We start from the raw sequence: 54059 nt of genomic DNA, 5'->3' as shown, positions 1-54059 counted from the left end.
GGCCGTGGCGGGCGGAAGCGATCATGAGAGAGCCGGTGCGACGCATGGGCACGTGCCTAGCACACTTCGTTGAAAGGGTGGACTGGAAAGAGGATGGCCGTGCAAAGTGGCAGATAAGCGGCATTCGACGCCCGAATCCGCGCCTCGGGCGACGCCGCCGCAGCCAGGGAGATCCTTCCGCATGACCGAGCGCGCCCGCCCCGCCCCCAGCCGGACGAAGTCCGGCGAAGCGGAGCCTAAGACCCGGACGAAGTCCGGCGAAGCGGAGCCTAAGACCCGGACCAAACCCGGCGAAGTCAAGCCACAGGCTCGGACGAAGCCCGATGAGGCCGGGCCGGCGGTTCAGACCAAACCCGGCACGCCCGCCCCCGAGACCGCGCCGGCGGCGGACCCGGCCGAGCTGGGCCGCCGCATGATCGAGATCGGCGAGCGCAGCGCCCGGCTGGTCACCGCCTTCCTGGAGAAGCAGGGCCGGGCCGAGGCGCCGGAGCTGGACCCGTTCAACATCGGCTCGGCCTTCCTGGCCATGACCCAGCGGCTGATGGCCGACCCGACCCGGCTGGTGCAGGCCCAGATGTCGCTGTGGCAGGATTACGCCACGCTGTGGAACCGCACCGCCCAGCGCATGCTGGGCCAGGAGGCGGAGCCGGTGGTGGCGGCGGAGAAGGGCGACAAGCGCTTCAAGGACCCGGCCTGGAGCGAGGTCGCGGTGTTCGACTTCATCAAGCAGTCCTACCTGCTGACCGCGCGCTGGCTGCAGGGCTCGGTGCGGGAGGTCGAGGGGCTGGACGCCAAGAGCGCGAAGAAGGTCGATTTCTATACCAGGCAGTTCATCGACGCGATGTCGCCCTCGAACTTCGTCGCCACCAACCCGGAGGTGCTGCGCAGCACGGTGGAATCGCGCGGCGAGAACCTGGTCAAGGGCCTGGAGAACATGCTGGCCGACCTGGAGCGCGGCCAGGGCCAGCTCGCCATCACCATGACCGACCGCACCGCCTTCGAGATCGGCCGCAACATCGCCGTCACCCCCGGCAAGGTGGTGTTCGAGACCGAGCTGATGCAGCTGATCCAGTACGACCCGGCGACCGAGACGGTGGCGCGGCGGCCGCTGCTGATCATCCCGCCCTGGATCAACAAGTTCTACATCCTCGACCTGAAGCCGCAGAACAGCCTGATCCGCTGGGCGGTCGAGCAGGGCCACACCGTCTTCGTCGTCTCCTGGGTCAACCCGGACGGGCACCTGGCGGACAAGAGCTTCGGCGACTACATGCTGGAAGGGTCGCTGGCGGCGCTCGGCGCGATCGAGCAGGCGACCGGCGAGCGCGAGGTCAACGTCATCGGCTACTGCCTGGGGGGCACGCTGCTGGCCTGCACCCTGGCCTGGATGACGGCCAAGGGCGAGGCGGACCGGGTCAAGAGCGCCACCTACCTGACCACGCTGACCGACTTCACCGACCCGGGTGAGCTCGGCATCTTCGTCGACGAGGAGCAGCTGCGGACGATCGAGACGAAGATGGCCGGCAAGGGCTATCTCGACGGCTCGGCGATGGCGACGACCTTCAACCTGCTGCGCGCCAACGACCTGATCTGGTCCTTCGTCGTCAACAACTACCTGCTGGGCAAGGACCCCTTCCCCTTCGACCTGTTGTACTGGAACAGCGACGCGACCCGGATGCCGGCCGCGATGCACAGCTTCTACCTCCGCAACATGTACCAGGAGAACCGGCTGGCGCAGCCCGGCGGCATCGCCCTGGCCGGGGTGCCGATCGACCTGACCACGATCAAGACCCCGACCTTCATGCTGTCGACCCGCGACGACCACATCGCGCCCTGGGCCTCGACCTATGCCGGGACCCAGCTGTTCGGCGGCCCGGTGCGCTTCTGCCTCAGCGCCTCCGGCCACATCGCCGGCGTGGTCAACCCGCCGGCGGCGAAGAAGTACTGCCACTGGGTCAACACCCGGACGCCGAAGACCCCGGAGGCTTGGCTCCAGGCCGCCGAGCAGATCGAGGGCTCCTGGTGGCCGGAATGGCAGAAATGGATCGCCCGCCACGCCGGCGGCCAGATCCCGGCTCGCCGCCCCGGAGACGGCGGGCTGGCCCCGATCGAGGATGCCCCTGGCCGCTACGTGCGGGCGACGTAGGGCGGCCCGTCCTGACGGGTCACGCCGCCAGCTCGTCCACCGCCGCATAGGCCCGGCGCAGCTCGGCCAGGCGATCGCCCTCCAGCACCCGGTCGAGATGGATCTCCGGCCGGGACGCGGCGGCGAGGACGACGCGGTAGAGATGGGTCCACAGCCCGGCGCCGCGATGCACCACGGCGTACAGGATCTCACGCCGATGCGGGTCGCGCCGCCCCGGACAGGGGCGGTCATCGAGCCGCTCGACGGTGTCGCCGGGGCTGGCGAGCGGAATCTCGGCGGAACGGAATGCAGACATGAAAAACCCTCCATCGCGGTTGCGAGGAGGGCTGACGCGCGGCTTTCGACCCGTTTGGTTGCCGGTCCGGCCGCATCGCCCCTCTTGCGAGAGGCCACCACCTTGCCCGGGAGGCAGGTTGGCGTGGGCGTCAGCCCAACTCTGGATGCGAAGCCGTGTGTAGCGCGGGCCGCGGCGCGGCGCAAGAGGGATAGCAGACTTGCCTCGACGGCCCCGATCGTCGGACGCTGCCAGCCAGTCAACGGCGAGCCCGCGATGCCCGACCCCTCCCCCGCCCGGCCAATACCCGACCTGTTCGCGGCGCGGCCGCACGCCTATGACCGCTTCACCCGGGCCGAATGGGCGGCGCTGCGGGCGACGACGCCGATGGTCCTGTCCGAGGCCGAGCTGGCCGAGCTGCGCGGGCTGAACGAGCCGGTGTCGCCGGCCGATGTCGCCGACATCCTGCTGCCGCTGTCGCGCCTGCTGAACCTGCACGTCGCCGCGGCCCGCCGGCTGGACGGGGTGCAGGACGCCTTCCTCGGCCGGCCCGGCCCGCCGCCGCCCTACATCATCGGCATCGCCGGCAGCGTCGCCGTCGGCAAGAGCACCTTCGCCCGGCTGCTACGCCTGCTGCTGTCGCGCTGGCCCGACCATCCGCGGGTCGAGCTGGTGACCACCGACGGCTTCCTCTGGCCGAAGACCGTGCTGGAGGAGCGCGGGCTGATGCGCCGCAAGGGCTTTCCGGAAAGCTACGACCTGCGCCGCATGATCGGCTTCCTGGCCGCGGTGAAATCCGGCCGGCCGGAGGTCGAGGCGCCGGTCTACTCCCATCTCGCCTACGACATCCTGCCCGGCGCGAAGCAGGTGGTCCGCCGGCCGGACATCCTGGTCTTCGAAGGGCTGAACGTGCTGCAGGCCCCGGCCGGGGCCTCGGTCGTCACCTCCGACTTCTTCGACTTCTCGGTCTATGTCGACGCCGAGGAGGAGGACATCGCCCGCTGGTTCGTCGAGCGCCGCCTGCTGCTGCAGCGCACCGCGTTCCGGGACCCCTCCTCCTATTTCCATCACCAGCGCGACCTGCCGGAGGCCGAGGCCCGCCGCGCCGCCCACGAGATCTGGGACCAGATCAACGGGGTGAACCTGCGCGAGAACATCCTGCCGACCCGGCAGCGCGCCCGGCTGGTGCTGCACAAATCCGCCGATCATTCGGTCGACGCCGTCGCCCTGCGCCGGATGTAGCCATGGAGCTGCCACTTCTCGGACCGCTGATCGGATCGGGCAAGGAGGCCGAGGTCTTCGACGCCGGCGACCGGGTGGTCAAGCTGTACCGGGCGACCGCGGCCGCGCCGAAGCGGGCGGCGTTCCGCGAGGCCTCGGTCCTGGCGCTGGTCGAATCGCTCGGCCTGCCCGTGCCGTCGGTCCACGCCGTCGGCCAGATCGATGGTCGCTGGGGGATCGCCATGAGCCGGGCCGAGGGGCCATCGCTCGCCGACGCCATCCAGCGCCGGTCCGCCGAGGGGCCGGCCGGCCTGGAGCGGATGGCCCGGCTGCAGATCGCCATCCACAGCCGACCGGGGACGCATCTCGGCAGCCTGAAGGCGAGGCTGGCGGCGAATATCGCCGGGATGCCGGACGAGGCGATGCGGCGCCGGCTGCTGCACGGACTGGACGCGCTGCCGGAGGGCGACCGCCTCTGCCACGGCGACTTCCACCCCTGGAACATCCTGGGAGCCCCGGGCCGGGAGGTGGTGGTCGACTGGCTGGATGCCTGCACCGGCGACCCGGCGGCCGATGTCTGCCGCTCCTATGTGCTGATCCGTCCGGTGGCGCCAGACCTGGCCATGGCCTATGTTGAGACCTACGCTGCGGCTGCGGGCGAAAGCCGGGACCGGATTCTCGCCTGGCTGCCCTTCGTCGCCGCCGCCCGCCTGGCCGAGGGCGTGCCGGACGAGGACGAGGCGCTGCTGGCGATGGCCGGGTCCGGATCGCTGCCGTGAGCCGGCTTCGAGGGGCCGCAAGTGGCTGTGTCCGGGCCGATTCTGCAGTCGAACTTGCCAATTCGCCCGCCGTCCCCCATGTTTAGGGGGTCATTCTGGTTCGGACGGCCGGCCTGCTATGCCCTCGCGGCCGCGGATCCCTCGCCTTTCCCCTTCCCGTTTGATGCGTCGCGCAGTCCCGCGTGGCGCCAACCCCTCAACTGGAGGAAAAGCGATGCCGATCGGCACCGTGAAGTGGTTCAACAGCACCAAAGGCTTCGGTTTCATTCAGCCGGAGAGCGGCGGCCCGGACGTCTTCGTCCATATCTCGGCCGTCGAGCGCGCCGGCCTGCGTGGTCTCAACGAAGGCCAGCAGATCTCCTACGAAGAGCAGCGCGACCCGAAGCGCGGCAAGACCTCGGCGGAGAATCTGAAGGCCGTCTGAGCCTTCGATTGCGGAGCGGAACAGGAGCGCCCGCGCCGTCGGGCGCTCCTTTTCTTGTGACAGACCGGCGATGCGGAAGCGTCGCGCCAGAGGGAGGCCGTCATGCCGTTCAAGCCGAACTACAACCAGCAGCGCAGCGAGCGTAACCGCGCCAAGGAACAGAAGAAGCAGGAGAAACTGCAGAAGCGCGAGGAAGAGAGCGCGCGCCGCAAGGCGACCCAGGACGGCGACGCCCCCCAGGATGGCGATGCGCCGCCGCCGGATGACGCGACCGAGCCGTCCTGACCCGAACCGTCACCGGAGTGCCGCCATGGCCCGGAGCAAGAAACAATCCAATGACAGCACCTTCGTGCTGTTCAACGTCGTCTACCAGGACGGCACGCTGAGCTCGAATCGCAAGGTGCCGCGCGCCGAGGCCGACGGGCTGGACGGCGAGGCCCCCGTGCGCGCCTTCATCGAAGCCCAGGACCGCAAGATCGCCGAGATGTCCGGCAATCCCCGCGGCCCGATCAAGACCATGACCCGGCTGCGCGGCCAGTAATCGTCCGCCAGTAATCGTCCAGCCATGACCGCGCGGCGGCCCGGTCCGGCCGCCGCATCCTGTTCGGCCTCACCCGATCCAGGCGGCGCTGATCTTGCCATAGACGCCATCATGCAGGCGCAGGTTCAGCCACTGGTCGACGAAGGCCTTGAACACCTCGTCGCCCCGCGGCAGCAGATAGGCCTTCTCGGAGAAGGTGAAAGGCTGGTCCGGATGCACCGCGCACAGGCCGGGGCGCAGCTTCTGCTGCAGCCGGGTCTCGGTGGCGTCGGTGATCATCAGGTCGGCGCGGCCGGCCAGGATCTCGTCGAAGATCTTCGTGTTGTCCGGGTAAACCTCGATCTTCGCCGTCTTCATCGTCTCGCGGGCGAAGCTCTCATTGGTCCCGCCGGGGTTGACCACCAGGGTGACGCCCGGCTGGTCGATCTGCTCCACCGTCTGGAACTTGTCGACATTCTCGCAGCGGGTGATCGGCGTCTTGCCGTCGACCAGGTAGGGAATGCTGAAGAAGGCCTGCTTCTGCCGCGGCAGGGTGACGCTGATGCCGCCCATGGCGATGTCGCAGGCGCCGGCGGTGAAATCCGCCATCAGCGTCTTCCAGCTGGTCCTGACGAACTCCGCCTTCACCCCAAGCGCGGCCGCCAGGTCGCGGGCCATGTCGATGTCGATGCCCTCGAACTCGCCCTTGGCCGGGTGGAGATAGGTGAAGGGCTTGTAGTCGCCGGTGGTGCAGATCTTCAGCACCCCGGCCTTGGCCACGGCGTCGAGCCGGTCATCGGAGTCCGCCGCGGTCGCGGCGGCAGGCAGGACGAGCAGCAGAGCGGCGGCGGCGAGCAGGCGCATGTTTCCTCCCGGTTTCGAGTCGGTGAGGATCTTAGTCGGACAAATAGGACCTCACCAACAGGGTCGTCCGCGCGGCGGGGCGCCGCTAGGATCGCCGCATGAAGCTGATCGCCTACACCATCGGCGGGAGCCATCCGGAGATCCGGCCGGCTCCGGCCACCCGCGACTGGATGTCGGCGACGCCGGAGGGCTTCGCCTATCGCTGCCTGCCGCTGAACATCGCCAACGCCCATGGCTGGGAGATCCTGTGCCCGGGCGCGATCCGGGCCTGGTGGGACGGCGGCACGGCGCCGGAGTCGGTGCGGGTCGAGGCCGAGGGTGACGCTCCGCATCCGGCGGTCGGCCATTTCGGCAGCGGCATCCTGACCTTCCACGTGCCGCTGCTGCTGCGCACCGAGCCGGGCTGCAATCTCTGGGTCTCCGGCCCGACCAACGCACCGAAGGACGGCATCGCGCCGCTGACCGGCGTGGTCGAGACCGACTGGTCGCCCTACGGCTTCACCATGAACTGGCGCTTCACCCGGCCGAACCACCTGGTCGAGTTCGCGGCCGGCGAGCCCTTCTGCCTGTTCTTCCCGCTGGCGCGGGACGCGGTCGAGGCGGTGGAGCCGGAGATCCGGCCGCTGTCCGACGACCCGGCGCTGGAGGCGCGCTACTGGGCCTTCCACCAGGGCCGCGCCGATTTCCTGGCCGACCTGCCGGTGTCCGGCACCGACGCCAATGAGGCGAAGTGGCAGAAGGGCTACTACCGCGGCCTCGCCCCCGACGGCATCCCCGCCCCGCAGCACCAGACCAAGCTGCGGCTGAAGCCGTTCGCTGAGAAGTGACCCTCAGGGCAGTTCGCGTTGCCTCTCGCGCCTGGCGAGGCCTTTTCAGAATGTCCCCAGGTCGTCTTGGAGGCTCGTGACGATACCGGTCGAAAGCAAAATGAGTCCCCCCTCCTCTCGCGGGGACTAGAAAGGAGCGAGAGAGGCCCGCATCACGTCCTCAGCGGGCGGCTCTTGCTTCCGCCGCCACCGCCCCCGCCTCATCCCCGGCCAGCCGCAAGGCCCGGGCGGTCAGGCGCCAGTTGAAGGGGCTGCCGGGCTTGGCCTCGGTGCGCTCCGCCGCCAGCGCCCGGGCGAGGCCCGCCTGTCCACTCCGCAGCGCCGCCTCCACCAGGGTGAGGTTCAGCACGTCGCGCTGGGCGTGGCTGCCGCCGAAGCGGTGCGCCACCGCCCGCACCGGGGCCAACAGCTCGACCACCGCGGCATAGTCGCCGGCACCGAAGGCGCGCAGCGCCCGGCACACCGGCAGCCCGACCTCGGCCGTCATCGCCGCATTGGTGCCGCCCGAAGCCACGCTCCGGGCCTGGGCGGCCAGCAGCCGGTCGGCATCGGCGTCGCGGCCGGTGGCGACGAAGGCCATCATCGCGTGCATGTCGTTGAAGGCGTAGTAGCCGTCCTCGGCCATCGGCGCCCAGGTCTCGGCCAGCTCGGCCCAGCGGCCGCCGCCATCCACGCCGCGCAGATGCAGCCGCCACAGCAGCGCCGTGGCGTCCAGCGTCTCCAGTGCCACCGGCGACGGCTGCGGCCGGATCGCCTCGTCGTACAGCCGTAGCACCGTCGCGGTCTCGCCGAGGTCGAGATGGTACAGCGCCAGGTGCCACCAGTTGTGGAAGGCGAACATGTTGTCCGGCGCCCAGTCGCCGGTGCGGCCGGTCAGCCAGTCGACGCCCTCCGGCAGCCGGCCCTGCATCTCCATAACATGGGCCACGGCATGGATCGCCCAGGGGTCGCGCGGCTGCAGCGCCACGGCGCGGCGGCCGGTCGCCTCGGCGGCGCGGTAGTCGCCGGTCTCCTCCAGCCCGAAGGCGTGCATGCCGAGGACGTAGCCGTAGCCGGGCACCGATTCGTCCCAGCCCGGCATCGCCCGGGCGATGCGGTCGCGCAGCAGTTGCGTGTGGCCGAGATAGAAATCGCCGAGATGGGCGGCCTGCAGCGCCAGCCCGTCGCGCGGCCAAGCCTCCGCCACCCTGCCCCAGGCCTCGACCGCGCCGGAAAAATCACCGTCCAACCAGGCCCGCAGCGCCGCGATGTGGCCGCGCTCGCGCTCATTCGCGCCGGCCGCCAGCGCCTCCGCCGCCGCGACGCTCTGGCGCAGCGGCGCCTCGGCCGCCTTCTCGGTCGCCAGCGCCATCAGCGTGCCGCGCAGGCAGTGCCCCATGACGAAGCCCGGATCTTCGGCCAGCGCCGCCTCGATCTCCGCCAGCGGGTCGCGGAAATAGCTGTGCAGCCGGTCGGCCGCCGCCTCGTAGCGGTCGAGCGCGGCGCGGCTGGCGGTCGAGACCGGAACGCCGCGACTGTCGATGAGCCCCATGGCCGGAACCTCCTGCTGATCCGGTCAGGATAGCGCAGTGCCAAAAAGAACGAAGCCCCCGTCCGGCTGGCGGGGGCTTCGGTGCTTGTCCTTGCGGCTGTAGAGCTTGCCGGACGGGACGATCTTGTGGCCGAGCCGGCGGGCGATCAGCGCATGCGGATCGCGCCGCTTCGGCCCGGCCTTGGGCGCGGGCGTCTTCATCTGCCACTCCTTTCGGGCTGGGCCGCCGTCATATGGCGCTTTGCCGCTCCGGCGCAAGGCCGCCATGCACGGGGAAAGCCGACGTCGCAGAAATATCCGGAAATGCGAAACAACTGGCAACGGACAGGCGTTCATGCCAGGAGTAGGCTCCCAACGAACGCCGCCGCGGACCGCTCGACGACAGGCCCCAGCAACCGAGGCATCTCATCACGCGTACCATCGATTCTCCGGAATCGGCCCGACCAAGCTGGTCGGCGCGGATCCGGCGCATCCGGAAGCACTATCGGCGCCACGGCCGCCGCCACCTCACCACGGTCACGCAGGCGCTGCCCCTCTATGCCCTGTACGGGGTGATGCGGGCGCTGCCGCTCGGCCTCGCCTCCGCCCTCGGCGGCTGGGTCGGCCGCATGCTCGGCCCCCGCATGGGTGCCTCGCGCCGGGCCGACGCCAATCTGCGCCTGGTGATGCCGGAGCTGTCGGCCGCCGAGCGCGGGCGCGTGATCCGCGGCATGTGGGACAATCTCGGCCGGGTGATCGCCGAGTTCCCCCATCTCGGCCAGCTGCGCCGCAGCGAGGCCCGGCGGCCCCGGCGCATCCAGGTCGAGGGCATCGAGCATTTCCTGGCCGCCCGCGACGGCGGCCGCGGCGTGGTCATGGCGATCGGCCATTTCGGCAATTGGGAAGTCGGGGCCGCGGTCGCCGCCAATCACGGCGTGCCGTTCACCGCCATCGCCCGGCCGCCGAAGAACCCGCTGGTCGGCCGGCTGCTGCACCGCATCCGCAGCTCGGTCGGCACCATCATGCTGGAGAAGCGGATGGAGGGGTCGGACGCCAAACGCGCCCTGTCGGTGCTGCGCGCCGGCGGCGTGCTCGGGATGATGGTCGACCAGCGCTACAATGGCGGGCTGAAGGTGCCGTTCATGGGCCATGACGCCATGACCTCGCCCGGCGCCGTGGCCATGGCCTACCATCTCGACTGCGCCGTGATCCCGGTCCGGATCGAGCGGCTGGCGGGCGCCCGCTACCGCGCGGTGTTCGAGCCGCCGTTGGCGATGCCGCGCAGCGGCGACCGCAAGGCCGATATCGAGGCGGCGACCATCGCGCTGAACGAGGTGGTCGAGGGCTGGGTCCGCGCCCGCCCGGAGCAGTGGCTGTGGCTGCACAAGCGCTGGATGATGCCCCGCCCGCGCAAGCTGCGGCAGCGGGTGCTGGCCTACAAGGCCAGCCTGGCCGCCCTCGACGACTAGAGCGCCGATCCGGCGTCGAGCAGAACGTTGGCGCGGTATTCGACGCCGAGGGCGACGTAGTTTTCGGCCACCTTGCGGTGATGGTCGAGTTCGTCGGCGGTCAGCTCCCGCATCAGCCGCGCCGGGCTGCCGGACCAGAGCTGGCCCGCCGGCACCCGCTTGCCGGGGGTGACCAGCGCCCCGGCCGCGACCATGGCGCCGCTTTCGACCACCACCTTGTCCATGACCAGGGCCTTCATGCCGACGAAGCTGCGGTCCGCCAGCGTGCAGGCGTGGATCAGCGCCATGTGGCCGACGGTGACGTCGTTGCCGATATGGGCCGGACCGTCCGCCGACGCGACATGGATGACGGTGCCGTCCTGGATGTTGGTGCGGGAACCGATGCGGATCGGGTTGAGGTCGCCGCGGATGACGCAGCCGAACCAGATGCTGCTCCCCGGCCCGATCTCGACGTCGCCGATCACCACCGCGCCGGGCGCGATGAAGGCATCGGCCGCGATCCGCGGCTGCTTGCCGCGGTAGGGCAGGATGATCGCGCCGGAGGACATGAGGCTACTCCGCCGCTTGCGATTGTGCCGGCAGCAGCCCGGCGGTCGGGTCCAGCCCCAGCGCCAGGTTGAGGTTCTGCACCGCAGCACCCGACGCGCCCTTGCCGAGATTGTCGAGCTGGGCGACCAGCAGCGCCTGCGGCTCCTTGGCGTTGGCGAAGACGAACAGGCGCAGCTGGTTGGTGCCGTTCAGCGCCTCGGGCTCCAGCTCCGCCAGAGCCTCGCTGTCGGCCAGCGGCGCGACGGAGACGAAGGCCTGGCCCTGGTAGTGCTCCGCCAGCGCCGCGTGCAGGTCGGCGGCCGAGGGCCGCTTCGGCAGCGCCCACAGCTGCAGCGGCAGCGACACCAGCATGCCCTGGGCGAAGTGCCCGACCGAGGGCACGAAGATCGGCGCATGGGCCAGGCCGGACCAGCGCTGCAGCTCCGGCACGTGCTTGTGCGCCAGCTTCAGCCCGTACAGGTAGAAGGGCGGGCCCTTCTTCTCGACCTCGTAGCGGGCGATCAGGCTCTTGCCGCCGCCGGTGTAGCCGCTGACCGCGTTGACCGTGGCAGGATGGTCCGCCGGCACCAGGCCGCGGTCGATCAGCGGCCGCAGCAGGGCGATGCCGCCGGTCGGGTAGCAGCCGGGGTTGGAGATGCGCCTGGACGCCGCCACCGCCTCGGCCTGGCCGGGCGCCAGCTCGGGGAAACCGTAGGTCCAGCCCTCGGCGGTGCGATAGGCGGTCGAGGCGTCGATCACCCGCACAGCCGGGTTCTCGACCATCGCCACCGCCTCGCGCGCGGCGTCGTCCGGCAGGCACAGGATCGCGGCGTCGACCGAGTTCAGCAGCCGGCGGCGGGCCGCCGGGTCCTTGCGCTCGGCATCGGCCAGGCTGACGATTTCGACATCGGCACGGCGGGCCAGACGGTCGCGGATCTGCAGCCCCGTCGTTCCAGCCTCGCCATCGATGAACACCGTCGCCGGCATCGCCTTGCCCTCGGTCAGAATGAGTCAGCGATGACTTAACACATTCCGGGGGCCGGCCGAACCGGCTTCGCCGTCATTTCCGGATTGCGTCAGACGCGCCCGGCCTTCAGGTCCCGCAGCACGGTGGAAATGCGGTCCAGCGCGGCCGGGGCGTGCTCGTAGCCATGGGTGATGCGCAGGTGATGCTCGGCGCCGAGATACACGCCCGGCGCCACCAGCACCGAGGACCGACGGCGGATGGCGTTGGCCACCGCGACCGAGGACAGGTCGAGATGGACCCGGACGAAACCCAGCGCCGTGGCCGCCGGCGGCACCGCCGAGACCAGGTCGGAGTTGGCGCCGATCCAGCGTTCCAGCCCCTCCCAGCCGCGCCGCGACAGCTCGCGCTGCCGGGCCATCAGCCGGGTGCGGGTCGCCGGCTCCAGCGCCAGCTCGGCCAGCAGCATCGACGGGCCGGCGGTGGCGATGACGACATATTCGTGCCGGCGCCACGCATCCTCGACCAGCGCCTTCGGCCCGACCAGCCAGCCGATTCGCAGCCCGGCCAGGCCATAGGCCTTGGACAGGCTGCCGACCACCACAACGCGCTCGTAGCCGCCCCAGAAGCTCGGCGTCTCGGTGTCGGCCAGCCGCTCGGTGCCGCGATAGACCTCGTCGACATGCAGCCAGGCGCCGGCCTTGCGGGCGATGGCGGTGATCCGCGCCGCCTCCGCCGCCGTCAGGATGCTGCCGGTCGGGTTGTTCGGGTTGACGATGGCGATCATCCGGGTGCGCGGCCCGACCGCGGCCTCGAGCGCGTCGAGATCCGGCCGCCAGCCGTCGTCCGGCAGCAGCGGGAAGCTCTTCACCGTGCAGCTCAGGTTGCGGGCGATGCCCCAGATTTGGCGATAGCCCGGCTCCATCACCACGATCTCGTCGCCCGGCGACAGCAGCGCCTGGCACAGGATCTGGTTGGCCTCGGACGCGCCGGCCGTGACCAGCACCTGGTCGGCCGTGGCGCCCTGGTACAGCCCGGCGATCCGCGCCCGCAGCGCATCGGTGCCGTTGACCTGCGGGTAGAACAGTACCTGGTCGAGCAGCCGGTCGACCGCATCCGGCCCCAGCACCTCGCGCACCGCGGCGCAGCGCACCGAACTGTCGGCAAGGTTGTACTCGACCGTGTGCTCCCACTCCGACTGCCACTGCTCGAGCTCGAAAGCCTGAAAGGTCATCGCCGCGCTCCGAAATCCGTCGCCATGCGTTCTGCAATATATTACATCTCGACCGGCAACAAGATGCAAACGAGGTGACCGCCGATGACATCGTCGCAAGAGGTGCTGCAGCGGATCGCCCGGCGGCTGCGGCAGGAGCGCCAGTCGCGCGGCCTGAGCCAGGCGGCGCTGGCCGAGCGCAGCGGCGTGTCGCCCCGCATGCTGGCGCTGATCGAGAAGGCCGAGACCAATCCGAGCATCGCCACGCTGGCGGAGATCGCCACCGCCCTCGGCATCGGCTTCGGCGAGCTGGTGGGCGGCGAGGCGGCGGCTGCGGCCCGGCTGATCCCGCCCGGGGAGTTCGCGACGATGTGGCAGACCGAGGCCGGCAGCGCCCGCCTGGTCGCCTCTGGCGGCCGGGCCGAGCTGTGGGACTGGGCGCTCGCGGCCGGCGCCCGCTACGACGCCAGCCCGGACCCGGCCGGGACGGTCGAGCTGATCCAGGTGATCGAAGGGACGCTGGTGCTGGAGGTCGACGGCGCCGCCCTGACCGCCCCCGCCGGCCATGCGCTGCGCCTGGCCAGCGACCGGCCCTACGCCTATCGCGCCGAGGGCGGGCCGGTGCGCTTCGTCAAGGTCGTCAGCCCGGGCGGACGCTGAGCGTCTGAGTCACACTGTCCCACCCGGCAAAGTCTGCTTGCCTCGCCCCGCTTCGGCCGGCACCATGCGGGCCGCGGACCCCACCAGAGCGGCGATCGGATGACCTCATCGCGACGCAACGCCGTGCTGGCCATCGTCGCCGGCAGCCTGCTGATGACGGCCGCGCCGGCCAGCCATCCCCCGGCGCCGGATCTGGCTGTCTCCGCCCCGCCGCTCAGCCCCGCCTTCCCGATCGATTCGGACATCCCGCATTCCGGCGACCACGCCTTCGCCGAGCTGCTGGCCGCGGCCGAGAGCAGCCACGACCCGCTGCAGATGAACAAGGGCGGCTATGCCGGGCTGTTCCAGCTCGGCGAATCGGCGGCGGCGATCGCCGGCATCTACGACCCGGGCGAGAAGCTGACGGCCGAGGACACGCGCAACCGCTGGCGCGGCAGCTTCCACATCCCGGGCTATCCCGGGGTCCGGTCGATCGGCGACTACCTGGACACGCCTGCGGCGCAGATCGCGGCCTTCCGCCTGCACCTCGCCCATCTCGACCGCGAGATCGCGCAGCGCGGCCTGAACCGGCGCATCGGCGGCTATGTCGCCGGCGTGCCGATCACCTGGGACGGGCTGCGCGCCATGATGCATCTGGGCGGGCCGGACGGGACCGAGCGCTTCATCGCCACCGCCGGCGCCTACGACCCGGCCGACGACAACGGCGTGCGGATCAGCGATTACGGCCGCCGCTTCGCCGGCGTCACCGCCATCCAGCCGACCAAGCCGGCGGTGATCCCGACCGTGGCGACGACCGTCGCCGCCCCCGCCGGACCGGCCGTGGTGACCCCGACCCTGGTCGCGACCACGCCCTCGCCCCGAAGGCGACCCCCGGAACGAAAAAGGGGCGCCCGAAGGCGACCCTTTCCGAACATTGGATCCGACGTGCGGATCAGCGCTTGGAGAACTGGAAGCTCTTGCGGGCGCCGGACTTGCCGTACTTCTTGCGCTCGACCACGCGCGAGTCGCGGGTCAGGAAGCCGTGGGCCTTGAGCGTCGGGCGCAGGGTCGGCTCGTAGTGCTCCAGCGCGCGGCTGAGGCCATGGCGGACCGCGCCGGCCTGGCCGGAGAGGCCACCGCCCTTGACGGTGCAGACGACGTCGAACTGGTACGACCGGTCGCACACCTCGAACGGCTGCTTCAGCAGCATGCGCAGCACCGGGCGGGCGAAGTAGACCTCCTGGTCGTGGCCGTTGACGGTGACCTTGCCGGTGCCGGGCTTGATCCAGACGCGGGCGACCGCGTTCTTGCGGCGGCCGGTGCCGTAGGAGCGGCCCTGGGCGTCGCGCTTCGGCGCCACCGGCGCGGCCTCGGCCACGGCGCCTTCGAGGGTCGGCTTCAGATCGGAGAGGGACTGCAGATCGGCCACGGCCTTACCTCTTGTTCTTCGGATTCATGGCAGCGACGTCCAGCACCTCGGGCTGCTGCGCCTCGTGCGGATGCGCCGCACCGGCATAGACCTTGAGGTTGCCCATGACCTTCCGGCCCAGCGGGCCGCGGGTGATCATGCGCTCGACCGCCTTCTCGATCACACGCTCCGGATGGGCGCCATCGAGGATCTGGCCCTTGGACCGGCCCTTGATGCCGCCGGCATAGCCGGTGTGCCAGTAGAAGATGCTGTCCTGGCGCTTGTTGCCGGTCAGGCGGACCTTCTCGGCATTGACGACGATGACGTTGTCGCCGGTGTCGACGTGCGGGGTGAAGATGGTCTTGTGCTTGCCGCGAAGGCGCATCGCGATGATGCTGGCGAGCCGACCGAGAACGACGCCGTCGGCGTCGACCACGATCCACTTCTTCTCCACCTCGGCGGGCTTGGCGGAATATGTCTTCATGACGGGCCCTTGATCGAGGGTCGGGAACGGATGCCGCCGGCCACCCTGGGGAGGGGCCCGGCGAGAGGCGGCTGTCTACGCGCCGGAGCTGCCGCCGTCAACGGAAAAAAGCGTCGATCCGGCAGTATGTTAGCAGAACGGTATCATTATACCGTCGCCGTAAGCCGCCCGCGGCTTGGTTCGCCGGCCCGTCCTCGCCAGACGGCCGGTCCGAGCCGGACGAACCTCCACCGCCGCATATTTTTTATCGCTGCGCATCCCCTGTTCAGATGACGCCGCCGCCGTCGGGCCGTGGCACGCTGACTGAAATCTGCGGAAACAAGGACGAGTAGGAAGGCTGACATGGCGATCAATGGCACCGGCAATAAGGACATCCTGAACGGAACCGTAAACGACGACGAAATCAACGCCTATGGCGACGACGACTTCGTTCGGGGCGATTCCGGCGCCGACCTGATCAACGGCGGCTACGGCGACGACTATCTGTACGGCGACCTCGGCGACGACACGATCCATGGCGGCTACGGCGACGACGATCTCGACGGCGGCACCTCCTACGGCGACTCCAATGACGGCAACGATAAGCTCTACGGCGACTACGGCGACGACTACATCGACGGTTACAGCGGCAACGACCAGCTCTATGGCGGCTATGGCGACGACTACATCGACGACAGGAGAGGCGATTCAGGTGTGTATTCCGGAGATGCCGGAAACGACAATATCTATGTCGGCCACAATACCGCAGCCGGCCTGACGACCTACATCTACGGCGGCGGCGACGATGACTACCTGCGCTCCGACGGAGACGGCACGAACTACATGGATGGCGGCTCCGGCGACGATTTCGTCTATCGCCTTGCCGTGGGCAACGACCAGCTTTACGGCGGTTCGGGTGACGACGAGATCCGCGCCGGCGCGGGAAGCGACCAGGTCGACGGCGGTGACGACGAGGACAACTGCTCCGGCGACGAAGGAAACGACACGATCGCGGGCGGCGCGGGCGACGATCGGCTCTATGGCGACGCCGGATCCGACCGCCTGATCGGCGGCAGCGGGGTCGACTATCTCGACGGCGGCGCCGATGGCGACGTCTATGTCGTCGGCGCGCAAGACTTCTCCCCGGCCGGCGTGTTTCTCGACGAGATCAGGGAGTATGCCGACGGCGGCATCGACGGGATCGAAGGCTCGCTGTCGCTGTCGCTGTCGCTCGCCGGTTTCGAAGCGATCGAGAATCTCGTCCTGGTGGAATATGCCCTCGGCCTCAACCTGTCGGGCACGGGCAACGGCCTGGCCAATTCCATCTCGGGCGGGATCGGCAACAATGTGCTGTCGGGCCTGGCCGGCAACGACAGGCTTTTCGGATTCGACGGCGACGATGTCCTGCGGGGCGGATCGGGCGCCGACCGGCTGGACGGCGGCAACGGTGCCGACACGGCGACCTATTGGGAGAGCGCCACGGGCGTCACCGCCAACCTCGCGACCGGCCAAGGCGCCGGCGGCTATGCCCAAGGCGACACCTATTTCGGCATCGAGCACATCACCGGCAGCCAGGGCGCGGATCTGCTGACCGGCAGTGCCGGCGCCAACACGTTGCGCGGCGAAGGCGGCAACGACGTGCTTCGCGGCGGCGGCGGCGCGGATTCCCTGGACGGCGGCACCGGACTGGACACCGCCTCCTATGCGACGGCGGCGGCCGGCGTCACGGTCAATCTGGGCGTCCGGGTCGGATCGTCTGGCGAGGCGCTCGGCGACGTCTACACCGGCATCGAGAACATCACCGGTTCGGCCGGGAACGACACCATCACAGGCGACGGTGGCGCCAATGTGCTGAACGGCTGGGCCGGGCGGGACACCCTGGCCGGCGGCGCCGGCGCCGACCGCTTCGCCTTCTCCTCCGCGTCGTACAGCGCCGTCGGCGCGAATGCCGACCGGATCACCGACTTCACCCGGTCGCAGGGCGACAGGATCGACCTTTCGATCATCGACGCCAGAACCACGGCGGCCGGCGACCAAGCCTTCAGCTTCATCGGTGCGGCCGGCTTCGGCCATGTCGCCGGGCAGCTGCGCTATGCGGTATCGGGCTCCACCACCACCATCGCCGGCGACGTGAACGGCGACGGCGCCTCCGACTTCCACATCGTGCTGACGAGGGCCCTCGCGCTCCAGGCCGGCGACTTCGTGCTGTAGCGGTTCGTCACCCGGGCGGCGGGATCGAATAGGTGCCGGTGGCGTGCGCCACCGGCTCCGGCTCGCCCTCGGAGAACAGCAGCACCTCGCCATAGGCCAGGCGCTTGCCGAGCTTGAGCAGGCGGGCCTCGGCGATCACCGGCACCAGGGCCGGGCGGCGCAGGAAGTTGATCGCCATCGAGGTGGTCACCGCCAGTTCGACCCGGCCGACCCGGCTGAGCACCGCGGCGTAGAGCGCCACATCGGCCAGGCCGAACAGGGCCGGGCCGGTGATGGTGCCGCCCGGCCGCACGAAATCCTCGCGGCAGGGCATCACCAGCGTCGCCGTGCCCGCCCCCAGCGCCGTGACCGTCACCCCGAAGGCGCCGATCAGCGGCACGCCGTCGCGGATGATCGCCTCCACCGCCTCGGCCTCGATCGCCGGCTGCATCGCCACCCTCCCTCTCACATTCCTGTCAGTAGGGATGCGCATACGGGGTCCGGCAAGGGCTGTTTCATCCGGCGACCGCCGGGGTAGAGTGCGTCCGCACCGCCCGGACCCGAGGAACCGCCATGTCCGCCGACCCGCTGCCCGCCGCCTCTCCGGCGGAGGATGCTCCGCTGCTGCGGCAGGATGCCGACGGCATCGCCGTGCTGACCCTGAACCGCCCGGCGGCGCGCAACGCCCTGTCGCTGGCGCTGATGCTGGCGCTGGAGACCGAGCTGCAGGCGATCCGGCAGGACGAGTCGGTCAAGGTGGTGATCCTGGCCGCCGCCGGCCCGGCCTTCTGCGCCGGCCACGACCTGAAGGAGCTGCGCGCCGACCCGGGCCGCGAGCATTACGAGCGTGTCTTCGCCGAGTGCTCGGCCCTGATGCTGGCGATCACCCGGCTGCCCAAGCCGGTGATCGCCCAGGTGCAGGGCATGGCGACCGCGGCCGGCTGCCAGCTGGTCGCCAGCTGCGACCTGGCCGTCGCCGCGGAAGAGGCGCGCTTCGCCACGCCCGGCGTCAATATCGGCCTGTTCTGCTCCACCCCCATGGTCGCCCTGTCGCGTGCGGTCGGCCGCAAGCCGGCGATGGAGATGCTGCTGACCGGCGACGCCGTGACCGCCGACCGCGCGCGCGAGCTGGGCCTGGTCAACCGGGTGGTGCCGGCCGCCCGGCTGGCCGAGGAGACGCTGGCCCTGGCCCGGCAGATCGCGGCGAAATCGCCGCTGACGCTGGCCATCGGCAAGGAGGCCTTCTACGAGCAGGCCGAGCTGGGGCTGCAGGGCGCCTATGAATATGCGAGCGAGGTGATGGTGCGGAACATGCTGGCCCGCGACGCCGAGGAAGGCATCGACGCCTTCCTCGAGAAGCGCCCGCCCGTCTGGCAGGGGCGCTGAGACCGGAATGGACCACGAGCGCTACGACGATGCCACTCTCCGCGGCATCCTGCGCGCGGTGAAGACCATCGCCATGGTCGGCGCCAGCCCGAACTGGAACCGCCCCAGCTACTTCGCCATGACCTATCTGCAGGGCAAGGGCTACCGCGTCATCCCGGTCAATCCCGGCGTCGCCGGCCAGGCCATCCTGAAGGAATCGGTCTATGCCCGGCTGGCGGACGTGCCGGTGCCGGTCGACATGGTCGACATCTTCCGCAACAGCGAGGCCGCGGCGGGGGTGGTGGACGAGGCGCTGGCCCTGCCGGTCAAGCCCAAGGTGATCTGGATGCAGCTCGGCGTGCGCAACGACGCCGCCGCGGCGAAGGCAGAGGCCGCCGGCATCCAGGTGGTGATGAACCGCTGCCCGAAGATCGAATGGGCGCGGCTGAATGGCGAGCTGAGCTGGATGGGCACCTCGTCGCGCGTGATCTCGTCGAAAATTCAGCGAAAAGGGTGAGGATGATGTCCGACAGCAACAGCGGCCCGGGCTTCGAGACGCTGGCGATCCATGCCGGCGCGCGGCCGGACCCGACCACCGGCGCGCGCCAGACGCCGATCTACCAGACCACCTCCTTTGTCTTCGAGGATGCCGAGCATGCGGCGGCGCTGTTCAACCTGCAGAAGCTGGGCTTCATCTACAGCCGGCTGACCAACCCGACCGTGTCGGTGCTGGAGGAGCGGATCGCCTCGCTCGAAGGCGGGGTCGGCGCCATCGCCGCCGCCTCGGGCCACGGCGCCCAGCTGCTGGCCCTGTTCCCCTTCATGGAGCCCGGGGCCGAGATCGTCGCCGCCAACAAGCTGTATGGCGGGTCGATCAACCAGCTCGGCAACAGCTTCAAGCGCGCCTTCGGCTGGGTCACGCATTTCGTCGATGCCGATGACCCCGAAAACATCCGCCGCGCCGCCAACGACAAGACCCGCGCCATCTTCATCGAGAGCCTGGCCAATCCGGGCGGCGTGGTCAGCGACATCGAGGCGATCGCCGCGGTGGCGCGCGACCTCGGCGTGCCGCTGATCGTCGACAACACCATGGCCACCCCGTATCTGTGCCGGCCGTTCGAGCACGGCGCCGACATCATCGTCCACTCCACCACCAAGTTCCTGTCTGGCAACGGCACGTCGATCGGCGGCGTGGTGGTCGATTCCGGCCGCTTCAACTGGGCCCAGTCGGACAAGTTCAAGGGCCTGACCGGGGAGGAGCCGGGCTATCACGGCCTGCGCTTCCACGAGACCTTCGGCGACCTGGCCTACACCTTCTTCGGCCATGCCGTCGGCCTGCGCGACCTGGGCGTCAACCAGCAGCCGATGAACGCCTTCCTCACCCTGCTCGGCATCGAGACGCTGTCGCTACGGATGGACCGGCACATCGGGAATGCGCAGAAGGTGGCGGAGTTCCTGTCGACCCACCCGGCGGTCGAATGGGTGAACTACGCCGGGCTGCCGTCGTCGAAGTACCACGCGCTGGCCAAGCGGTACCTGCCGCGCGGCGCCGGCTCGGTCTTCACCTTCGGGGTCAAGGGCGGCTTCGACGCCGGCGTGAAGGTGGTGGAGGGCGTCGAGCTGCTGAGCCACCTGGCCAATATCGGCGACGCCCGGTCGCTGATCATCCACCCGGCCTCGACCACCCATCGCCAGCTGACGCCGGAGGGGCTGAAGGCCGCCGGCGCCGGGCCGGAGGTGATCCGCCTGTCGATCGGCCTGGAATCGGTCGGCGACATCATCGCCGACCTCGACCAGGCGCTGCGCGCGGCGACTGAGTAGACGGCAGCCGGGGCGGCGGACCGGGCTCAGGCCCCGAGCAGGCCGGCGGTCACGGCGATCGCGACGGCTTCGATGCGGCTGGTCGCTCCCAGCTTGCGCATCGCCGATTCGACATACTCGTCGACGGTGTGGGCCGACAGGTCGAGTTGGCGGGCGATCGCCTTGCTCGAGGCGCCGCGCGCGATCCGGGCCAGGCATTCGCGCTCCCGCCGGCTCAGCTCCGGGCTGCGCCGCAGGCATCGCAGGACGGCCCGACGCGCCCCGCCGGCGGCGAGGCGCTGCTGGATCAGGAGCGATCGCGCCAGGTGAGGGGCGAAGCCCCGCAGCAGGCGGATGTCGGCATCGGCCCAGGACGGCGCGCGGCGCGACCGCCAGATGGTCAGCGCCGCCGGATGGCCGCGGCCGATCTCGGCATGCCAGCACAAGGCGCTGTGCATGCCCCGCGGAGCCAGGAAGTCGCTGTAGAACTCGGTCCGCTCCAGGTCGCGGCCCGGCATCAGCATGCGGTCGACGAAGACCGGACCGGGAGCCCCCCGCCGGATCGCCAGGCGCAGCGGATCGCAGTGGCGGTAATGCGCGTCATAGGCCGCGAAGCCGGCGGTATCGACATTGGCGCCGAGCAGCCCCCCGGCCGTCGGGGGCAGCGTCGGCTGGTTGAGGACGATGCTGCCCCGGAATCGCGCCGCAAGCCCGGCCAGGACGCCGCCCCAGTCGGCGTCGCCGAGGGCGGCGTCATAGGTCGGGCCGATCAGGTCGGCGAAGACGAGGTCGTCGAGCATGGCGGATGAGAACCCCCTGGAACCGCCACTGGCGGGCCGCCGGCAACAAACACCGTCGCGGTCCTTGTGTTCCGGGATGGCTGCCCGGCGACACGCTGCTGCCGGAGACCTGAGGTCGGTGGAGAGCCGGTCAGCCGACCTGCTCGACCGTCAGGCTTCCTTGCGGCAGCGGCTTCAGCAGGGTCTTCGCCGACACCGCAGGATTCCAGCCAGGCGGCCCAGTCGGCGCGGTCCAGAATGGCGACCTGGCGGTCGTGATAGGGCGCGATGTCCGGCCCGGGGGCCGTGGTGAGCATGGTGAAGGCCTCGCCGACATCAGGGGCGGTCCGCCAGATCCCGGCGATGCAGAACCACGGCTGCCCCGCCCTGGTGAACAGCCACTTGTCCTTCCGCTTCTTCGCCGGGTCCGCCGGGTCGGCGAACTCGTAGAAGCCGTCGGCGATGATCAGGCAGCGCCCGGTGGCGAATTCGCGGCCGTCGGACCGGAAGTTGTAGACCGGTCGGCCCCCGGCCCCGGCCAGCTCCAGCGTCGTTGGACCAGGTCGCCCGCCCCGCCCTCGACCATGCGGATGATCGGGGCCGTGTCGGTGATCCTGATGCTGTCGCGGGCCGCGATGTTCGGCGTGCCCTCCGGGGAGCGGAGCTCGACACCCGCGGCCGCGAAATCCTCGTTGATGGTCGCGGCGTCCACTCGCGAGCTGTACTCGTTGCACATCGGCGACGCCCCCGCTCAGCCGAACCCGTACAGCCGCGCCGGGTTGGCGGCCAGGACGGCGTCGCGCTGGACGGGGTCGGGCACCCAGTCGGCCAGCAGGTCGAGCAGCTCGCCGACATTCGGCATCGGTCCGGCATGGGCGACATGCGGCCAATCGCTGCCCCAGACCATCCGGTCCGGCGCGGCCTCGACCAGGGCGCGGGCGAAGGGGATGGTGTCGGCATAGGGCGGGCCGGCCGTCGAGACCCGGAAGGCGCCGGACAGCTTGACCCAGCCCTTGTCCCGGCGCAGCAGGCCGAGCAGCGCCTGGAAGCCGGGATGGTCGATCCCGGCCGAGGCCGGCATGTGGCCCATATGGTCGACGACGAAGGGCACCGGCAGCCGCTCCAGCCGCGGTGCCAGATCCGGCAGCGTCCGAGCGTCGAGCAGCAACTGCAGGTGCCAGCCGAGCTCGCGGCAGCGGTCGCCGAGGCGCTCCAGTTGGTCGAAGCCGACGCCGCCGCCGAACAGCACGTTGAGGCGCAGGCCAACCACGCCGGCCGCCTTCAGCCGGGCGAGCTCGGCGTCGGGCACGTCGGCTTCGACCACGGCGACGCCGCGCAGCCGGCCCCGGTTGGCGGCCAGCGTCTCGACCATCAGCCGGTTGTCGGTGCCGTGCACGCTGACCTGGACCAGCACGCCGCGGGCCATGCCGACGGCGTCGAGCATGCCGAGATAGGCCGCCGCCGGCGCCTCGGGCGGGGTGTAGCTGCGGCTGTGGACCAGGGGATAGCCGGGCGGCCCGCCGATGACATGGGCATGGGTATCGCAGGCCCCGTCCGGCAGCAGGACTCGGCGCGGCGGCCGCGGCGCCGGATCGGGCCCTTGGCAGAGCGGCGCAGTGGCCAGCGGCTCAGCCGTCGGCATGCAGGATCTTCCCCTTGGTCTCGGGCAGGGCCAGCGCGGCGATGAACAGCAGGGCGTAGGCGCCGATGGCGAAGATCGCGATCGCCCGGCCCAGCGGCATGCTGGCGCTGAGCACGCCGACCAGCATCGGGAACAGGGCGCCGACGCCGCGGCCGAAGTTGTAGGCGAAGCCCTGGCCGGAACCGCGCACCCGGGTCGGGAACAGCTCGGTCAGGAAGGCACCGACGCCGCTGAAATAGCCGGAGCCGAAGAAGCCGAGCGGGAAGCCCAGCAGCAGCACCACCTCGTTGCTCAGATTGAGGCTGGTATAGGCGAACACCATGACGATGGCGCAGGCCGAGAACACGAAGAACAGCATCTTCCGCCCGATCCGGTCGGCCAGATAGGCGCCGACCAGATAGCCGGTGAACGACCCGGCGATGACCACGGCCAGGTAGCCGCTGCTGCCGATGTCGGACAGGCCCTGGCCCTTGAGGTAGGTCGGCAGCCAGGTGGTGATGGCGTAGTAGCCGCCCTGGGCGCCGGTGGTCAGCAGCGAGGTCAGGAGGGTGATCTTCAGCACCGGGCCGGAGAAGATCTCCAGGATGCCCGGCCGGTCGCCGGTCTCGGCGATCCGGCGCTGCGTCTCGGCGAACACCGGCGGCTCGTCGACGAAGCGGCGCAGGAAGAACACCAGCACCGCCGGCAGGATGCCGATGAAGAACAGGTAGCGCCACGCGACGGACGGGTCGAAGGCCAGGAACAGCACCGTCTTGATGATCAGGGCCACGGCCCAGCCGATGGCCCAGCCCGACTGCACGGTGCCGACCGCCTTGCCGCGGTGCTCGGCCCGGATCACCTCGCCCATCAGCACCGCGCCGGCCGCCCATTCGCCGCCGAAGCCGAAGCCCATCAGGGCGCGGGCGATCAGCAGCTGCTCGAAGCTCTGGGCGAAGCCGCTGAGGAAGGTGAAGACCGAGAACCAGAGGATGGTCAGCTGCAGCGTCCGCACCCGGCCGATCCGGTCGGCGAGCAGGCCTGCGGCCCAGCCGCCGACGGCGGAGCACAGCAGCGTCACCGTGGCGATCTGGCCGGCCTGGGCGTTGGTCAGGCTCCACAGCGCGATGATGGTCGGGATCACGAAGCTGTAGATCTGGACGTCCATCGCATCCAGCGCCCAGCCGGAGAAGCAGGCCCAGAAGGTCCGCCGCTCCGGCGGCGTCATCTCCTGGAACCAGGCGGTCGGGCTGGTGTCGGCTGTCTCCGTCGTCATGCTGCCCCCTCGTCGTTGCCGCCCCACCCGGCGGAGTTCGGCTCTCAGGCCTCGGCGTCGCCCTGGCGCTCCGGCGCCGCCTCGGCGAAGGCCGGCAGCGCCACCGCCCGCTCCTCGATCCCCAGCAGGGTCGGGTACGGGTTGAGGTCGCAGTCGAAGCGGCGGGCGTTGTACAGCTGCGGGATCAGGCAGCAATCGGCGACGGTCGGCATCGCACCGTGGCAGAAGGCGCCGGTGCTGGGCGACCGCGACAGCTGGATCTCCAGCGCGCCGAGTCCCTCCGCCACCCAGTGCCGGTACCACTCCTCGATTGCCGCCTCGTCATGGCCGAGCGGCGAGCGCAGGTAGCGCAGCACGCGCAGATTGTTGATCGGATGGATCTCGCAGGCGATCGACAGCGCGATCGACCGCACCCGGGCGCGACCCGCCGGATCCGGCGGCAGCAACGGCGGCGCCGGATGCGTCTCCTCCAGATACTCGATGATCGCCAGCGACTGGGTGATCACCGCCCCCTCGCCCTCCAGCGCCGGCACCAGCTTCTGCGGGTTCAGCGAGCGGTAGGGCTCGGCCGCCTGTTCGCCCCGGCGCAGATGGTGGAACACCGAATCGTAGTCGAGCCCCTTCAGCGCCATGGCGATGCGGACCCGATAGGCCGCGGAGGAGCGGTAATAGGTGTGCAGCTTCATGGCTTGGGTCGGCTTTCCCCGCGTGCTACCAGCGACTCCACATAGCCCGAAGCGGAGCCAGTTGCCATGTCCTCGTCACACCCGCCCTCGGGGCGCCCCACCGTCGTCTTCGACATCGGTGCCGTGCTGCTCGAGTGGAACCCGCGGCATCTCTATCGCAAGCTGTTCGCGGACGAGGCGGCGATGGAAGCATTCCTAACCGAAGTCTGCACCCATGACTGGAATCTGTCGATGGATGGCGGCACGCCCTTCCCCGAGGCCATCGCCGCGAAGGTCGCCGAGTTCCCGCATCACGAGCCCCTGATCCGCGCCTTCGACGAGCGCTGGGAGGAGATGGTGCCGCATGTCATCGAGGGCACGGTCGAGATCCTGAAGGGGCTGAAGGAGCGCGGCGACAAGGTCTATGCCATCACCAACTTCTCGGCCGAGAAGTTCGCGCTGACCCTGACCAGATGGCCGTTCCTGGGCTGGTTCGACGGCGTCATCGTCTCGGCCCATGAGAAGCTGCTGAAGCCGGATGCGCGGATCTACCGGCTGCTGGAGAGCCGCTTCGGCCTCGATCTCGCCGACTGCATCTTCATCGACGACAACCCCGACAACGTCGTCGGCGCCCGCGCCGTCGGCATGCGCGCGATCCGTTTCGAATCGCCGGAGCAGGCGCAGCGGGAGCTGATCGAGATGGGGGCGCTGTAGGGCAGCTGAGTCCGCTCTCTCACACAAACACATAAAGACATGTTTATGTCTTGCTGAGAGTTTGGTATCCTACTTCTCATGTGTGGTGCTGAGCGGGAGGCCTGAGGGTCGTGGAGCGTCTGCTGCAGGGGCTGAAAGCGGCGGCCGAGCCGACACGGCTTCGGATCCTGATGCTGTGCGCCCATGGCGACCTGTCGGTCACCGACCTGACGCAGATCCTGGGCCAGAGCCAGCCGCGCGTGTCGCGCCACCTCAAGCTGCTGGCCGAGGCCGGGCTGCTGGACCGCTTCCGCGAGGGCACCTTCGCCTTCTTCCGGCTGGCCGAGAACGGTGCCGTGGCCGACCTGGCGCGCAGCCTGGTCGACCTGATCCCCGACGCCGACGCCACGGTCGGGCTGGACCTGGAGCGGCTGGAGGCGGTGAAGCGCCAGCGCGCCGAGATGGCCGCCGGCTACTTCCGCGACAACGCCTCGCATTGGGACGACATCCGCACCCTGCACATCGCCGACAGCGCGGTCGAGCAGGCGATCCTCGACCTGCTGCCGCCCGGCGAGATCGGCGACCTGCTCGACCTCGGCACCGGCAGTGGCCGCATGCTGATCGTGCTCGGCGAGCGGGTGCGGCGCGCGGTCGGCATCGACCTGTCGCGCGAGATGCTGTCGGTGGCCCGCGCCAATATCGAGCGCGCCGGACTGCAGCGCCACTGCCAGGTGCGGCAGGGCGACCTGTACCAGTTGCCGCTGCCCGGCGAATCCTTCGATGTCGCGCTGGTCCACCACGTGCTGCACCATCTCGAGGATCCGGCTGCGGCGATCGCCGAGGCGGCGCGGGTGCTGCGCCCCGGCGGCCGGCTGATCGTCGCCGACTTCGCCCCGCACGACGTCGAGAACCTGCGCAGCGAGCACGCCCATCGCTGGCTCGGCTTCCCCGACGACATCTTCGCCCGCTGGCTGCAGCGGGCTGGTTTCGAGACCGAACCGCCGGTGCACCTGCCCGGCGCTCCCCTCACTGTCACCATCTGGCCCGCCAGGCGGGCGGCGCAACGGAAGGCCGCAGCATGACGACCCACCTGCCCTATGCGAATGCCTCGGCCGAAGCCGGCCGCCGTGACCCAATCGTCAGCTTCGAGTTCTTCCCGCCGAAGAGCGACGCGGCGGAGGCGACGCTGATGGAGACGGTGACGCGGCTGGCGCCGCTGGCGCCGGACTTCGTCTCGGTCACCTACGGCGCCGGCGGGACGACCCGCGACCGCACCTTCGGCATCGTCACCAAGATCCAGGACGGCAGCGGCCTGCCCACCGCCTCGCACCTGACCTGCGTCGGCGCCTCGCGTGAGGAGATCGACGGCGTCGCCCGCGCCCTGTGGGCCGCCGGCATCCGCCGCATCGTGGCGCTGCGCGGCGACGCGCCCGGCGGCGCGCCCTACGAGGTGCGGCCGGACGGCTATGCCTATGCCGCCGACCTGGTGGCCGGGCTGCGCCGGATCGCCCCCTTCGACATCTCGGTCGCGGCCTATCCGGAGACGCATCCGTCGGCGCCTTCGGCCAATTTCGACCTGGACAACCTGAAGCGCAAGGCCGATGCCGGCTCCGATCGGGCCCTGACCCAGTTCTTCTTCGACACCGAGGCGTTCCTGCGCTTCCGCGACCGTGCTGCAGCGGCCGGCATCGGCCTGCCGATCGTGCCCGGCATCCTGCCGATCACCAACTTCGCCCGGACCAAGGAATTCGCGACCGCCTGCGGCGCCGCCGTCCCGGACTGGCTGGAGATGCTGTTCGAGGGGCTAGACGAGACCCCGGATACGCGCCAGCTGGTCGCCGCCTCGGTCGCGGTCGAGCAGTGCCGCCTGCTGCAGACCCACGGGGTGGAGGAGTTCCACTTCTACACCCTGAACCGGGCCGAGCTGACCCTGGCGATCTGCCGCTTCCTCGGCATCCGCCCGCGCCGCGCCGAGGCCTGCGCCGCCTGAAAGTCCCGCGATGACGGATAAGCCGCTCTCCGACGCCGACCGGCCGGAGGCCCTGGCCCAGCGCGTCTATCGCCGGCACACCGGGGCTCTGAAGGATCTCGGGCTGGCCGACACCTTCGACTACATCTGGCGCAACAATGTCTGGGGCGCCGAGGAATCGCGCTCGGGCCTCGGCTCCGGCCTCGACGGCACCGCCCAGCTGCGCGCGGCGATCCCGGCCCTGCTGCGCGAGCTCGGCGCCGCCTCGCTGCTCGACCTGCCCTGCGGCGATTTCGGCTGGATGAGCCGTGTCGACCTCGATGGCATCGCCTACACCGGTGCCGACATCGTCGCCGACCTGGTCGCCAAGAACATCGTGCGCTACGGCGAGACCGGCCGCCGCCGCTTCCTGCGCCTGGACCTGACCCGCGACGCGCTGCCGAAGGCCGATGTCGTGTTGTGCCGCGACTGCCTGGTGCATCTCTCGGCCGAAAGCATCGCCGCCGCCTTCGCCAATCTCCGCCGCTCCGGCTCGACCTGGCTCCTGACCACCACCTTCCTGGAGCTGCAGGGCAACCGCGTCATCGCCGACGGCGACTGGCGGCCGCTGAACCTGCAGCGCCCGCCCTTCAGCCTGCCCGCGCCGCACCGCGTCATCATCGAGGGCTGCACCGAGGAGGGCGGCGCCTATCGCGACAAGGCGCTGGGCCTGTGGCGGATTGCCGAGCTGCCGGTTCCCCGCTCCACGTAGGTTGGGTTCGCGTCCGCGAACCCAACATTCGTGCCGCTGCGCCGTCAGCCGACTCACGCCAGTAGCATTTACAAACGGTCCTTCAGACTTGCAGGCCGCCGGCCACGTCGATCACGCCGCCGGTGATGTAGCCCCCGTTCGGCCCCGCCAGAAAACAGACGAGGGCCGACACTTCCTCGAGCGTCGCGATCCGACGGATGGGGTGCAGGTCCATGATCGCGGCGGGGAGCCTGTCGCGGACCTCTGCCGCCATGTCGGTCGGCATGATGCCGGGCTGGACGATGTTGACCGTGATATTGCGTCCGCCGAGATCGCGGGCGACGCCCTTCGCATATCCGGCGATGGCCGCCTTGGTTCCCGCATAGTCGGCGACCCCGGTGAACGGGATGCGGCTGCCCAGGAGGGAGCCGATGAAGATGATCCGGCCGCCATCCGGCAGCATCGGCGCTGCCGCGCGCGTGGTCGCCACCGCGCCCATGACGTTGATCTGCCACTGGCGATCGAGATTGACCGTGTCGAGATCGGGATCGTCGACCGTCTTGCCCTGCACGGCGATCGCCGCATTGTTGACGAGGATGTCGAGCTTGCCGAAATGCGCCACCACCTTGGCGACCAGCGGCTTGGCCGCGGCCGAGTCGGCCTGGTCGCTTTGGATCGCGAGAGCCCGGACGCCCTTCGCCTTCAGCCTCTCGACCACAGCTTCGGCCTTCCCGGCCGACGCGACGTAGCTGATCGCAACGTCCGCTCCCTGGTCGGCAAGGGCCTCCGCCGTAGCGGCGCCGAGCCCGCGCGAGCCGCCGGTAACGAGAGCGACCTTACCCTTCAACGTGTTCAACATGAGGATCCCTTCCGTGCGCGATCAGAGCGCCCGACCATGGCGAGCGACCTCTTTTTCGTAACGAATGTTACGATAACGCTTGGTATGAAATCTGGACAGGGGCTGTCAAGCAGTTTAGTAATGACCATTATGAAAAAAGTTGGGCTGGGCTGATGGGCCGCCATCGCGAGTTTGACGTGGAGAAAGTGCTGGACGCTGCGCTATGCGTCTTCTGGCGCAAGGGCTACGAGGGTGCGTCCTACGCTGACCTGACCGAGGCTGCCGGCGTAGAGAGACCCGCCCTCTATTCTGCGTTTGGCAACAAGGAAGCGCTCTTCCGCCATGCCCTGGCTCGCTATGAGGAGCGATACCTGGGCTACATTCCGGAGGCGCTTCAACTCCCCACTGCGCGCCAAGTTGCGGCGCACATCCTGTACAATGCAGCCGACCTCAATTCGCGCTATCCCGACCATCCGGGGTGTTTCGGCATCAATGGGGCCCTGGCGGTATCGGATGAAGCGGAACCTGTGCGACAAGCGCTGATAGAGTTTCGCGCGGCTGGTCAGGCGCAGCTTCGTGAACGCTTCGAACGGGCGAAAACCGAGGGCGACTTGCCGGAGACGGCCAAACCCGATGCCCTTGCCGCGTTCGTGATGGCTGTCACTCACGGCATGGCAGTGCAGGCTAAGGCCGGCTTCAGCCGCGACATGCTGGAGGCTGTTGCTGAGCAAGCGCTTTCCACTTGGCCTACCGGTAGTTCCACATTCTCGTCATGATATAAGCGGTCTACCTCCCACCCTTGAACAGCTGCGCCGCAATCGATACAATTGTTTGTATCGTCGGCAAGCTCCTGTCGGGAACCAGATCAAAAACGAGAGGAAATGTCCCTTGACGCGGATAGCCCGTCGGGATTAATTCCATCACGTTCAATTAATATCAACCGATGCCCGGGAGGAGAGGAAGGAAGTGCGACGGTCCGCCATCCGCCGCGGCACGAATTCGGTGCAGCTCCGCCGCTACAATGAGCGGCTGGTGCTGCAGACCCTGCGCCGCGCCGGCGAGGCGTCGAAGGCGGAGCTGGCCCGGCTGGCCGACCTGACCAACACCGCGATCGGCGGCATCATCGCCCAGCTCGAACGGGACGGGCTGATCGTCTCGCTCGGCAAGCGCCATGACGGCGGCCGCGGCCAGCCCGCCACGCTGTACCGGCTGGCCCCCAAAGGCGCCTACGGCATCGGCGTGCGGCTGGACCGGCGCAGCATGGAGGCCGTGCTGATCGATTTCGGCGGCGCCGTGATCGCCCGCCGCAGCCATGACCAGTTGCTGCCCGCCCCGGCCGAGGCGCTGCGCATCGCCCGCCAGGACGTGGCCGAGCTGCTGGCCGTCCTGGCCCCCGCCGACCGGCCGAAGCTGGCCGGCATCGGCCTGGCCCAGCCCTACAATCTCGGCGCCTGGCTGCACCAACTGGACCTGCCGCCGGCCGATTTCGCCGCCTGGGACATGGTCGACTTCGCGGCGATGCTGGAGGCGACGACCGGCCTGCCCGTCTTCGGCGAGAACGACGGCACCGCCGCCGCGGTGGCCGAGCTGTTCTACGGCATCGGCCGCAGCATCGACGACTTCCTGTACCTGTTCATCGGCCCTGCCATCGGCGGCGGCGTGGTGCTGGGCGGCGACTGCCTGCGCGGCCCGACCGGCAATGCCGGCGACGTGGCGCTGCTGCCGGTCGGGCCGGGGCGCCTCGCCTCCGCCCCCGCCCCCGCCGACGACCGCGACATCCTGCTGACCCGTGCCTCGCTGAACGCGCTGTCGCGCCACCTCGCCTTCCACGGCCTGCCCGGCGGCGGCCGCGCCGACCTCAAGGCCGCGATCGCCGCCGCCCGGCCGCCGGTGGCGGAATGGATCGGGGATTGCGTCGATGCCCTGACCGATGCCATCTGGTCGGCCGCCGCCCTCTTGGAGGTGCGCAGCGTGATCATCGACGCCGATATCGACGACGGGCTGATCGACGCCCTGATCGGCCGGCTGCAGTCGCGGCTGGCCGCCACCGTGCCGGAGGCCGGCCAGCCGCCGCGCCTGCTGCACGGCTCCTTCGGCTGCGACGCCGGCGCCATCGGCGCCGCCAGCCTGCCGATGTTCTTCAGCTTCTCGCCGCGGGCCTCGATCCTGACCCGCAGCGCCGACGAGAGAGGATGGCGAGACCATGCTGCAGCCGCAGACTAGCCCCACGCCGATCCTGGAGATGCACGGCATCTCCAAGACCTTCCCGGGGGTGAAAGCGCTGACCCGGGTCGACCTGACCGTCTATCCGGGCGAGATCCACGCCCTGATGGGCGAGAACGGCGCCGGCAAGTCGACCCTGATGAAGGTGCTGTCCGGCGCCTACCAGGCCGATGCCGGCGGCACCATCCGGCTCGACGGCAAGGATGTGACGATCGGCGGGCCGCTGGCTGCCAAGCAGCTCGGCATCGCCGTGATCTACCAGGAGCTCAGCCTGTCGCCGAACCTGACCGTGGCGGAGAACATCTATCTCGGCCGCGAGCCGACATCCGGCCCCTTCGTCGACCGCAAGGCGATGCTGGCCGGCTGCGAGGACGTGCTGGGGCGGCTGGGCGCCGGCTTCCGCCCGACCACGCTGGTCGGCACCCTGTCGATCGCCGAGCGCCAGCTGGTCGAGATCGCCCGCGCCATCCACGCCCAGGCTCGCATCCTGGTGATGGACGAGCCGACCACGGCCCTGTCGGCGCGCGAGACCGACCGGCTGTTCGAACTGATCCGCCGGCTCAAGGCCGAAGGGCTGGCGATCATCTACATCAGCCATCGGATGTCGGAGATCTATGAGCTGTCGGACCGCGTCTCGGTGCTGCGCGACGGCAGCTATGTCGGCACGCTGGACCGCGACGGCCTGTCCGCCGAGGCGCTGGTCAAGATGATGGTCGGGCGCGACATCTCCGGCTTCTACAAGAAGGAGCATGACGCGCATCAGAGCGCCGGCCGGGTGATCTTCGCGGTCCGCGACATCGCCGACGGGCGCCGGGTCCGCGGCTGCAGCTTCGAGCTGCATGAGGGCGAGGTGCTGGGCATCGCCGGCCTGGTCGGCTCCGGCCGCACCGAGCTGGCGCGGCTGATCTTCGGCGCCGAGCCGAAGACATCCGGCGAGGTGACCCTCGAGGGCAAGACGCTGCAGATCCACGGGCCGGGCGACGCCATCGCCGCCGGCATCGCCTACCTGACCGAGGACCGCAAGGGCCAGGGCCTGTTCCTCGACATGTCGGTGCAGGACAACATCAACCTCGTGGTCTACAGCACCGACGCCGGCCCCGGCGGCATCCTCGACCGCGCCCATGCCAGGGTCCGGGCCGGTGACGCCATCGCCGCCCTGAAGATCCGGGTGGCCAATGCGGAGGTCACGGTCGGCGCGCTGTCCGGCGGCAACCAGCAGAAGGTGCTGCTGTCGCGCCTGCTGGAGACCAAGCCGCGCATCCTGATCCTCGACGAGCCGACGCGCGGCGTCGACATCGGCGCCAAGTCGGAGATCTACCGCATCATCGACGGGCTGGCGAAGGCCGGGATCGGCATCATCGTCATCTCGTCGGAGCTGCCGGAGGTGATCGGCATCGCCGACCGCGCTTTGGTGATGCGCGAGGGCCGGATCGAGGGCGAGGCCGGCGGCGCCTCCGGCCGCCCGCTGACCCAGGAGGCGATCATGGCCCTCGCCACCGGCATCGCCGACCCCGCCGCCGCCACTGTCCAATAAGGGATCGTCAATCATGGCCGACAACGCCGCCACCTCCGCCGTCAACCGTGACGCCGAACGCCGGCTGATGATCCAGGGCCTGATCCGGACCGTCGGCATGCTGCCGGTGCTGATCCTGCTCTGCATCGCCTTCTACTTCATGAGCGAGGGGGGGCGCTTCGCCTCCTGGCAGAACCTCTCGATCGTGATGCAGCAGGCCGCGATCAACACGGTGCTGGCCGCCGGCATGACCTTCGTCATCCTGACCGGCGGCATCGACCTGTCGGTCGGTTCGATCCTGGCCGCTTCCGCCATGGTCGCGGTGATCGGGTCGCTGATTCCCGACCTCGGCCTGCTCGGCATCCCGCTCGGCCTGATCTGCGGCCTCGTCTTCGGCCTCGCCAACGGCTCACTGATCGCCTTCCTGCGGCTGCCGCCCTTCATCGTCACCCTCGGCTCGCTGACCGCGGTGCGCGGCATCGCCCGGCTGGTGGGCGACGACACCACCGTGTTCAACCCGTCCCTGTCCTTCGACTTCATCGGCAACGGCACCGTCCTCGGCGTGCCCTGGCTGGTGATCATCGCCTTCCTGGTGATCGTGCTGTCCTGGCTGGTGCTGCGGCGGACGGTGCTGGGCGTGCACATCTACTCGGTCGGCGGCAACCCGGACGCGGCGCGGCTGTCAGGCATCAAGGTCTGGCGCGTGTTGCTGTTCGTCTACGGCGCCTCCGGCGTGCTCGCCGGCCTCGGCGGGGTGATGTCGGCCGCCCGGCTCTACGCCGCCAACGGGACGCAGCTCGGCACCAGCTACGAGCTCGACGCGATCGCCGCGGTGATCCTGGGCGGCACCTCCTTCGTCGGCGGCATCGGCTCGATCTGGGGCACGCTGGTCGGCGCGCTGATCATCGCCGTGCTGTCGAACGGGCTGATCCTGGTCGGGGTGCCCGACGTCTGGCAGTACATCATCAAGGGCCTGATCATCATCGGCGCCGTCGCGCTCGACCGCCTGCGCCTGCAGGGGTCGGCCCGCACCTGAGGATTTCCCGCTTTCCGGAACGGGCCGGCAGGACCTCTGGTCGCCTCGCCGGCTCCATCGCTCAGACCAGGGGAGGAACCACGTGCTGAAACACATCCTGCTCGCCAGCGTCGCGCTGGCGCTGTCGGTCGGCGCCGTCGGCGTCGCCGACGCCAAGGATCTCAAGAAGATCGGCGTCTCGCTCGGCTCGATGGGCAACCCGTTCTTCGTCGCCCTGGCCAGGGGCGCCGAGTTCGAGGCGAAGAAGACCAACCCGGATGTCGAGGTCCAGGCCGTCGGCTACGACTACGACCTGGGCAAGCAGTTCACCCAGATCGACAACTTCATCGCCGCCGGCGTCGACATGATCCTGCTCAACCCGGGCGACCCGAAGGCGATCGGGCCGGCGATCCGGAAGGCGCAGGCGGCCGGCATCATCGTGGTCGCGGTCGACACCGCGGCCGAAGGCGCCGACGCCACGGTGACGACCGACAACGTCCAGGCCGGCGAGATCGCCTGCAAGTACATCGCCGACAAGCTCGGCAACAAAGGCAACGTCGTCATCGTCAACGGCCCCCAGGTCTCGGCCGTGACCGACCGGGTCAAGGGCTGCCACAACGTCTGGGACGAGCTGCCGGACCTGAAGATCCTGTCCGGCGACCAGGACGCCAAGGGCTCGCGCGACGGCGGCCTGGCGGTGATGCAGGGCCTGCTGACCCGGTTCGAGAAGATCGACGGCGTCTTCGCCATCAACGACCCGACGGCGATCGGCGCCGACCTGGCGGCCAAGCAGCTCGGCCGCAGCGACATCATCATCACCTCGGTCGACGGCGCGCCGGACATCGTCGCCGCGCTGAAGGGCAACACCCTGGTGCAGGCCTCCTCGGCCCAGGACCCGTTCTTCATGGCCCGCAAGGCGGTGCAGGAGGGCGTCGGCCTGCTGAACGGCCAGAAGCCGGCGCAGGACCCGACCCTGATCCCCTCGACCTTGATCACCCGCGACAATGTCAACGACTACAAGGGCTGGACCGGGGAGTAAGCCTCGCCGTTTGGATTGGGTTCGCGGACCGCGGACCCAATCCAGGCGCCCTGTCCCGAAGCGCCGTGCATGGCAGCCCCGGCGTGATCGGCCATGGCCCTGCCGATTCGTCCGGCGTAACTCTGGAGGAACGATCGAGCCGCAACGGGCCCCGTTTCCGATGACGATCTCCCAGGCCGAAAAAGGGTCGAGTGACGCGGCCCCGGCCTCGCTCCTGCCCGCCATCGGCTACAAGCTGGCCTCGGCCGCCCTGTTCACCTGCATGTCGGCGCTGATCAAGCAGCTCGGCGACCAGTATCCGGTCGGCCAGATCGTCTTCGTCCGCAGCTTCTTCGCCATGATCCCGGTGCTGTGGCTGGTGCATCGCCTCGGCGGCTTCCGGGTGCTGCGCACCGAGCGGCTGGGCGGGCATCTGCGCCGCTCCGGCTCCGGCCTGGTCTCGATGTTCTGCGGCTTCACCGCGCTGAGCATGCTGCCGCTGGCGACGGCGACGGCGCTGGGCTACGCCGCGCCGATGTTCATCACCATCCTGGCCATCCCGCTGCTCGGCGAGACCGTGCGGATCTACCGCTGGAGCGCGGTGGTGATCGGTTTCGTCGGCGTGCTGCTGGTGGTGCATCCGACCCCCGCCACCGGCATCTCGCTCGGCGCGCTGGTGGCGCTCGGCGGCGCGATGGCCACCGCCTTCGCCATGGTCTCGATCCGTAAGATGGCGGACACCGAATCGAACGTCACCATCGTCTTCTACTTCACCCTGTCCGGCGCCGTCGCCGGCGCCGCCACCCTGCCCTTCGTCGGGGTCTGGCCCGATCTGATCGACATCCCGATCCTGGTCACGGTCGGGGTGCTGGGCGGCATCGCCCAGATCCTGATGACCAAGGCCTACCAGCTGGCCCCGGCCTCGGTGATCGCGCCGTTCGACTATGCCTCGCTGATCTTCGCTCTCGGCCTCGGCTTTCTGGCCTGGGGCGAGTTCCCGACCCCGATCGAACTGCTCGGCACCGCGGTGATCGTCAGCTCCGCCCTGTTCATCGCCTTCCGCGAGCGGCAGCGCCGGATCGTCCGCCCGGTCGGCAAATCCATGTGACTCCGGAGCGCTTGCGCTGAATCCGGGGATCGGAGACTGTCCGGCCATGTCGGTCGCATCCTTCGGCTCCCGAGTCGCCCGGGCCCTCGCTCTCTCCATCGCCCTGCTGCTCGGCCTGGCCGCGACGGCATGGGCCGGCTGCACCGACGCCGCGGCGCCGGGCGTCAACTGGCGGCGCTGCCTGCTGGACGAACGGCCGCTCAGCCGCATCGACCTGTCCGGCGCACAGCTGCGCGAGGTCAGCCTGACCCGGGCGGTGCTGGACGGGGCGATCTTCACCGGCGCCGAGGCCTATGGCGCCAGGTTCAGCAATGCCAGCCTGAAGGGCGCCAAGCTGGATTCGGCGCGCCTCGGCAACTCGGACTTCACCGATGCCGACCTGACCGGCGCCGACCTGAGCAAGAGCGACCTGCGCAACGCCCGCTTCGTCGGCGCCAGGCTGCGCGGCGCCACCCTGACCGGGGCCGATCTGCGCGGCACCGTGTTCCGTGGCGCCGACCTGTCCGGCGCCACCTGGATCGACGGCGCCAAGATCTGCGCCGAAGGCTCGATCGGGCTGTGCGAATAGCGAAGCGGCCCGCGGCCTGAAAAGCATGAACCGAGCGAACCGATGACCAGCACCGGCAGTTCCACCCGGCGTCCCGCCCTTCCCCTCGACCGCGTCATCGCGGTGATCCAGATCGTCGGCGGGATTGCCGGCCTGACCGAGATCGGCGAGCGGATCTATCGCGACGGCCCGGCGATCATCGCCGCGACGCAGTGGCTGGTCCTGCTGGCCGCGGCGCTGCTGATGCTGCTCTGCATCGCCGCCGGCGCCCTGCTGTGGAACCGCCGCCGCCTCGGCTACGCCCTGTCGCTGCTGGCCCAGGCCAGCCAGATCCCGATCCTCTACACCGCCGGCGTCGCCTACCACTTCCACATGATCGCGCGGCTTCCGGTGACACTGGTCGCGAACAACCCGGCGATGTCGATCACCCCGTCTTACGGCATCGGCCTGGACCCGTTCCAAGGGGCGCTGTCGCTTGGCTTCTATCTCGACACCGGCCTGTCCGGGACGATCGTCGCGCTCAACCTGGTGCCGGTGGTCCTCTGCATCATCCTGGAATACTTCCGGCAGCGGAACCGCTGACCGGCAATGCCGGCTTGCCAGGAGCAGCTGGGCTGCGATGATGGAGAGGCGAAGGCGGGGGGACATCGTGACCGAACCGGTCGTGGCGCGAGGCGGAAGGCCGTCATCGGCAGCGAAGCTGTTGCACCTTCTGTCTCCTCGCCGAATCGTTGCCTTCATCGAAATCGCCTGCGGCATCATAGGGTCGTACGTCATCCTGGTCCGGTTGGTGGAATCCGGCCTCTCAACTCTGCCCCTTGGCACCGGGCTGATATTCGCCTGTGTGATGCTGTTGTACGGCCTCTCTGTGGTCGCCGGATTCCAGCTCCTGAAGGGCAACAGGGCCGGATACGTCCTGTCGCTTCTTGTCCAAGCACTCCAGATTCCCGTTATTGCATCCGACTATATCATCTACAAAATTTACGGCCTGACCACGCTCGCATTATTTATCCAGATTCCCAAGACAGGAGACCTGGATATCTATTTCGGCTATGAACTCAACTGGCTGTTTGTCGGATTCCAAATCTTTGTCGACAATGACATCAACAGGCTCGTCGTCGGCATGAACGCGGTGCCGGCCCTGTTCATCCTCATAATATGGCTGGGGCGGCAAGGCCTGCGCCGAGGCTGGGAAGCGGCTGCGAGCCCGGTCGAGACGGCGAACTGAGCGAGCCTACAGCTTAGTCCGCTTTCGCCAGCGCAACCAGCGCGGCGCCGCTGAGGCGGTAGCCGGTCCAGTCCGATTTGTGCTCGAAGGCCAGCCGGTCATAGACCTCCCGCGCCGGGTTCCAGGTCAGGACCGAGAGATCGAGCCGCTTGCCGCCGCGCGCCACCACCAGCTGCGCGATCCGGACCAAGAGCGCCCGGCCGACGCCGAGGCCGCGGGCCGTGTCACGGACATAGAGGTCCTCGAGATAGATCCCCTCGCGTCCCTCCCAGGTCGAGTAGCTGGGGAAGAACAAAGCGAAGCCCAGGACCTGGCCGCCGCGCTCGGCCATCAGCGCCTCGAATTTCGGGGTCGGGCCCCAGCCGTCGCGCAGCAGATCGGCCTCGGTCGCCAGCACCGCGTCCGGCTCCTTCTCGAACACCGCCAGCTCGGTGATCATCGCCAGGATCTCCTTGGCGTCGCGGGGCTCGGCGGGGCGGATCACGAGGTCGGTCATGGCAGGCTCTCGGTTCGGGTCGCGGCGATCCTCGACGCGGCTCCGGGCTGCGTCAACCCGACGCCAGCGGTTTCGGCGCAGCCCGGTCATGCTATAGACAACACATGGTCGAACTTTCCCGGAACATGCCGGCCGGCTTCGAGCCGCCGTACCTGCAGAACCTGAACCCGGCGCAGCGCCAGGCGGTCGAGACGCTGGACGGTCCGGTGCTGGTGCTGGCCGGGGCCGGCACCGGCAAGACCCGGGTGCTGACCACCCGCCTGGCCCATATCCTGTCTACCGGCAAAGCCTGGCCGAGCCAGGTCCTGACCGTCACCTTCACCAACCGCGCCGCCCGCGAGATGCGCGAGCGCGTCGCCCACCTGCTCGGCACCCCGACCGAGGGCTGGTGGATGGGCACCTTCCACGCCCTGGCCGCCCGCATCCTGCGCCGGCATGCCGAGCTGGTCGGGCTGCGCTCGAACTTCTCGATCCTCGACACCGACGACCAGATCCGGCTGATCAAGCAGCTGATCGAGGCCGACAGCATCGATTCGAAGCGCTGGCCGGCGCGGGTGCTGCTGGGCGTGATCGAGCGCTGGAAGGATCGCGGCCTGACGCCGGCGAAGCTGAAGCCGGCCGATGCCGGCGAGGTGGCGCAGGGCCGCATGCTGCAGCTGTACATTGCCTATCAGGAGCGGCTGCGGACGCTGAACGCCTGCGATTTCGGCGACCTGCTGCTGCACAACCTGACCATCTTCCAGGAGCATGCGGAGGTGCTGGCCGACTACCAGGACCGGTTCCGCTACATCCTGGTCGACGAGTACCAGGACACCAACGTCTCGCAGTATCTGTGGCTGCGCCTGCTGGCCCAGAAGCACCGCAACCTGTGCTGCGTCGGCGACGACGACCAGTCGATCTATTCCTGGCGCGGCGCCGAGATCGGCAACATCCTGCGCTTCGAGCAGGATTTCCCGGGCGCCGCGGTGATCCGGCTGGAGCAGAACTACCGCTCCACCAGCCATATCCTGGGCGCCGCCGGCGGGCTGATCGCCCACAACCAGGGCCGCCTGGGCAAGACCCTGTTCACCGAGGCGGAGGGCGGCGAGTCCGTCATCGTCCGCAGCGTCTGGGACGGCGAGGAGGAGGCGCGCTGGGTCGGCGACGAGATCGAGCGGCTGCAGCGCCAGCAGGTCAAGCTGAACGAGGTCGCGGTGCTGGTCCGCGCCGGCTTCCAGATGCGCGAATTCGAGGAGCGGTTCCTGACCCTCGGTCTGCCCTACCGCGTGGTCGGCGGCCCGCGCTTCTACGAGCGACAGGAGATCCGCGACGCCGTCGCCTATTTCCGGGTGGTGGCGCAGCCGGACAACGATCTGTCCTTCGAACGCATCATCAATGTGCCGAAGCGCGGCCTGGGTGACGCCACCATCCAGCTTCTCTACCAGGCCAGCCGCGCCCTCGGCGTGCCGCTGACCGAGGCGACCCTCAGGCTGATCGAGACCGACGAGCTGAAGCCGAAGCCGCGCGGCGCCCTGCGCGCCCTGATGGGCGATTTCGAACGCTGGCGCCGCCTGTCGGAGCAGGTGTCGCAGGTCGAGCTGGCCCAGACCGTGCTGGACGAGAGCGGCTACACCGCCATGTGGCAGGCCGACAAGTCGCCCGAGGCCCCGGGCCGGCTGGACAACCTCAAGGAACTGATCAACGCCATGGAGGATTTCGAGACCCTCCAGGCCTTCCTCGAGCATGTCAGCCTGGTGATGGAGAACGAGACGGGAAAGACCGGCGAGCAGGCGACGCTGATGACCCTGCATGCGGCCAAGGGGCTGGAATTCGCCCATGTCTTCCTGCCCGGCTGGGAGGAAGGGGTATTCCCGAACCAGCGCGCGCTGGACGATGGCGGCATCGCGGCGCTGGAGGAGGAGCGGCGCCTGGCCTATGTCGGGCTGACCCGGGCGAAGCGCCGCGCCTATGTCTCCGCCGCCGCCAACCGCCGCATTCACGGCCAGTGGCAGACCGCCCTGCCCTCGCGCTTCGTCGGCGAGCTGCCGGACGCCCATGTCGAGGTCACCTCGGAGACCGGCTTCGGCGACACCGGCTATGGCCGCTTCGCCGAGGCGGCGCCAACCCGGCTGTGGACGGCCCCGCCGCAGGGCGGCTTCATGCGCCGCGCCCCGACGGTGATCGAGGGCAGCGGCTATGAGGTGCAGGCCCGGCCGCGCCCGGCCCGCGCCTTCGCCATCGGCGACCGGGTGTTCCACCAGAAGTTCGGCTATGGCGAGGTCCGCAGCGTCGACAGCGACAAGCTGACCATCGCCTTCGAGCATTCCGGCGAGAAGCGGGTGATGGACAGCTTCGTCGTCCCCGCCGCCGAGGCAGGATAACAGGCAGCAGGATGAAGATGATGGTTCGAGGCGCGGCGCTGGCGCTGCTCGCGGCGTTGACTGTTTCCGGCACGGCCGCGGCGGAGACGGGCAGCACGCTGGTCCTGCCCGGCGGCAACGGCGAGATCCTGGCCCTGACCCTGCCGGCCGGCTGGGCCCGCAGCTTCGCCGCCACCGAGGGCAGCACCACGGTGGTGGAATGGCGCAAAGCCGATCCGGCGCAGTCCGGCGACGGCAGCATCACCGTGACCCGCATCGGCGGGCTGGGCAGCAGCGACCCGGCCGAGTTCATCCGCGACAGCGCCGAGGCCTTGAGGCAAGCCTGCGACGACATCGTCGAAGGCCAGGTCCGGACCGACCCGGGTGGCACCGTCCGCACCGCGCTCGGCTGCACCCGGCGCATCAGCGACGGCCAGGGCGAGATGCAGCTGCTGCACATCACCGTCGGCCGCGAGGCGATCTATATCGCCCGCCGGATCTGGCCGCTGGCGGCCTATGACAAGGCGCATCTGCCGCTGTCCACCGAGGCCATCGCCGCCGGCGGGGCCGAGATCGACGACCTGCGCCTGTGCAACCTGTCCGGTGTCGGCACCGCCTGCCCGGCCGGGCTGGCCGCGGCGCTGAAGGACCAGATCACCGACCTGTCGCCGCTGGTGCTGCAGACGGATCTGCGCTGACCGGCGCGACACGATCGGAGCCCTGCCAGCGCATCTCTCGAGGGGAGAGAAACCATGCCCGAGGCCCGCACCGAGAGCATTCTCGACGTTCTGGCCTATTGGCATAGGATCGAGTTCTTCATTCCCTTCGACCTCAAGCAGGTCACGGAAAAGGCAGGCGTCATCCGTCTCCTCGCCGACGGGTTGGGCGACAAGACCCCTGACGATCTGTGGACTCTTCCCGTCGAGGACGGGAAGGAAATCACACGCTTCCACCTCTATCTGGGGGTCTTCAGCAAGACCGAGATCGACCGCGTCAGCCGGCGGCTGCGCCCGGCGGCGGCCGGCAGCGGCGAAGCGATCGAAGATGCCGAACGCGGCGATATCGAGGGCGACACCTGCTTCGCCAAGCTGAGCTTGACGCCCCAGGGCGCGCCGGACCTCGGCTCGGTCTCCGTGTCGACGGTTCCATGGGCCATCGGCCGTGTCGACAGCGCGGAACTGGAGGCCCTGACCGATCAGGACCGCGCCGACGCCTTCGTCGATCTCGAACACCGGCTGCACAATGCCGTGGCCAGGCGGCTGCCGGCGGGCGTGGACGGGATGGAGATGCCGCTGAGCGGTTCGGATCTCCACTCCATCATCGCCCTGCTCCAGGACTGGGCCGGCTTTGCCCCGCGGAACCAGCTTGCAGCCGTGCTCCAGCCCGTCATCCGGGAGAAGAAGGACAGACCCTTGAGTCCGGCTCGACCGGCCGAGGCTCAGGAGCACGATGAGGCGCCGCCCGAGGCCGACGAGGACGACGGGAGCGCGGAGGCCGATACCGGAATCGACATCCTCAACAGCTTCTTCATCCTGGATCTGGAGCGGGCAATGGCTGCGGTCCGGCAGGGCGAGGTCCCGGCTGCCCTCGCCGCCTATCTGGACTCCGCGCCCGCGCCGGGGCGAACGGATCTCTATTCCGAGGCAGGCCGCCGGGCGATCCTCGACATGGTGCATCCGCGCCGGTTGCCGCCGGGCCGCTGGCTGCGGGCGCCGGGGCAGGCGATGAGCCTGATGCAGCAATTCGCGATCAACTGCGCCCTCGACCGTCTCGGCACCGATGGCATGTACTCGGTGAACGGTCCTCCCGGCACCGGCAAGACCACGCTGCTGAGCGACATCTTCGCCGAGATCATCGTTCGCCGGGCCAGGGCCCTGGCCGGCTTCGACCGAGCCTCGGACACCATCGTCGAACGCCATATCCGGGTGGCCTTCGCACCGCCCTGCAAGGAGGCCTCGATCGGCCGGCTGGCTGCCGAGATCATCGGCCATGAGATGGTCGTCGCCTCGTCGAACAACGCCGCGGTCGAGAACATCTCGAAGGATCTGCCGAAGCGCGGGGCGCTCGGCGAGGATTGGCGCGACAGCTTCTATCTGCGATCGGTGGCACACAAGGTCGCGACTCAGCAGGGGAATGGAACCTTCAAGCAGCCCGGCGACGACCGGGATGTCTCTTGGGGCTTGATCGCCTGCGCCCTCGGGAAATCGGCGAACCGCAGGGCTTTCGCGGAGCGGGCGTTCTTCAAGGTGGAGCAGAAGGGCCGAAGGCAGGCTCCCGAGGATCCGGTGTCGACCCTCTATGAATGGATCGACGCCTATGATGGCCCGTCCTTCGCCGCTGCCGCCCAGGCGTTCCGCGAGGCGGACCGGGCCCTGGCGGCGGAGATCGATGCGCTGGCCGCCGATGCCGATCTCGTCGCCGAAATGCTGTCGCCCGACACGGCCCTGGCCGACGCGACCACAGAGGCCGAAGCGGCGGAGGCGAAGGTCCGGTCGGTCGAAGCGGAGCTGGCCCAGGGGCAGTCGGACCTCGCGCAGTGCCGGCAGCGGTTGGACGATCTCGCCGAGGAGGAGAGGCTGATCGATCGCTGGGCGCCGGGCCCTCTGGCCCGGCTGCTCCGCCGGCCCGACACTCGGGCCTATCGGGATCGCCGGCGGGCGAATGCCGCGGACCAGCTGTCCCATCGGACGCGACGGGGCGTCCTGGAGGCCCGGGCAGAAGCCCTGAGGTCGGCGCTGTCGTCGGCCGCCGCGGCACTCGACACGGCCCGTTCGGCGCGCGATGCGGCACAGGAGGAGCGGTCGCGCAAGCAGACCCGCCTGAGTGCATTGCCGGAGTCGCACCGGCTTTCGGCCCTGTCGGATCTGGAGGAATCGGGGATCCAGAAGGCCGGCCTCTGGCATGACGATCGGCTGGCGGCGTCGCGGTCCGCCCTGTTCAAGGCGGCCCTCGCCCTGCATGAAGCCTGGCTGGCCGAGGTCGGCAGAAAGGGCCGCGGGCTGTTCCGCGGCAATCTGGTCGCCATCAGCAACATGCTGAAGGGGTTCCGCCCTGCCGGCGACGCCGATGCCCGGCTGATCTGGCAGAGCCTGTTCCTGATCGTGCCGATCGTGTCGTCGACCTTCGCCTCGTTCGCCCGCCAGTTCCGCGATCTCGGGCCGGGCGACATCGGCTGGCTGTTCATCGACGAGGCCGGCCAGGCCACGCCGCAGGCCGCGGTCGGCGCGCTGTGGCGGGCGCGGCGCGCGGTGGTGGTCGGAGATCCGCTGCAGATCGAACCGGTGTTCACCGTTCCGACCCGGCTGATCGAGGCGTTGTCGGATGATGCCGCGACGACGCGGGATGGGCGATATGCGCCCAACCGAGTTTCGGCGCAGCAGCTGGCCGATCGGACCAACCCGTTCGGCGCCCTCGTCCCCGCCGGCGATCAGGGCGACATCTGGATCGGCAGTCCCTTGCGCGTCCATCGGCGCTGCGCCGGGACCATGTTCAAGATCGCGAACACCATCGCCTATGACGGCAAGATGATCTTCGCCACCAACCCGCCCGGACCAGGAAAGTCGGGCTGGGTCGATGTCGCCGGTGCGGTCCGGGGCGGCCGGCAAGCCGTGCCCGAACAGGTCGAAATCGTGTTCCAGGCGGTGCTGCGCCTCTACCGCCATGGTGCCGGTGAGTTGCCGCCGCTCTATGTCATCTCGCCGTTCCGCAGCGTCAAGGAAGCCCTGACGGCGCAGCTGACCGACGCCGACCGCTGGGCGGCGCAGCTCGACCCGCTCGGCCTGGCCGCCCCGAAACGGCGGGCGCTGCACGAATGGAGCAGGGACCGGATCGGCACGGTCCACACGTTCCAGGGGCGGGAGCAGCGCCTGGTCCTGATGGTGCTCGGCGCGGATCACGACCATGCGCGCGGTGCCGACTGGGCCTCGTTGAAGCCCAATCTGCTGAATGTCTCGGTGACGCGGGCACAGCGGGCCTTCTACATCATCGGCGATCGCAGCCTGTGGGGCGGCAAGCCCTATTTCCGGACGGCCCGGGATGAGCTGCGCGGCATGTCGCCGGGGGCTTTCCTCGTCGACATCCTGGACTGAGTCACCCAAGCGGGAAGCCCAGCGCCGCCGCCTCCTCGGGCCGCAACACTCCGTCCGCGACCCGGCCGGAGGCGGCCTGCCAGTCGTAGAGCGCCTTGGCGGTGAAGCCGTTGAACACCCCGGCGGTGAAGCCCCAGTCCGGGATCAGCCCGCGGCCGATGAAGGCGTCCTGCAACAGCCGCACCTCGGGGCCGCTCGATCCCGGCATCAGCCGGGCCAGGCCGGAAGTCCGCTCCGCCACCAGGCGCAGATGCCGGCCCGTGACCAGCAGGTCGTCGAAGGCCAGGCCGGTCTCGGCCAGGTCGGGGCTGGCGGCGAGCCCGGCGGCCACGCGGAAGGCGGCGTAGTCGCCGGTCGGGTCGGCCGGCGGCAGGTGCCGGCCCGGCAGGGTCTGGCAGCCGGCCGAGGAGAACTCGATGCCGTCGCCCGGCCAGCCGGCGGCGTGGATGTTGTCCTCCGGCGCGCAGATGTCGAAGCGGCCGGACAGGTCGTAGCCGGCGGCGTCGAGCGAGCGCCAGACCGGCACCTCGACGGTGCGGTCGAGCTGGAACGCCCCCTCCTCCGCCGGGCGGCCGGCGGGAACATGCGGGCCGACGACATAGGGGTGCAGCCCGGGCGCCAGCATGTTGGCGATGCGCCGGTCCGGCGCCTCGGCCTGGCGGCGCATGTAGCGGGCGTTCGGGACGGTCGAGCCGGGCCAGGCGATCAGCCGCCCCGCCGGCCGGTCCCAGACCCCGAGGACGCAGCGCGGCACGTGATGGTCCGGCCGCGCCTCGCGCAGTTGCAGCGCCTCGCCCCATTGGCCGGCGGTCTCCGGCTGAGCCAGGGCGCAGCCGCGCAGCCCGAACAGGATCCGCGCCCCGCGCGGCCGGAAGCGGGACAGACGGCAGAGCGTCTCGAAGGTCCCGGCCTCCGCGGTGAAGACGGTGTCGGCGAAGGGTGCCGCCAGATGGGCATAGTTCGGCGAGCGGTCGTCATCGTGCCAGACGGGCGGCATCGCATCCCCTACGCCTCGAGCAGCGCGTGCAGCTTGGCCCCGACCGCCGGCAGGAAGCGGCGGTTCTGCGCCATATGCGGCCCGACCGTATAGACCGCAGCGACCAGGCTGCGGCTGGAAGGCGTCTCCCAATAGGCCATGTCGTGCCGGGTCTCGCTGGTCCAGCCGGCCTTCGACCACAGCCGGACGTTTCGCGGCAGCGCTTCGCCGAGGAAGCCACGGACCTGGTCCACATACTCGGGCGGCAGCCGCTCCGGGTCGCGCTCCGGCTCGCGGTCGAGCAGGTCCATCATCCGGCCGCAGGCGGCGGGCGAGACCAGCTGCCCGGCGACGATGCCATGCAGCAGCGCCGCTGCCGCGCGCGGCGCGATCAGATTGCCGCCATGGGCGCGCGCCGCCTTCTCACGGCCATAGGGCGAGTCCTCGTAGGTGCCGTGCCACAGCCGCAGCCGGTCGAACTCCGGCCAGGCCCAGCCTTCGAACCAACGCTGGATCGCTTGGCGCTTGTCCCACCACGCCGCCATCTCCGCCTCCGGCAGCGGACCGCCCGGCGTGGTGCCGGTCATGCGGCCGAACAGGTAGGTGGTGGCGTCGTTGCTGGACTGGCGGATCATCGCCGACAGGGCCCGCAGATCCTCCTCGTCCGGCTGCAGCGTCCCCGCCTCGACCCAGTGCTGGAAGGCGACCAGGTAGAAGCTCTTGCTGGTGCTGGCCGGATAGACCGCGACGTCGTCGCGATGGTCGAACACCGGCCCGTCCGAGTAGCGGTCGGCGGTGCCGTCGCGCAGCCGGCCGGGATAGAGCCGGAAAGTCAGGCCGAAATCCTCGGGCCCGACCTCACCCTTGAACTCCTCCAGCAGGTCCTGGATCAGCGCGGTGTCCATCAGCCGGCGCAGGCGGCGACGAAGGCGGCGAGCACGGCGCGGTCGGCCTCGCTGCGCAGATACTCCGGGTGCCACTGCACGCCGAGGCAGAAGCGCTGCCCCGGATGCTCCACCGCCTCGACCACCCCGTCGGGGGCGATGCCGGAGACGATCAGCGCCGGCCCTGCCGCCTTCACCGCCTGGTGGTGCGAGCTGTTGACGCCGAAGCGCGCCGCGCCGGTGATGCGGGCCAGCAGAGTGCCGGGCGTGACCTCGACCTCATGCGCCGCGGTCCAGCCGGCCGGGTCGTGGATCTTGCGCTCCGGGCTGTGGTCGAGCGCATTGTCGATCTCGGCCGGGATGTGCTGCACCAGGGTGCCGCCCAGCACCGCGGCCAGCAGCTGCTCGCCGCCGCAGATGCCGAGCACCGGCTTGTTCCGCGCCACCGCGCCCTGCACCAGCGCCCATTCGAACTGGGTGCGCACCGGCTTGGTCTTCACCGTCTCATGCACCGAGCCGGCGCCCCAGAGCGCGGGGTCGACGTCGAAGCCGCCGCCGGTGACGACGACGCCGTCGCACAGGTCGAGATAGCGGTCGACCGCATCGACCAGATGCGGCAGCGCCAGCGGCACGGCACCGTATTCCGCCAGCGACCCGCAGTAGTTCTGCCGCAGCGCGTACCAGGGCGAGGAGGAGTAGCCGCCGGGCTCCTCGGCATCCAGGGTCACTCCGATGACGGGCTTGGCCATGATCGTCCTGTGCGGCAGCGGAACCGGTCCTTCGTGATGCCCGGGGCCCCGGCGGCTGTCAAATTCCGGGCGGTTATGGGCTTCGTATCGGCTGTTATCTCCTGGCGCTTCTGGTGCGCTGCGTCGGCTTGCCGGTGAGGTGGTCGAGGAACAGATGCGCCGCCTGCGACAGCGGGTAGTTCTCGTGGTGCAGCGCCGTGATCGGCAGGATGATCTCCGGCACGATCACGCGGGCGGTGACGTCCGGCACCGCCCAGGCTTGCGCCGTGTGCTCGTCGACGATGGCCGAGCCGGCGCCGTAGCGCACCAGCGGCAGCGCCAGGTAGTAGGTCTGGATCAGGTTGCGCGGGGCGTAGCGGATACCGGCGCGGTCGAAAGCGTCGGACAGGGTGGCGCCGATCGAGGTGTCGGGGTCGACGCCGATCAGCGTCTCGACATCGATCCGGTCGAGCGTGATCTCCGCCGCCTCGCCGGGCCCGAGCGGCACGGTCGAGAGGTGCACCAGCCGCGACGTGCCGATCGCGATCTTGCGCATGCCCGGCGGCAGTGCCGGCTCATGGGCGATGGCGAGGTCGAGGCTGTTGGTGGCGACCAGGTCCAGGATCTCGCGGGTGTGGTGGGTGCGCAGGTCGAAGCTGACGCCGGGATGGCGGCGGTGGAACGACGCCATCTGCTCGGTCATGAAGCCGAAGCCGAGGCTGGGCAGGCAGGCGATGCGGACATGGCCCTCGCGCCCGCGCCGCAGGTTGGCGGCGATGCTGGAGATCCGCTCCAGCCCGGCGAAGGTGCGGTCGATCTCGACCTCGAGCAGCTTGGCCTCGCGGGTCGGCACCAGCTTGCCCTTGACCCGCTCGAACAGGCGCAGGCCCAGCTGGTCCTCGGCATGGCGCAGCAGCTTGCTGACCGCCGGCTGCGAGACGTTCAGCAGCTCGGCCGCGCCGGTGATCGACCCGGCCTTCTGCACCGCCTGCAGCGCCTCGATATGCCTCAGCCTGATGGTCATCGCGTCTCCTCCGCCCGGACCGGGATGGCACAGCGGCGGAGGCATGACAAGCGCGCCCGGCCGTGCGAGGGTCCGGCCATGATCCGGATCACCGCCCGCATCGCGCTGGACGAGCGCGACTTCGAGGAGAGCTTCATCCTCGCCTCCGGCCCGGGCGGGCAGAACGTCAACAAGGTCGCGACCGCGGTGCAGCTGCGCTACCCGATCGACCGCGCCGGGATGCCGGAGGACATGCGGGCCCGGCTGGAGACCCTGGCCGGGCAGCGCCTGACCAAGGACGGCGTGCTGGTGATCACCGCCCGCGAGCACCGCAGCCAGGAGCGCAACCGGGCCGAGGCGGTGGACCGGCTGGTCGACCTGTTCCAGCGCGCCGCTGTGGTGCCGAAGAAGCGCCGGCCGACCCGGGCGACGCTGGGCAGCAAGATCCGGCGGCTCGATTCCAAGAGCAAGCGGTCGTCGGTGAAGCGGATGCGCGGCAGCCCCGGCGACGACTGAGCGCCGCCGGCCTGCACCGGAATTCGCTTCAAATTGCTGCCATCTTGGCTCTCTATGATGATTGTCCCATGCGCGGGGGCCGTGGGACACGGGAGGGGGGCATCATCATGAGTTTCGGCCTGTCGCATCGCGTGCTCGCGATCGCGCTGATTCTGGCCCTGGCCGGCACCGCCGCCGCGCAGACGCAGCCCGCGGCCACACCCGCCGACCAGGCGGCCACGATCCAGGCGGAGCAGGATGCCGCGTGGGAGGCGGCCAGGAAGGTGGTCCAGCGCGGGCCGGTCGACATTCCACTGATCGACCAGGGCTCGCTGGCCCTGCCCGAAGGCTATGCCTTCGTGCCGAAGCAGGAATCGGCCCGCCTGCTGCGCGCCTCGGGAAACAGCGCCAGCCCGACGCTGATCGGCCTGGTCTTCCCGCTCAGCGACGAGAACTGGTCGGCGTCGATCGACTACACCCAGGAAGGCTATATCCGCGACGACGATGCCAAGGACTGGAACGCCGACGAGCTGCTGACCACCCTGAAGGACGGCACCGAGTCCGAGAACCAGGACCGGATCGCCCGCGGCTTCCCGCCCCTGGCGGTGACCGGCTGGATCGAGGTGCCGCAATACGATGCCGCGACCCATCGCCTGGTCTGGTCCGCCAAGGTGGTCGAGAAGGACAACCCGCAGGACCAGGGCACGGCGAACTACAAGACCTATGCGCTGGGACGCGAGGGCTATTTCGGCCTGAACCTGGTGGCCTCGACAGCCACGATCGAGGGCGACAAGACGTATGCCCGCGAGCTGCTGAACTCGATCAGCTACAGCCCCGGCAAGCGCTATGAGGACTTCACCGAGGGCACCGACAAGGTCGCAGAATACGGGCTGGCGGCGCTGGTGGCGGGCGTGGCGGCGAAGAAGCTGGGGCTGATCGCCATCATCGGCGCCTTCGTGCTGAAATTCGCCAAGGTGTTCGTCATCGGCTTCGGCGTCTTCGGCGTCGCCCTGGCCAGGCTGTTCCGGCGGAAGCCGCGCGATGGCGGCGTCGCCTGAGAGGATTCGGTACCGGTCATGATCAAGGCGCTCCTGCTGCTGGTCGGCGGCCTGAAATTCGGCCCGTTGGCGCTGACCGGCGGCACCATGCTGCTGTCGCTGGTGACCTACGCCTTCGTGTTCGGCTGGGGCTACGCCGCCGGCTTCGTGCTGATGCTGCTGGTGCACGAGATGGGGCACTACATCGCGGCCAAGCGGCGCGGGCTGAAGGTCGGGGCGCCGACCTTCATCCCCTTCGTCGGCGCCTGGATCCAGCTGAAGGAGCAGCCGATGAATGTCGAGACCGAGGCCTATGTCGCCTTCGCCGGCCCGTTCCTCGGCACGCTCGGCGCCTTCGCCGTGTATTTCTGGGCCCGCGAGGTGGACAGCCGACTGCTGCTGGCCGTGGCCTATTCCGGCTTCTTCCTGAACCTGATCAACCTGCTGCCCGTCTCGCCCCTGGACGGCGGCCGGATCACCGCGATCCTGTCGCCGCGGGTCTGGCTGCTGGGCGCGCCGATCATGCTGGGGCTGCTGCTGTGGCGGCCCAGCCCGGTGCTGCTGCTGGTGGCGCTGTTCGCGGCGCCGCAGGTGCTGAAGGCCTGGCGGCACGACCCGAACAGCCCGGGGGCCCGGGCCTATTACAACGCGCCGCTGGACGCCCGGATCGAGTACGGCGTGCTGTATCTCGGCCTGACCGCGCTGCTGGCGATCATGACCTACAGCGTGCACGGGATGCTGGAGGGCTCTCGTCCTTTCTGACCCCCCGCTGGCATGGTTGTTGCGTGACCCTGCGATCGGTTCGCAATCACCGACCGGAGAGGGTTCGCCATGAAGCGCGAGGAGCTGACCGAGAAGATCCTGGACATCAAGCGCGAGAAGGGCTGGAGCTGGCGCGAGATCGCCGAGACCATCGGCGGCCATTCGCCGGTGCTGGTCACCGCCGCCCTGCTGGGCCAGATGAGGCTGACCAAGCCGCAGGCAGCGGAAGCCGCGATCCTGTTCGGCCTGACCCCGGCGGAGCAGCGCATGCTGAACGAGCCGCCCTATCGCGGATCGTTCCAGGCGCCGCCGACCGACCCGCTGATCTACCGCTTCTACGAGCTGGTGATGGTCTACGGCACCACCTGGAAGGAGCTGATCCAGGAGGAGTTCGGCGACGGCATCATGTCGGCGATCGACTTCGACCTGCAGATCGAGCGCCAGCCCGACCCGGCCGGCGACCGGGTGAAGATGACGATGTCCGGCAAGTTCCTGCCCTATCGCTATTACGGCGCCACCGGCAACGCCCCGAGATTCGGGTACCGGGAGGAGTGAGGACAAGCTCCCCCTACTCCGCCTTCCAGGCACCCCAGAGCCGGGGCTTGTCGGCGGCCCAGGGCCGGTAGCCCTTCAGCTTCGGACCGACCGCATCGACCGCCGGATCGTAGTAGAGGCCGATGATCGGCAGCTGATCCGCCATCAGCGCGTGCAGCTGCTTCAGCGCATCCTTGCGCTGCGCCGGATCCTCGGTGCGGATCGACCGGGCCAGCAGCTCCGCCGCCTTCGGGTCGTCCCACTGGTTGCCCGGATCCTCGGCCTTACTGCCAATCAGGATGCCGTACAGCAGCGACGGATCGAGCCGGGCCGAGAAGGCGAAGGACTGCAGCTGGAACTTGCCGGCGATGTAGTTGTCGAGCTGCGTCGCCCAGTCCAGCACCTCCAGCCGCGCATCGATCCCGGCCGCGGCCAGCATCGCCTGGATCATCACGGCATTGTCGTACATGCCGTCATAGCGCTTGTTGGTCTGGATGGTGATCGGCTGGCCGTTGTAGCCGGCCTCCTGCAGCAGCGCCTGCGCCTTGGCCGGGTCGTAGGCCGGCCAGTCGAGGAAGCCGTCGTCGAAGAAGGTGCTGCTGCGGGCCACGGCCGAGGGGTTGGCCTCGGTCAGCCCGTAGGTCCGCGCCAGGGCGATCTGCTTCAGGTCGAGCGCCTGGGCGATCGCCCGGCGGATGCGGATGTCGGACAGCAGCGGATCGGCGGTCTGGACCAGGATCACCGACCAGCCGAGGCCCTGGGCGGTCTCGACCGTGCCGCCATTGGCCTTGGCCTGGTCGATCTGCCCCGGCGCCAGGCTGGGCAGCAGGTCGACCCCGCCGGTGGCCAGCGCCGCCTCCGCCGTCGCCGGGTCGGGCACGATCTGGAAGCGGATGGTGTCGGCATGGGCGATGCGGGCGCCGGCATAGCCGCTGCCGGGCTCGGACAGCGGCTTGTAGTCGGCGAAGCGCTGCAGCACCACCGCCTCGACGCGCTTCCAGGAGGCCAGCTTGTACGGGCCGGTGCCGACCGGCGCGTTCCAGCTGCCGTCCGGATTGAGGCTGTCGGGGCTGACCGTGCCGGTGGCGAAGCATTGGACATTGGCGAGCTGCGCCAGGAACAGGGCGTTCGGCTCGGCCAAGCGGAAGCGGATGGTCTGCGGGTCCGGCGTCTCCACCGCCTCGACCTTCAGTCCGGCGGTGCCGTCGAAGACCGGCCGGCAGGTCCAGCTGTCGGTCGTCCAGCGCCGGTCCCAGCTCCATTTCACCTCGGCCGAGGTGACCGGCTTGCCGTTGTGGAACAGCGCGCCCTTGCGGATCTTGAAGTCGTAGATGCGGCCGTCATCCGTGACCGTCCAGGAGTCCGCCAGGGCCGGGCCCACGGTCAGGTCCTCGCGGTAGCCGACCAGGGATTCGACCACATGCTGCATCACCGTGTCGGTGTTGCCGTCGCGGTTGATGCCGGGGTCGCTGCTGCGGATATCCGCGTTCAGCGCCACGGTGATGGTGCCGCCGTCGCGCGGCGTGTCCTGCGCCGCCACGGCACCGGCAGCCAGGACCAGGGCGAGCGCGAGCCCGCCGAACATCGCCTTCATCACTGCCCCCTGTTTGTCGTTGTTGGTTCCGAAATTCAGGCCGCCTGTCGCCGCGCCAGCACCTCCCCGAGGAAGCTCGTCACCGCGCCCAGCAGCTCGCGGTCGTCATGGGCGATGCCGGGGATGGTGTCCTGCTGCACTGCGACGCCCTGCGCCTCCAGGCTGCGGCGCAGCGACCGCATCCGGTCCTGGCGGTTGCGGCCGGCGAGGTCAGCGCCCGGCATCCACCAGGCATCGCCCGGCTTCACCGTGATCTCCCAGGTCTCGGTGTCGTCGCCGCCGATCACCATCTGCACCGGCACCCGGCGGATGGCGTCGAGGTCGAGCGGCTTGCCGAACACCGCCTCGAAGTTGCGCACGCCGACCCACCAGTCATGCTCGAAGTCGAGCAGGGTGACGACGCCGGGCGCGCCGATCGAGGCGCCGAGCAGCCGCTCCGGATGCAGATAGAGGAAGCGGTGGGTGAAGTGGCCGCCGCCGGAGAAGCCGTACATCAGCACCCGGTCGCCCTCGATCCGATAGCGGGCCTGGGTCTCGGCGATCATCGCCAGCAGCACCGCGTCGTAATGCACGTCGCCGGCGCGCAGCAGCTTGTAGCTGGACAGGTCGCCCGGTTCGGTGATGCCGACCGGGAACAGCGGCGCCAGCACGATCACCCCGTGGCGCTCGGCGAAGTCGGCGAAGCCGTCGCGATAGGCCTGCATGCCGCGCTCGGTGCCGTGCACGATCACCGCCAGCGGCCAGCGGTCGTGGCCGTCCTCGTCGTAATCCGCCGGCACATAGGCGCAATAGCTGAAGCGCTGGTCGAGGCCGCAGGCGTAGATCGTGGTCGCCCCGAAATCGCTGGATGTCAGCACCTTTCCGTGCCCGTGCGGCCGCGCCATGATGCCTCCCCTGCCCTGCTGTCGGGAAGAGTGAGGCATATTTTTAGATGGATGAAAAGCAGGTTCTCCGGAGATCAATCATGGTCTTTGTCTTTTCATGGACGAGAAACACACACAGACTCTGATAAGGGCTCATCGTGTGCCTCTCCCGCCTAGCGGGAGAGGTCGGGCTTGCGCAGCAAGACCGGGTGAGGGTGGGCCCAGACCTCGACGAAACCCCCTCACCCGGAGGCACAAGCGCCTCCGACCTCTCCCGTAAACGGGAGAGGCAAAAACACTTATTCTCCAGCGTATCGGGATAGGGGGAAGCCTCGCGGCTCCCCCCTCCCACACCACCGGACATACGGGTCCGTATCCGGCGGTTCGGGGGATTAAGCGGTGAGCGGGTCGGCGACGGAGGCGAGGCCGAGGGCCTGAA

At 69.6% G+C, this 54059-nt stretch carries 59 protein-coding genes and 1 riboswitch (1 of these 60 running past the window's edge); of the genes, 34 read left to right on the top strand and 25 right to left on the bottom strand.

Going from position 1 to position 54059, the window contains the following annotated elements; genetic code table 11:
- A protein-coding gene (locus tag ACTOWL_RS13110; protein ID WP_441321675.1) for an OmpA family protein crosses the window boundary here: on the bottom strand, positions 1–25 show its start. The gene continues 1019 nt to the left of window position 1, outside the view; 25 of the gene's 1044 nt are visible here — the first part of the coding sequence; its start codon is at positions 23–25; the stop codon falls past the left edge of the window.
- A gap of 387 nt (positions 26–412) precedes the next feature.
- Between ACTOWL_RS13110 and phaC the strand changes: the two genes are divergently transcribed.
- Positions 413–2143 carry a class I poly(R)-hydroxyalkanoic acid synthase gene (gene phaC / locus ACTOWL_RS13105; protein ID WP_441321707.1) on the top strand — a complete coding sequence of 577 codons (1731 nt, stop codon included), beginning with the start codon at positions 413–415 and terminating at the stop codon, positions 2141–2143.
- 19 nt (positions 2144–2162) lie between these two features.
- Here phaC and ACTOWL_RS13100 read toward each other — a convergent pair whose 3' ends face one another.
- Positions 2163–2438 (bottom strand): hypothetical protein, encoded by a 276-nt coding sequence (locus ACTOWL_RS13100; protein ID WP_441321674.1) that lies wholly within the window; start codon positions 2436–2438, stop codon positions 2163–2165.
- 44 nt (positions 2439–2482) lie between these two features.
- A riboswitch (SAM-I-IV-variant riboswitch) is annotated at positions 2483–2592 on the bottom strand.
- Between the two features lie 101 nt (positions 2593–2693).
- Between ACTOWL_RS13100 and coaA the strand changes: the two genes are divergently transcribed.
- The 5 genes from coaA to ACTOWL_RS13075 all read left to right on the top strand — a co-directional run bounded on the left by coaA (position 2694) and on the right by ACTOWL_RS13075 (position 5382).
- Complete coding sequence (gene coaA / locus ACTOWL_RS13095) at positions 2694–3659, top strand: type I pantothenate kinase (protein WP_441321673.1); 966 nt, start codon at positions 2694–2696, stop codon at positions 3657–3659.
- A 2-nt stretch (positions 3660–3661) separates the two neighbouring features.
- On the top strand, positions 3662–4417 hold the full coding sequence (locus tag ACTOWL_RS13090; protein WP_441321672.1) for a phosphotransferase family protein: 756 nt from the start codon (positions 3662–3664) through the stop codon (positions 4415–4417).
- A 214-nt stretch (positions 4418–4631) separates the two neighbouring features.
- Positions 4632–4841, top strand: a complete 210-nt coding sequence (locus tag ACTOWL_RS13085) for a cold-shock protein (protein ID WP_034847508.1) — start codon at positions 4632–4634, stop codon at positions 4839–4841.
- A 102-nt stretch (positions 4842–4943) separates the two neighbouring features.
- Positions 4944–5126 carry a hypothetical protein gene (locus ACTOWL_RS13080; protein WP_441321671.1) on the top strand — a complete coding sequence of 61 codons (183 nt, stop codon included), beginning with the start codon at positions 4944–4946 and terminating at the stop codon, positions 5124–5126.
- 25 nt (positions 5127–5151) lie between these two features.
- On the top strand, positions 5152–5382 hold the full coding sequence (locus ACTOWL_RS13075) for a hypothetical protein (RefSeq protein WP_429231246.1): 231 nt from the start codon (positions 5152–5154) through the stop codon (positions 5380–5382).
- Positions 5383–5451: 69 nt separating this feature from the next.
- Here the strand turns inward: ACTOWL_RS13075 and ACTOWL_RS13070 are convergent, their stop codons facing one another.
- Positions 5452–6225, bottom strand: a complete 774-nt coding sequence (locus ACTOWL_RS13070; protein WP_441321670.1) for a transporter substrate-binding domain-containing protein — start codon at positions 6223–6225, stop codon at positions 5452–5454.
- 98 nt (positions 6226–6323) lie between these two features.
- Between ACTOWL_RS13070 and ACTOWL_RS13065 the strand changes: the two genes are divergently transcribed.
- Positions 6324–7052 (top strand): DUF6065 family protein, encoded by a 729-nt coding sequence (locus tag ACTOWL_RS13065; RefSeq protein ID WP_441321669.1) that lies wholly within the window; start codon positions 6324–6326, stop codon positions 7050–7052.
- A 160-nt stretch (positions 7053–7212) separates the two neighbouring features.
- Here ACTOWL_RS13065 and ACTOWL_RS13060 read toward each other — a convergent pair whose 3' ends face one another.
- Entirely contained in the window at positions 7213–8583 is a 1371-nt protein-coding gene (locus tag ACTOWL_RS13060) for a tetratricopeptide repeat protein (RefSeq protein WP_441321668.1), read from the bottom strand.
- A 24-nt stretch (positions 8584–8607) separates the two neighbouring features.
- Positions 8608–8784, bottom strand: a complete 177-nt coding sequence (locus ACTOWL_RS13055) for a hypothetical protein (protein ID WP_441321667.1) — start codon at positions 8782–8784, stop codon at positions 8608–8610.
- A gap of 350 nt (positions 8785–9134) precedes the next feature.
- Between ACTOWL_RS13055 and ACTOWL_RS13050 the strand changes: the two genes are divergently transcribed.
- Complete coding sequence (locus tag ACTOWL_RS13050) at positions 9135–10031, top strand: lysophospholipid acyltransferase family protein (RefSeq protein ID WP_441321666.1); 897 nt, start codon at positions 9135–9137, stop codon at positions 10029–10031.
- Here ACTOWL_RS13050 and ACTOWL_RS13045 read toward each other — a convergent pair.
- From ACTOWL_RS13045 to ACTOWL_RS13035, 3 genes are all read right to left on the bottom strand, one after another.
- On the bottom strand, positions 10028–10579 hold the full coding sequence (locus ACTOWL_RS13045; RefSeq protein WP_441321665.1) for a gamma carbonic anhydrase family protein: 552 nt from the start codon (positions 10577–10579) through the stop codon (positions 10028–10030). The genes ACTOWL_RS13050 and ACTOWL_RS13045 overlap by 4 nt on opposite strands.
- A gap of 4 nt (positions 10580–10583) precedes the next feature.
- Positions 10584–11546, bottom strand: a complete 963-nt coding sequence (gene argC, locus ACTOWL_RS13040; RefSeq protein WP_441321664.1) for an N-acetyl-gamma-glutamyl-phosphate reductase — start codon at positions 11544–11546, stop codon at positions 10584–10586.
- An 89-nt stretch (positions 11547–11635) separates the two neighbouring features.
- Positions 11636–12757: an aminotransferase class I/II-fold pyridoxal phosphate-dependent enzyme gene (locus ACTOWL_RS13035; RefSeq protein WP_441321663.1), complete on the bottom strand. Its 1122-nt coding sequence runs from the start codon at positions 12755–12757 to the stop codon at positions 11636–11638.
- Between the two features lie 84 nt (positions 12758–12841).
- Here ACTOWL_RS13035 and ACTOWL_RS13030 point away from each other — a divergent pair, with 84 nt between their 5' ends.
- Positions 12842–13396 (top strand): helix-turn-helix domain-containing protein, encoded by a 555-nt coding sequence (locus ACTOWL_RS13030; protein ID WP_441321662.1) that lies wholly within the window; start codon positions 12842–12844, stop codon positions 13394–13396.
- 99 nt (positions 13397–13495) lie between these two features.
- On the top strand, positions 13496–14428 hold the full coding sequence (locus tag ACTOWL_RS13025) for a hypothetical protein (protein WP_441321661.1): 933 nt from the start codon (positions 13496–13498) through the stop codon (positions 14426–14428).
- Here the strand turns inward: ACTOWL_RS13025 and rpsI are convergent.
- Positions 14328–14804, bottom strand: coding sequence for a 30S ribosomal protein S9 (gene rpsI / locus ACTOWL_RS13020; RefSeq protein WP_441321660.1), 477 nt, complete (start codon positions 14802–14804; stop codon positions 14328–14330). The two genes, ACTOWL_RS13025 and rpsI, sit on opposite strands and share 101 nt — an antisense overlap.
- A 4-nt stretch (positions 14805–14808) precedes the next feature.
- Complete coding sequence (gene rplM, locus ACTOWL_RS13015; protein ID WP_441321659.1) at positions 14809–15267, bottom strand: 50S ribosomal protein L13; 459 nt, start codon at positions 15265–15267, stop codon at positions 14809–14811.
- A gap of 342 nt (positions 15268–15609) precedes the next feature.
- Here rplM and ACTOWL_RS13010 point away from each other — a divergent pair, with 342 nt between their 5' ends.
- On the top strand, positions 15610–17457 hold the full coding sequence (locus ACTOWL_RS13010) for a calcium-binding protein (RefSeq protein WP_441321658.1): 1848 nt from the start codon (positions 15610–15612) through the stop codon (positions 17455–17457).
- 7 nt (positions 17458–17464) lie between these two features.
- Here the strand turns inward: ACTOWL_RS13010 and ACTOWL_RS13005 are convergent, their stop codons facing one another.
- Positions 17465–17887, bottom strand: a complete 423-nt coding sequence (locus ACTOWL_RS13005) for a PaaI family thioesterase (RefSeq protein ID WP_441321657.1) — start codon at positions 17885–17887, stop codon at positions 17465–17467.
- A gap of 122 nt (positions 17888–18009) precedes the next feature.
- Here ACTOWL_RS13005 and ACTOWL_RS13000 point away from each other — a divergent pair, with 122 nt between their 5' ends.
- The 3 genes from ACTOWL_RS13000 to ACTOWL_RS12990 are packed head-to-tail and all read left to right on the top strand — an operon-like array spanning position 18010 to position 20622.
- Complete coding sequence (locus ACTOWL_RS13000) at positions 18010–18822, top strand: enoyl-CoA hydratase (RefSeq protein WP_441321656.1); 813 nt, start codon at positions 18010–18012, stop codon at positions 18820–18822.
- A 7-nt stretch (positions 18823–18829) separates the two neighbouring features.
- Complete coding sequence (locus ACTOWL_RS12995) at positions 18830–19318, top strand: CoA-binding protein (protein WP_441321655.1); 489 nt, start codon at positions 18830–18832, stop codon at positions 19316–19318.
- A gap of 5 nt (positions 19319–19323) precedes the next feature.
- Positions 19324–20622 carry an O-acetylhomoserine aminocarboxypropyltransferase gene (locus ACTOWL_RS12990; RefSeq protein WP_441321654.1) on the top strand — a complete coding sequence of 433 codons (1299 nt, stop codon included), beginning with the start codon at positions 19324–19326 and terminating at the stop codon, positions 20620–20622.
- A 26-nt stretch (positions 20623–20648) separates the two neighbouring features.
- Here ACTOWL_RS12990 and ACTOWL_RS12985 read toward each other — a convergent pair whose 3' ends face one another.
- Genes ACTOWL_RS12985 through maiA form a run of 6 tightly spaced genes read right to left on the bottom strand, consistent with a single transcriptional unit; the run spans position 20649 to position 24960 of the window.
- Positions 20649–21401: a response regulator transcription factor gene (locus tag ACTOWL_RS12985; RefSeq protein WP_441321653.1), complete on the bottom strand. Its 753-nt coding sequence runs from the start codon at positions 21399–21401 to the stop codon at positions 20649–20651.
- Entirely contained in the window at positions 21371–21844 is a 474-nt protein-coding gene (locus tag ACTOWL_RS12980; RefSeq protein WP_441321706.1) for an SOS response-associated peptidase family protein, read from the bottom strand. Before ACTOWL_RS12980 ends, ACTOWL_RS12985 begins: the two co-directional genes overlap by 31 nt.
- Positions 21845–21846: 2 nt before the next feature.
- Complete coding sequence (locus ACTOWL_RS12975) at positions 21847–22092, bottom strand: hypothetical protein (protein ID WP_441321709.1); 246 nt, start codon at positions 22090–22092, stop codon at positions 21847–21849.
- 39 nt (positions 22093–22131) lie between these two features.
- Positions 22132–23022: an amidohydrolase family protein gene (locus ACTOWL_RS12970; protein WP_441321652.1), complete on the bottom strand. Its 891-nt coding sequence runs from the start codon at positions 23020–23022 to the stop codon at positions 22132–22134.
- Complete coding sequence (locus ACTOWL_RS12965; RefSeq protein ID WP_441321651.1) at positions 23009–24274, bottom strand: MFS transporter; 1266 nt, start codon at positions 24272–24274, stop codon at positions 23009–23011. Before ACTOWL_RS12965 ends, ACTOWL_RS12970 begins: the two co-directional genes overlap by 14 nt.
- A 44-nt stretch (positions 24275–24318) precedes the next feature.
- Complete coding sequence (gene maiA / locus ACTOWL_RS12960; RefSeq protein ID WP_441321650.1) at positions 24319–24960, bottom strand: maleylacetoacetate isomerase; 642 nt, start codon at positions 24958–24960, stop codon at positions 24319–24321.
- Positions 24961–25026: 66 nt separating this feature from the next.
- On the opposite strand from maiA, the gene ACTOWL_RS12955 reads away from it, so the two are divergent.
- From ACTOWL_RS12955 to ACTOWL_RS12940, 4 genes are all read left to right on the top strand, one after another.
- Positions 25027–25653, top strand: coding sequence for an HAD family hydrolase (locus ACTOWL_RS12955; RefSeq protein WP_441321649.1), 627 nt, complete (start codon positions 25027–25029; stop codon positions 25651–25653).
- A gap of 110 nt (positions 25654–25763) precedes the next feature.
- Positions 25764–26714, top strand: a complete 951-nt coding sequence (locus ACTOWL_RS12950) for an ArsR/SmtB family transcription factor (RefSeq protein ID WP_441321648.1) — start codon at positions 25764–25766, stop codon at positions 26712–26714.
- Positions 26711–27622 (top strand): methylenetetrahydrofolate reductase [NAD(P)H], encoded by a 912-nt coding sequence (gene metF / locus ACTOWL_RS12945; RefSeq protein ID WP_441321647.1) that lies wholly within the window; start codon positions 26711–26713, stop codon positions 27620–27622. The genes ACTOWL_RS12950 and metF overlap by 4 nt, the downstream gene beginning before the upstream one ends.
- Positions 27623–27632: 10 nt before the next feature.
- Entirely contained in the window at positions 27633–28352 is a 720-nt protein-coding gene (locus ACTOWL_RS12940) for a class I SAM-dependent methyltransferase (protein ID WP_441321646.1), read from the top strand.
- A gap of 82 nt (positions 28353–28434) precedes the next feature.
- Here ACTOWL_RS12940 and ACTOWL_RS12935 read toward each other — a convergent pair whose 3' ends face one another.
- Positions 28435–29187: an SDR family NAD(P)-dependent oxidoreductase gene (locus tag ACTOWL_RS12935; RefSeq protein WP_441321645.1), complete on the bottom strand. Its 753-nt coding sequence runs from the start codon at positions 29185–29187 to the stop codon at positions 28435–28437.
- Positions 29188–29342: 155 nt separating this feature from the next.
- Between ACTOWL_RS12935 and ACTOWL_RS12930 the strand changes: the two genes are divergently transcribed.
- The 9 genes from ACTOWL_RS12930 (at position 29343) to ACTOWL_RS12890 (ending at position 37821) form a co-directional block, all read left to right on the top strand.
- Complete coding sequence (locus ACTOWL_RS12930) at positions 29343–29945, top strand: TetR/AcrR family transcriptional regulator (RefSeq protein WP_441321644.1); 603 nt, start codon at positions 29343–29345, stop codon at positions 29943–29945.
- Positions 29946–30135: 190 nt separating this feature from the next.
- Positions 30136–31392 (top strand): ROK family protein, encoded by a 1257-nt coding sequence (locus tag ACTOWL_RS12925; RefSeq protein ID WP_441321643.1) that lies wholly within the window; start codon positions 30136–30138, stop codon positions 31390–31392.
- Positions 31373–32926 carry a sugar ABC transporter ATP-binding protein gene (locus tag ACTOWL_RS12920; RefSeq protein WP_441321642.1) on the top strand — a complete coding sequence of 518 codons (1554 nt, stop codon included), beginning with the start codon at positions 31373–31375 and terminating at the stop codon, positions 32924–32926. Before ACTOWL_RS12925 ends, ACTOWL_RS12920 begins: the two co-directional genes overlap by 20 nt.
- Positions 32927–32939: 13 nt before the next feature.
- The gene (locus tag ACTOWL_RS12915; protein ID WP_441321641.1) at positions 32940–33941 is read left to right on the top strand and encodes an ABC transporter permease subunit; all 1002 of its coding nucleotides are present in this window, start codon (positions 32940–32942) and stop codon (positions 33939–33941) included.
- A gap of 82 nt (positions 33942–34023) precedes the next feature.
- On the top strand, positions 34024–34959 hold the full coding sequence (locus tag ACTOWL_RS12910) for an ABC transporter substrate-binding protein (protein WP_441321640.1): 936 nt from the start codon (positions 34024–34026) through the stop codon (positions 34957–34959).
- Between the two features lie 160 nt (positions 34960–35119).
- Positions 35120–36046, top strand: a complete 927-nt coding sequence (locus ACTOWL_RS12905) for a DMT family transporter (protein ID WP_441321639.1) — start codon at positions 35120–35122, stop codon at positions 36044–36046.
- A gap of 46 nt (positions 36047–36092) precedes the next feature.
- A complete protein-coding gene (locus ACTOWL_RS12900) occupies positions 36093–36614 on the top strand; it encodes a pentapeptide repeat-containing protein (RefSeq protein WP_441321638.1) in 522 nt (173 codons plus the stop codon).
- Positions 36615–36656: 42 nt separating this feature from the next.
- A complete protein-coding gene (locus tag ACTOWL_RS12895) occupies positions 36657–37175 on the top strand; it encodes a hypothetical protein (RefSeq protein WP_441321637.1) in 519 nt (172 codons plus the stop codon).
- Between the two features lie 67 nt (positions 37176–37242).
- Positions 37243–37821: a hypothetical protein gene (locus tag ACTOWL_RS12890; protein WP_441321636.1), complete on the top strand. Its 579-nt coding sequence runs from the start codon at positions 37243–37245 to the stop codon at positions 37819–37821.
- Between the two features lie 13 nt (positions 37822–37834).
- Here the strand turns inward: ACTOWL_RS12890 and ACTOWL_RS12885 are convergent, their stop codons facing one another.
- Positions 37835–38317 carry a GNAT family N-acetyltransferase gene (locus ACTOWL_RS12885; RefSeq protein WP_441321635.1) on the bottom strand — a complete coding sequence of 161 codons (483 nt, stop codon included), beginning with the start codon at positions 38315–38317 and terminating at the stop codon, positions 37835–37837.
- Between the two features lie 104 nt (positions 38318–38421).
- On the opposite strand from ACTOWL_RS12885, the gene ACTOWL_RS12880 reads away from it, so the two are divergent.
- The 3 genes from ACTOWL_RS12880 to ACTOWL_RS12870 are packed head-to-tail and all read left to right on the top strand — an operon-like array spanning position 38422 to position 44744.
- On the top strand, positions 38422–40677 hold the full coding sequence (locus tag ACTOWL_RS12880; protein WP_441321634.1) for an ATP-dependent helicase: 2256 nt from the start codon (positions 38422–38424) through the stop codon (positions 40675–40677).
- Between the two features lie 20 nt (positions 40678–40697).
- A complete protein-coding gene (locus tag ACTOWL_RS12875; protein ID WP_441321633.1) occupies positions 40698–41354 on the top strand; it encodes a hypothetical protein in 657 nt (218 codons plus the stop codon).
- A gap of 54 nt (positions 41355–41408) precedes the next feature.
- Positions 41409–44744, top strand: coding sequence for a DEAD/DEAH box helicase (locus ACTOWL_RS12870; RefSeq protein WP_441321632.1), 3336 nt, complete (start codon positions 41409–41411; stop codon positions 44742–44744).
- 1 nt (position 44745) lies between these two features.
- On the opposite strand, the gene ACTOWL_RS12865 is transcribed toward ACTOWL_RS12870, so the two are convergent.
- From ACTOWL_RS12865 to ACTOWL_RS12850, 4 genes are all read right to left on the bottom strand, one after another.
- On the bottom strand, positions 44746–45741 hold the full coding sequence (locus tag ACTOWL_RS12865; RefSeq protein WP_441321631.1) for a peptidoglycan-binding domain-containing protein: 996 nt from the start codon (positions 45739–45741) through the stop codon (positions 44746–44748).
- 8 nt (positions 45742–45749) lie between these two features.
- Entirely contained in the window at positions 45750–46625 is an 876-nt protein-coding gene (locus tag ACTOWL_RS12860; protein WP_441321630.1) for a serine hydrolase, read from the bottom strand.
- A complete protein-coding gene (locus tag ACTOWL_RS12855; protein WP_441321629.1) occupies positions 46625–47353 on the bottom strand; it encodes a gamma-glutamyl-gamma-aminobutyrate hydrolase family protein in 729 nt (242 codons plus the stop codon). Before ACTOWL_RS12855 ends, ACTOWL_RS12860 begins: the two co-directional genes overlap by 1 nt.
- A 94-nt stretch (positions 47354–47447) precedes the next feature.
- Entirely contained in the window at positions 47448–48356 is a 909-nt protein-coding gene (locus ACTOWL_RS12850; protein WP_441321628.1) for a LysR family transcriptional regulator, read from the bottom strand.
- A gap of 78 nt (positions 48357–48434) precedes the next feature.
- On the opposite strand from ACTOWL_RS12850, the gene arfB reads away from it, so the two are divergent.
- The 4 genes from arfB (at position 48435) to cynS (ending at position 51184) form a co-directional block, all read left to right on the top strand.
- Positions 48435–48851, top strand: coding sequence for an alternative ribosome rescue aminoacyl-tRNA hydrolase ArfB (gene arfB, locus ACTOWL_RS12845; protein WP_441321627.1), 417 nt, complete (start codon positions 48435–48437; stop codon positions 48849–48851).
- Between the two features lie 107 nt (positions 48852–48958).
- On the top strand, positions 48959–49888 hold the full coding sequence (locus tag ACTOWL_RS12840) for a DUF2167 domain-containing protein (RefSeq protein WP_441321626.1): 930 nt from the start codon (positions 48959–48961) through the stop codon (positions 49886–49888).
- Positions 49889–49906: 18 nt separating this feature from the next.
- A complete protein-coding gene (locus tag ACTOWL_RS12835) occupies positions 49907–50629 on the top strand; it encodes a site-2 protease family protein (protein WP_441321625.1) in 723 nt (240 codons plus the stop codon).
- 69 nt (positions 50630–50698) lie between these two features.
- Positions 50699–51184 carry a cyanase gene (gene cynS / locus ACTOWL_RS12830; RefSeq protein ID WP_441321624.1) on the top strand — a complete coding sequence of 162 codons (486 nt, stop codon included), beginning with the start codon at positions 50699–50701 and terminating at the stop codon, positions 51182–51184.
- 13 nt (positions 51185–51197) lie between these two features.
- Here cynS and ACTOWL_RS12825 read toward each other — a convergent pair whose 3' ends face one another.
- Both ACTOWL_RS12825 and ACTOWL_RS12820 read right to left on the bottom strand, forming a co-directional pair.
- Positions 51198–52757, bottom strand: coding sequence for an ABC transporter substrate-binding protein (locus ACTOWL_RS12825; protein WP_441321623.1), 1560 nt, complete (start codon positions 52755–52757; stop codon positions 51198–51200).
- Positions 52758–52792: 35 nt separating this feature from the next.
- Positions 52793–53641, bottom strand: coding sequence for a hypothetical protein (locus tag ACTOWL_RS12820; protein WP_441321622.1), 849 nt, complete (start codon positions 53639–53641; stop codon positions 52793–52795).
- Positions 53642–54059: the final 418 nt, after the last annotated feature.

Origin of the sequence: Inquilinus sp. CA228 (genome assembly GCF_052078665.1) — a bacterium.
Taxonomy (GTDB): Bacteria; Pseudomonadota; Alphaproteobacteria; order DSM-16000; family Inquilinaceae; genus Inquilinus.
Note: the sequence above shows the minus strand (reverse complement) of the source record. Positions and strands in the feature narration are given on the sequence as shown.

Coding starts and splice junctions, on each gene's coding strand:
- phaC (WP_441321707.1), top strand. CDS start 413: ATGATCGAGATCGGCGAGCGCAGCGCCCGGCTGGTCACCGCCTTCCTG.
- ACTOWL_RS13100 (WP_441321674.1), bottom strand. CDS start 2,438: ATGTCTGCATTCCGTTCCGCCGAGATTCCGCTCGCCAGCCCCGGCGAC.
- coaA (WP_441321673.1), top strand. CDS start 2,694: ATGCCCGACCCCTCCCCCGCCCGGCCAATACCCGACCTGTTCGCGGCG.
- ACTOWL_RS13090 (WP_441321672.1), top strand. CDS start 3,662: ATGGAGCTGCCACTTCTCGGACCGCTGATCGGATCGGGCAAGGAGGCC.
- ACTOWL_RS13085 (WP_034847508.1), top strand. CDS start 4,632: ATGCCGATCGGCACCGTGAAGTGGTTCAACAGCACCAAAGGCTTCGGT.
- ACTOWL_RS13080 (WP_441321671.1), top strand. CDS start 4,944: ATGCCGTTCAAGCCGAACTACAACCAGCAGCGCAGCGAGCGTAACCGC.
- ACTOWL_RS13075 (WP_429231246.1), top strand. CDS start 5,152: ATGGCCCGGAGCAAGAAACAATCCAATGACAGCACCTTCGTGCTGTTC.
- ACTOWL_RS13070 (WP_441321670.1), bottom strand. CDS start 6,225: ATGCGCCTGCTCGCCGCCGCCGCTCTGCTGCTCGTCCTGCCTGCCGCC.
- ACTOWL_RS13065 (WP_441321669.1), top strand. CDS start 6,324: ATGAAGCTGATCGCCTACACCATCGGCGGGAGCCATCCGGAGATCCGG.
- ACTOWL_RS13060 (WP_441321668.1), bottom strand. CDS start 8,583: ATGGGGCTCATCGACAGTCGCGGCGTTCCGGTCTCGACCGCCAGCCGC.
- ACTOWL_RS13055 (WP_441321667.1), bottom strand. CDS start 8,784: ATGAAGACGCCCGCGCCCAAGGCCGGGCCGAAGCGGCGCGATCCGCAT.
- ACTOWL_RS13045 (WP_441321665.1), bottom strand. CDS start 10,579: ATGTCCTCCGGCGCGATCATCCTGCCCTACCGCGGCAAGCAGCCGCGG.
- argC (WP_441321664.1), bottom strand. CDS start 11,546: ATGCCGGCGACGGTGTTCATCGATGGCGAGGCTGGAACGACGGGGCTG.
- ACTOWL_RS13035 (WP_441321663.1), bottom strand. CDS start 12,757: ATGACCTTTCAGGCTTTCGAGCTCGAGCAGTGGCAGTCGGAGTGGGAG.
- ACTOWL_RS13030 (WP_441321662.1), top strand. CDS start 12,842: ATGACATCGTCGCAAGAGGTGCTGCAGCGGATCGCCCGGCGGCTGCGG.
- ACTOWL_RS13025 (WP_441321661.1), top strand. CDS start 13,496: ATGACCTCATCGCGACGCAACGCCGTGCTGGCCATCGTCGCCGGCAGC.
- rplM (WP_441321659.1), bottom strand. CDS start 15,267: ATGAAGACATATTCCGCCAAGCCCGCCGAGGTGGAGAAGAAGTGGATC.
- ACTOWL_RS13010 (WP_441321658.1), top strand. CDS start 15,610: ATGGCGATCAATGGCACCGGCAATAAGGACATCCTGAACGGAACCGTA.
- ACTOWL_RS13005 (WP_441321657.1), bottom strand. CDS start 17,887: ATGCAGCCGGCGATCGAGGCCGAGGCGGTGGAGGCGATCATCCGCGAC.
- ACTOWL_RS13000 (WP_441321656.1), top strand. CDS start 18,010: ATGTCCGCCGACCCGCTGCCCGCCGCCTCTCCGGCGGAGGATGCTCCG.
- ACTOWL_RS12995 (WP_441321655.1), top strand. CDS start 18,830: ATGGACCACGAGCGCTACGACGATGCCACTCTCCGCGGCATCCTGCGC.
- ACTOWL_RS12990 (WP_441321654.1), top strand. CDS start 19,324: ATGTCCGACAGCAACAGCGGCCCGGGCTTCGAGACGCTGGCGATCCAT.
- ACTOWL_RS12985 (WP_441321653.1), bottom strand. CDS start 21,401: ATGCTCGACGACCTCGTCTTCGCCGACCTGATCGGCCCGACCTATGAC.
- ACTOWL_RS12970 (WP_441321652.1), bottom strand. CDS start 23,022: ATGCCGACGGCTGAGCCGCTGGCCACTGCGCCGCTCTGCCAAGGGCCC.
- ACTOWL_RS12965 (WP_441321651.1), bottom strand. CDS start 24,274: ATGACGACGGAGACAGCCGACACCAGCCCGACCGCCTGGTTCCAGGAG.
- maiA (WP_441321650.1), bottom strand. CDS start 24,960: ATGAAGCTGCACACCTATTACCGCTCCTCCGCGGCCTATCGGGTCCGC.
- ACTOWL_RS12955 (WP_441321649.1), top strand. CDS start 25,027: ATGTCCTCGTCACACCCGCCCTCGGGGCGCCCCACCGTCGTCTTCGAC.
- metF (WP_441321647.1), top strand. CDS start 26,711: ATGACGACCCACCTGCCCTATGCGAATGCCTCGGCCGAAGCCGGCCGC.
- ACTOWL_RS12940 (WP_441321646.1), top strand. CDS start 27,633: ATGACGGATAAGCCGCTCTCCGACGCCGACCGGCCGGAGGCCCTGGCC.
- ACTOWL_RS12930 (WP_441321644.1), top strand. CDS start 29,343: ATGGGCCGCCATCGCGAGTTTGACGTGGAGAAAGTGCTGGACGCTGCG.
- ACTOWL_RS12920 (WP_441321642.1), top strand. CDS start 31,373: ATGCTGCAGCCGCAGACTAGCCCCACGCCGATCCTGGAGATGCACGGC.
- ACTOWL_RS12915 (WP_441321641.1), top strand. CDS start 32,940: ATGGCCGACAACGCCGCCACCTCCGCCGTCAACCGTGACGCCGAACGC.
- ACTOWL_RS12905 (WP_441321639.1), top strand. CDS start 35,120: ATGACGATCTCCCAGGCCGAAAAAGGGTCGAGTGACGCGGCCCCGGCC.
- ACTOWL_RS12900 (WP_441321638.1), top strand. CDS start 36,093: ATGTCGGTCGCATCCTTCGGCTCCCGAGTCGCCCGGGCCCTCGCTCTC.
- ACTOWL_RS12895 (WP_441321637.1), top strand. CDS start 36,657: ATGACCAGCACCGGCAGTTCCACCCGGCGTCCCGCCCTTCCCCTCGAC.
- ACTOWL_RS12885 (WP_441321635.1), bottom strand. CDS start 38,317: ATGACCGACCTCGTGATCCGCCCCGCCGAGCCCCGCGACGCCAAGGAG.
- ACTOWL_RS12880 (WP_441321634.1), top strand. CDS start 38,422: ATGGTCGAACTTTCCCGGAACATGCCGGCCGGCTTCGAGCCGCCGTAC.
- ACTOWL_RS12875 (WP_441321633.1), top strand. CDS start 40,698: ATGGTTCGAGGCGCGGCGCTGGCGCTGCTCGCGGCGTTGACTGTTTCC.
- ACTOWL_RS12870 (WP_441321632.1), top strand. CDS start 41,409: ATGCCCGAGGCCCGCACCGAGAGCATTCTCGACGTTCTGGCCTATTGG.
- ACTOWL_RS12865 (WP_441321631.1), bottom strand. CDS start 45,741: ATGCCGCCCGTCTGGCACGATGACGACCGCTCGCCGAACTATGCCCAT.
- ACTOWL_RS12860 (WP_441321630.1), bottom strand. CDS start 46,625: ATGGACACCGCGCTGATCCAGGACCTGCTGGAGGAGTTCAAGGGTGAG.
- ACTOWL_RS12855 (WP_441321629.1), bottom strand. CDS start 47,353: ATGGCCAAGCCCGTCATCGGAGTGACCCTGGATGCCGAGGAGCCCGGC.
- ACTOWL_RS12850 (WP_441321628.1), bottom strand. CDS start 48,356: ATGACCATCAGGCTGAGGCATATCGAGGCGCTGCAGGCGGTGCAGAAG.
- arfB (WP_441321627.1), top strand. CDS start 48,435: ATGATCCGGATCACCGCCCGCATCGCGCTGGACGAGCGCGACTTCGAG.
- ACTOWL_RS12840 (WP_441321626.1), top strand. CDS start 48,959: ATGAGTTTCGGCCTGTCGCATCGCGTGCTCGCGATCGCGCTGATTCTG.
- ACTOWL_RS12835 (WP_441321625.1), top strand. CDS start 49,907: ATGATCAAGGCGCTCCTGCTGCTGGTCGGCGGCCTGAAATTCGGCCCG.
- cynS (WP_441321624.1), top strand. CDS start 50,699: ATGAAGCGCGAGGAGCTGACCGAGAAGATCCTGGACATCAAGCGCGAG.
- ACTOWL_RS12825 (WP_441321623.1), bottom strand. CDS start 52,757: ATGAAGGCGATGTTCGGCGGGCTCGCGCTCGCCCTGGTCCTGGCTGCC.
- ACTOWL_RS12820 (WP_441321622.1), bottom strand. CDS start 53,641: ATGGCGCGGCCGCACGGGCACGGAAAGGTGCTGACATCCAGCGATTTC.